The sequence below is a fragment of the Parabacteroides sp. FAFU027 genome (assembly GCF_022808675.1).
In the GTDB taxonomy this organism is placed as follows: Bacteria; Bacteroidota; Bacteroidia; order Bacteroidales; family UBA7332; genus CAXXIC01.
This window is the reverse complement of sequence record NZ_JAKZKV010000004.1, coordinates 230,685-288,355: the sequence shown is the minus strand read 5'-3', so window position 1 is coordinate 288,355 and position 57,671 is coordinate 230,685. Positions and strand designations below refer to the sequence as shown.

Annotated in this window: 44 protein-coding genes (2 of these 44 cut by a window edge); 15 read left to right on the top strand and 29 right to left on the bottom strand. The window is 44.3% G+C overall.

Translation table 11 applies throughout. The annotated features are described in order from the left end of the window. On the top strand, window positions 1-2,786 hold the 3' portion of the coding sequence (locus tag MLE17_RS08535; protein WP_243348359.1) for an NPCBM/NEW2 domain-containing protein. 37 nt of this gene lie to the left of the window's left edge; 2,786 of the gene's 2,823 nt are visible here — the last part of the coding sequence; the start codon falls outside the window, past its left edge; the stop codon is at window positions 2,784-2,786. Between the two features lie 168 nt (window positions 2,787-2,954). Here the strand turns inward: MLE17_RS08535 and MLE17_RS08530 are convergent, their stop codons facing one another. From MLE17_RS08530 to MLE17_RS08460, 15 genes are all read right to left on the bottom strand, one after another. Beyond that, a complete protein-coding gene (locus MLE17_RS08530; protein WP_243348358.1) occupies window positions 2,955-6,611 on the bottom strand; it encodes a LamG-like jellyroll fold domain-containing protein in 3,657 nt (1,218 codons plus the stop codon). A 329-nt stretch (window positions 6,612-6,940) separates the two neighbouring features. Further along, entirely contained in the window at window positions 6,941-7,540 is a 600-nt protein-coding gene (locus tag MLE17_RS08525; RefSeq protein ID WP_243348357.1) for an imm11 family protein, read from the bottom strand. A gap of 102 nt (window positions 7,541-7,642) precedes the next feature. Further along, on the bottom strand, window positions 7,643-8,119 hold the full coding sequence (locus tag MLE17_RS08520; protein WP_243348356.1) for a hypothetical protein: 477 nt from the start codon (window positions 8,117-8,119) through the stop codon (window positions 7,643-7,645). Window positions 8,120-8,226: 107 nt separating this feature from the next. After that, the gene (gene rhuM, locus MLE17_RS08515; RefSeq protein ID WP_243348355.1) at window positions 8,227-8,499 is read right to left on the bottom strand and encodes a RhuM family protein; all 273 of its coding nucleotides are present in this window, start codon (window positions 8,497-8,499) and stop codon (window positions 8,227-8,229) included. A gap of 268 nt (window positions 8,500-8,767) precedes the next feature. Next, the gene (locus MLE17_RS08510; protein ID WP_243348354.1) at window positions 8,768-11,140 is read right to left on the bottom strand and encodes a TIM-barrel domain-containing protein; all 2,373 of its coding nucleotides are present in this window, start codon (window positions 11,138-11,140) and stop codon (window positions 8,768-8,770) included. A 432-nt stretch (window positions 11,141-11,572) separates the two neighbouring features. Next, window positions 11,573-15,559: a hybrid sensor histidine kinase/response regulator transcription factor gene (locus MLE17_RS08505; protein ID WP_243348353.1), complete on the bottom strand. Its 3,987-nt coding sequence runs from the start codon at window positions 15,557-15,559 to the stop codon at window positions 11,573-11,575. Window positions 15,560-15,789: 230 nt separating this feature from the next. After that, the gene (locus MLE17_RS08500; protein ID WP_243348421.1) at window positions 15,790-15,951 is read right to left on the bottom strand and encodes a T9SS type A sorting domain-containing protein; all 162 of its coding nucleotides are present in this window, start codon (window positions 15,949-15,951) and stop codon (window positions 15,790-15,792) included. Window positions 15,952-15,997: 46 nt separating this feature from the next. Beyond that, a complete protein-coding gene (locus MLE17_RS08495; protein WP_243348352.1) occupies window positions 15,998-16,177 on the bottom strand; it encodes a hypothetical protein in 180 nt (59 codons plus the stop codon). A gap of 754 nt (window positions 16,178-16,931) precedes the next feature. Further along, the gene (locus MLE17_RS08490; protein ID WP_243348351.1) at window positions 16,932-20,180 is read right to left on the bottom strand and encodes an alpha-mannosidase; all 3,249 of its coding nucleotides are present in this window, start codon (window positions 20,178-20,180) and stop codon (window positions 16,932-16,934) included. Window positions 20,181-20,202: 22 nt separating this feature from the next. Next, window positions 20,203-21,357, bottom strand: coding sequence for an MFS transporter (locus MLE17_RS08485; protein ID WP_243348350.1), 1,155 nt, complete (start codon window positions 21,355-21,357; stop codon window positions 20,203-20,205). Window positions 21,358-21,440: 83 nt separating this feature from the next. Continuing rightward, the gene (locus MLE17_RS08480; RefSeq protein ID WP_243348349.1) at window positions 21,441-22,622 is read right to left on the bottom strand and encodes a glycoside hydrolase family 76 protein; all 1,182 of its coding nucleotides are present in this window, start codon (window positions 22,620-22,622) and stop codon (window positions 21,441-21,443) included. A 112-nt stretch (window positions 22,623-22,734) separates the two neighbouring features. After that, the gene (locus MLE17_RS08475; RefSeq protein ID WP_243348348.1) at window positions 22,735-24,540 is read right to left on the bottom strand and encodes a glycoside hydrolase family 2 protein; all 1,806 of its coding nucleotides are present in this window, start codon (window positions 24,538-24,540) and stop codon (window positions 22,735-22,737) included. Between the two features lie 1,093 nt (window positions 24,541-25,633). After that, window positions 25,634-27,256 (bottom strand): DUF362 domain-containing protein, encoded by a 1,623-nt coding sequence (locus MLE17_RS08470; protein WP_243348347.1) that lies wholly within the window; start codon window positions 27,254-27,256, stop codon window positions 25,634-25,636. A 19-nt stretch (window positions 27,257-27,275) separates the two neighbouring features. Further along, on the bottom strand, window positions 27,276-28,946 hold the full coding sequence (locus MLE17_RS08465) for a GH39 family glycosyl hydrolase (protein WP_243348346.1): 1,671 nt from the start codon (window positions 28,944-28,946) through the stop codon (window positions 27,276-27,278). Window positions 28,947-28,966: 20 nt separating this feature from the next. Beyond that, entirely contained in the window at window positions 28,967-29,509 is a 543-nt protein-coding gene (locus MLE17_RS08460) for a helix-turn-helix domain-containing protein (protein ID WP_243348345.1), read from the bottom strand. Between the two features lie 203 nt (window positions 29,510-29,712). Between MLE17_RS08460 and MLE17_RS08455 the strand changes: the two genes are divergently transcribed. Then, a complete protein-coding gene (locus tag MLE17_RS08455) occupies window positions 29,713-30,699 on the top strand; it encodes an aldo/keto reductase (protein WP_243348343.1) in 987 nt (328 codons plus the stop codon). 237 nt (window positions 30,700-30,936) lie between these two features. On the opposite strand, the gene MLE17_RS08450 is transcribed toward MLE17_RS08455, so the two are convergent. Continuing rightward, entirely contained in the window at window positions 30,937-32,346 is a 1,410-nt protein-coding gene (locus MLE17_RS08450) for a glycoside hydrolase family 30 protein (protein ID WP_243348342.1), read from the bottom strand. A 375-nt stretch (window positions 32,347-32,721) separates the two neighbouring features. On the opposite strand from MLE17_RS08450, the gene MLE17_RS08445 reads away from it, so the two are divergent. The 9 genes from MLE17_RS08445 to MLE17_RS18860 all read left to right on the top strand — a co-directional run bounded on the left by MLE17_RS08445 (window position 32,722) and on the right by MLE17_RS18860 (window position 42,463). Continuing rightward, on the top strand, window positions 32,722-34,278 hold the full coding sequence (locus MLE17_RS08445; RefSeq protein WP_243348341.1) for an alpha-N-arabinofuranosidase: 1,557 nt from the start codon (window positions 32,722-32,724) through the stop codon (window positions 34,276-34,278). An 82-nt stretch (window positions 34,279-34,360) separates the two neighbouring features. Beyond that, window positions 34,361-35,848, top strand: a complete 1,488-nt coding sequence (locus MLE17_RS08440) for an arabinan endo-1,5-alpha-L-arabinosidase (RefSeq protein WP_410795611.1) — start codon at window positions 34,361-34,363, stop codon at window positions 35,846-35,848. A 600-nt stretch (window positions 35,849-36,448) separates the two neighbouring features. Beyond that, window positions 36,449-38,191 carry a DUF362 domain-containing protein gene (locus MLE17_RS08435; RefSeq protein WP_243348339.1) on the top strand — a complete coding sequence of 581 codons (1,743 nt, stop codon included), beginning with the start codon at window positions 36,449-36,451 and terminating at the stop codon, window positions 38,189-38,191. 199 nt (window positions 38,192-38,390) lie between these two features. Beyond that, window positions 38,391-38,789 carry a nickel-responsive transcriptional regulator NikR gene (gene nikR, locus MLE17_RS08430; RefSeq protein WP_243348338.1) on the top strand — a complete coding sequence of 133 codons (399 nt, stop codon included), beginning with the start codon at window positions 38,391-38,393 and terminating at the stop codon, window positions 38,787-38,789. Between the two features lie 50 nt (window positions 38,790-38,839). Further along, entirely contained in the window at window positions 38,840-39,580 is a 741-nt protein-coding gene (locus tag MLE17_RS08425; RefSeq protein ID WP_243348337.1) for a sulfite exporter TauE/SafE family protein, read from the top strand. Between the two features lie 17 nt (window positions 39,581-39,597). Then, complete coding sequence (larE, locus tag MLE17_RS08420; protein WP_243348336.1) at window positions 39,598-40,407, top strand: ATP-dependent sacrificial sulfur transferase LarE; 810 nt, start codon at window positions 39,598-39,600, stop codon at window positions 40,405-40,407. 4 nt (window positions 40,408-40,411) lie between these two features. Continuing rightward, a complete protein-coding gene (larB, locus tag MLE17_RS08415; protein ID WP_243348334.1) occupies window positions 40,412-41,176 on the top strand; it encodes a nickel pincer cofactor biosynthesis protein LarB in 765 nt (254 codons plus the stop codon). 1 nt (window position 41,177) lies between these two features. After that, on the top strand, window positions 41,178-42,032 hold the full coding sequence (gene larC / locus MLE17_RS08410; protein WP_262920304.1) for a nickel pincer cofactor biosynthesis protein LarC: 855 nt from the start codon (window positions 41,178-41,180) through the stop codon (window positions 42,030-42,032). Beyond that, a complete protein-coding gene (locus MLE17_RS18860; protein WP_262920303.1) occupies window positions 42,032-42,463 on the top strand; it encodes a LarC family nickel insertion protein in 432 nt (143 codons plus the stop codon). The genes larC and MLE17_RS18860 overlap by 1 nt, the downstream gene beginning before the upstream one ends. Window positions 42,464-42,546: 83 nt before the next feature. Here MLE17_RS18860 and MLE17_RS08405 read toward each other — a convergent pair whose 3' ends face one another. The 8 genes from MLE17_RS08405 to MLE17_RS08370 form a co-directional block, all read right to left on the bottom strand. Continuing rightward, window positions 42,547-43,359 (bottom strand): hypothetical protein, encoded by an 813-nt coding sequence (locus MLE17_RS08405; protein ID WP_243348331.1) that lies wholly within the window; start codon window positions 43,357-43,359, stop codon window positions 42,547-42,549. 296 nt (window positions 43,360-43,655) lie between these two features. Continuing rightward, window positions 43,656-43,946, bottom strand: a complete 291-nt coding sequence (locus MLE17_RS08400; protein ID WP_243348329.1) for a hypothetical protein — start codon at window positions 43,944-43,946, stop codon at window positions 43,656-43,658. A 181-nt stretch (window positions 43,947-44,127) separates the two neighbouring features. Continuing rightward, the gene (locus MLE17_RS08395) at window positions 44,128-45,519 is read right to left on the bottom strand and encodes a TlpA family protein disulfide reductase (RefSeq protein ID WP_243348328.1); all 1,392 of its coding nucleotides are present in this window, start codon (window positions 45,517-45,519) and stop codon (window positions 44,128-44,130) included. A gap of 174 nt (window positions 45,520-45,693) precedes the next feature. Continuing rightward, a complete protein-coding gene (locus tag MLE17_RS08390) occupies window positions 45,694-48,621 on the bottom strand; it encodes an outer membrane beta-barrel protein (protein ID WP_243348326.1) in 2,928 nt (975 codons plus the stop codon). Between the two features lie 385 nt (window positions 48,622-49,006). After that, a complete protein-coding gene (locus MLE17_RS08385; RefSeq protein WP_243348324.1) occupies window positions 49,007-49,501 on the bottom strand; it encodes a hypothetical protein in 495 nt (164 codons plus the stop codon). A 153-nt stretch (window positions 49,502-49,654) separates the two neighbouring features. Continuing rightward, a complete protein-coding gene (locus MLE17_RS08380) occupies window positions 49,655-50,341 on the bottom strand; it encodes a hypothetical protein (RefSeq protein WP_243348323.1) in 687 nt (228 codons plus the stop codon). Window positions 50,342-50,399: 58 nt separating this feature from the next. After that, complete coding sequence (locus tag MLE17_RS08375; RefSeq protein ID WP_243348322.1) at window positions 50,400-50,636, bottom strand: hypothetical protein; 237 nt, start codon at window positions 50,634-50,636, stop codon at window positions 50,400-50,402. 136 nt (window positions 50,637-50,772) lie between these two features. Next, the gene (locus MLE17_RS08370) at window positions 50,773-51,348 is read right to left on the bottom strand and encodes a hypothetical protein (protein ID WP_243348321.1); all 576 of its coding nucleotides are present in this window, start codon (window positions 51,346-51,348) and stop codon (window positions 50,773-50,775) included. A 506-nt stretch (window positions 51,349-51,854) separates the two neighbouring features. Here MLE17_RS08370 and MLE17_RS08365 point away from each other — a divergent pair. Together MLE17_RS08365 and MLE17_RS08360 are read left to right on the top strand one after the other, a co-directional pair. Then, a complete protein-coding gene (locus MLE17_RS08365) occupies window positions 51,855-52,835 on the top strand; it encodes a helix-turn-helix domain-containing protein (RefSeq protein ID WP_243348320.1) in 981 nt (326 codons plus the stop codon). Window positions 52,836-52,901: 66 nt separating this feature from the next. Next, window positions 52,902-53,501, top strand: coding sequence for a hypothetical protein (locus tag MLE17_RS08360; RefSeq protein WP_243348319.1), 600 nt, complete (start codon window positions 52,902-52,904; stop codon window positions 53,499-53,501). A gap of 288 nt (window positions 53,502-53,789) precedes the next feature. Here MLE17_RS08360 and MLE17_RS08355 read toward each other — a convergent pair whose 3' ends face one another. From MLE17_RS08355 to MLE17_RS08345, 3 genes are read right to left on the bottom strand one after another with little or no spacing between them, the layout of a single operon-like run. Further along, window positions 53,790-54,122: a DUF5056 domain-containing protein gene (locus MLE17_RS08355; protein WP_243348318.1), complete on the bottom strand. Its 333-nt coding sequence runs from the start codon at window positions 54,120-54,122 to the stop codon at window positions 53,790-53,792. Further along, entirely contained in the window at window positions 54,103-54,657 is a 555-nt protein-coding gene (locus MLE17_RS08350) for a sigma-70 family RNA polymerase sigma factor (RefSeq protein ID WP_262920302.1), read from the bottom strand. The genes MLE17_RS08355 and MLE17_RS08350 overlap by 20 nt, the downstream gene beginning before the upstream one ends. After that, complete coding sequence (locus MLE17_RS08345) at window positions 54,638-55,174, bottom strand: DUF6249 domain-containing protein (RefSeq protein ID WP_243348316.1); 537 nt, start codon at window positions 55,172-55,174, stop codon at window positions 54,638-54,640. The genes MLE17_RS08350 and MLE17_RS08345 overlap by 20 nt, the downstream gene beginning before the upstream one ends. Before the next feature lie 206 nt (window positions 55,175-55,380). Between MLE17_RS08345 and rimM the strand changes: the two genes are divergently transcribed. After that, the gene (gene rimM / locus MLE17_RS08340; RefSeq protein WP_243348314.1) at window positions 55,381-55,899 is read left to right on the top strand and encodes a ribosome maturation factor RimM; all 519 of its coding nucleotides are present in this window, start codon (window positions 55,381-55,383) and stop codon (window positions 55,897-55,899) included. 52 nt (window positions 55,900-55,951) lie between these two features. On the opposite strand, the gene MLE17_RS08335 is transcribed toward rimM, so the two are convergent. Both MLE17_RS08335 and MLE17_RS08330 read right to left on the bottom strand, forming a co-directional pair. Then, window positions 55,952-56,647, bottom strand: a complete 696-nt coding sequence (locus MLE17_RS08335) for an LrgB family protein (RefSeq protein ID WP_243348312.1) — start codon at window positions 56,645-56,647, stop codon at window positions 55,952-55,954. After that, entirely contained in the window at window positions 56,647-56,982 is a 336-nt protein-coding gene (locus tag MLE17_RS08330; protein WP_243348311.1) for a CidA/LrgA family protein, read from the bottom strand. The genes MLE17_RS08335 and MLE17_RS08330 overlap by 1 nt, the downstream gene beginning before the upstream one ends. A 250-nt stretch (window positions 56,983-57,232) precedes the next feature. Here MLE17_RS08330 and MLE17_RS08325 point away from each other — a divergent pair, with 250 nt between their 5' ends. Then, window positions 57,233-57,671 carry the 5' end (the start) of an OmpA family protein gene (locus tag MLE17_RS08325; protein WP_243348310.1) on the top strand. 1,463 nt of this gene lie beyond the right edge of the window, so only the first 439 of its 1,902 coding nucleotides appear in the window; the start codon lies at window positions 57,233-57,235; its stop codon lies beyond the right edge, outside the window.

Here is a 57,671-nt window from a genome sequence, read left to right as displayed (position 1 = left end):
CAATGCTAATCAATGCCCAGACGGGCAAAGAGCTGAAGTTTCAAACCTGGGCACTCAAACCTCCAATGGGATGGAACAGTTGGGATTGTTATGGCCCCTCCGTCGTAGAGTCGGAAGTAAAAGCCAATGCCGATTACATGGCCACCAACCTGAAACAGTACGGTTGGGAATATGTAATCGTGGACATCCGCTGGTATGTCGATAACCAGACTACCGGAACCTACAATGCCTATGCTAATTCCACATTTGTCTATGACCAGTATGGCCGTTACATGCCGTCGCCAACACGTTTCCCATCGGCAGCCAATGGCGCAGGATTCAAACCGCTGGCTGATTACATTCACAGCAAAGGTCTTAAATTCGGGATTCACATCATGCGTGGTGTGCCGAAGATTGCCGTAACCAATAATCTGCCGATTAAGGACGGTAATGGAAAAACAGCAGCCAATATCTATACCACAGCCGACCAGTGTACCTGGTTGCAGGACAACTACACCGTGCTGGCTGCCAATGCAGGGGCACAGGAGTATTACAACTCCTTATTCGAACTGTATGCTTCTTGGGGCGTGGATTTTGTAAAGGTGGATGACCTTTCCCGCCCTTACCACACCGATGAAATCAACATGATACGCAAAGCCATTAACCGTACAGGACGACCTATCGTACTGAGTATGTCTCCCGGAGAAACTCCTGTCGAACAATATGACCATGTACGTACGCATGCCAATATGTGGCGCACCGTGGATGATTTCTGGGACAACTGGAGCCAGTTGAATTACCAGTTTAATGTGTGCAACAGATGGGCTCCTTACATCGCACCCGGAACATGGCCCGATGCTGATATGCTTCCGTTGGGGAAATTTATACGCGGAGAACGTGCCACCAATCGCTATACGAATTTTACCCAGGATGAGCAATATACTCTGATGACCCTATGGACTATTTTCAAATCACCATTGATGTTCGGCGGTAACCTGCCTGACAATACTGCATTTACCAAAGCCCTGATTACGAACGATGAGGTACTGGCCATGCATAAGTCATCTGTGAATAACCAACAGTGGTTTAACGCCAATGACCAGGTGGCCTGGACTGCTGATGACCCGAATAACGGCGATAAATTCGTTGCCCTGTTCAACAACGGTGGGGACGGATTTATCAGTACCAAAAACCTGCTTTACCGAAGCGGAACTATTTCACGACTGACCGACAACTATGGTGTAAATATTGATATTCCGCTGCCCCAGGGAACCACTCAACTTTTTCTGATTGTAAATGATGGCGGGGACGGCTATTCCAATGACCACGCCGATTGGGTAAATCCGACCCTCTACAAAGATAACGGCGATTCGCTCAAGCTGACTGACATGACCTGGGAATATGCAACAGCCGGCTGGGGTACCGTAACTAAAAACAAAAGTATTTCCGGTGGAACATTAACAGTCAAAGGTGTTTCTTTTGCCAATGGAATTGGAACCCACTCCAAATCGGCCATCTTCTTCCCGATACCGACCGGTTACACCCGATTCAAAGCCTTTGCCGGATTGGATAAAGGAGGTACTGACCAGACCGGTGGCGCAACCGTGGAATTTGCCGTTGCCAACCAGGACCCTACTGTGCGTAACGTGGATGTGAATAAAGCGATAGCGAATTCAGGGAGAATCAGCCGCACCAACCAGCGTGCCGGTAAAACCATTTCAGCCGATATTACCGGAGCGACCAAACTTTACCTGGTGGTAACCGATGCAGGGGATAACTACAATTACGACCACGCCGACTGGATTAATCCTACAATATACAAGCCCAACGGAGACTCGTTAAAACTAACCACGTTGACTCCGGTCAGTGCAACCAGCGGTTGGGATATGGTGCATACCAACAAGAGTCTCAATGGCAATACGCTTACGGTAAATGGAAAAACATACACTAATGGATACGGGGTTAACGCTTATTCGACCATCCAGTTTAGTCTTCCTGCCGGATACACGACCTTTAAATCTTTCTGCGGATTTGATGACGAGGTGCTTTCTGCAGCCAATGGTGTTTCGGTTGAATTTATGGCCTTCACGCAAGACCCGGCAAATACTTCCGTGGCATCCATGCCGGTCGATTTGAATCAGCTCGGTTTTACAGGAAATTGCCTGATTCGGGATATGTGGGCCAGGAAAGATAGCGGCACATTCTCGGGAACACAGTTTGTCCCTGCGGTTAATAATCACGGAGCTAAACTTTATCGCATTTCAGCACTGAATCGCTCATACGAAACCGGTGTTAGCCTGAATGTAGCTTCGGCTCAGGTGCACCAGGGGGATACTGTTCTGCTGAATCTTTCAGTTCAAAAAACAGGTAGTGCAACCGCTATACCGACTGGCTCATTTGTCGTCTATCATAACGATACGGTAGTTGGCGTTTTGCCGGTTGATAATAGCGGAAAGGCAACTTATACCGCCTGTTCATTGGGCCTTGGCACACACTCCTTCACTGCAAAATATAGTGGAAATGCTATCTATGCACCGCAAACTTCCAACAGCATTTCCATCGAAGTAAAGAATATTTCTTCGGCGGTAACCAAAGTCGAAACTTCTAACCTGAAGGTAGTCCGGAATGAGAACCGCAGTTATCTGACTGGTTTAAATCCCGGTGATGAAGTTACACTGTTCAATACACAGGGACAACTATTGAGCTACACGAAAGCGCAAACCGACACCATGCCCATCCGGCAAACCGGAGTGGTCATCATTAAAGTAAAGTCCGGTAATCAGGTCATTATCATCAAAACACTGTAAACAGAGACTTTCAAAAATATAAACCGGCTTGATAAACGCTTTAGTTTTTCAAGCCGGTTTTTTATTGGATAATGAGGGTGCCCCCACCTGTTTCCATAAAAAAACCGGATATAAACCTTCCCAGTTTATATCCGGCTATACATACATCAAAATATATCTGTTTCTACCCTATCTGATAATTTTCTTAGATACTGAAAATTCATCAGAGGTAACTTTTACAAGATAGATACCTTTAGGCAGAGGAGCTTCAATTACATTCCTGTTATATCCGCTTTCACCCGAATAGCTCCTTTTCACCAGCAGTTTTCCCTGCATATCGTAAACGGCAATCTGCACATCGGATTCTTTATCCAGTTCAAACTCTGAAACAATATCATTATCCACTGCATAAATCCGTTGATTCTGCTGTTTCACCACATTCACTGCGGAAACCGTTGACAGATCATACATTTCCCAGTTGTCAATGTACCCGGCTTGTCCGGTAAGGCCATAGTTATTGAAGAAAATACCCTGTGTTGATCCGAGTGTAGCTCCTGTAGTAAACTGGAAGTCCACAGTCTGCCAACCGGACTGTGCGCTAATTGATTTGGTATAGTCAGCCGATGAACCGCTCCATCCGTAAATACCAAACTGGAATGTACCTCCGATGATATACACTTTTGCCCTGACTTCATATTTGGTATTCGCTTTCAATACACCGGTCAGCACTTTATCCAACGATCCGCCATTGGTCCCCCATACTTTTCCGCTTCGGCTACCACCGTACACATACAAAGTATCGGTATTGATGATGTGATTGCCCCAGCCTCCGAAATTTGAGATACTATTCAAATAGGTATCGCCGATCAGGTTGGTTGCATTCGCGTAGAGAGGAGTAAATGAGTCAATATTGCGAGTTGCCAGTATCCGTACATTCGTTGAAACCGAGCCATTGTTTAGGGTTACAAATCCTGTTGAATTCGCTTTGCCATCATAGGTAACAGTGACAACAGAATCAACCGCAGTATTAGGCAGACTAGACGCTGAAAGGGTAATACCGGCCGGTGCCGTCAACGAAATCGCACCACCGGAAAGGTTTGCACCTGTTACTTTAAAACTTCCCGTAGGATTCAGTTCATCGAGTGAAAGATAAGGCACTGATGTCATTACAGCTGGCGGAACTTCGTACATTTCCCAGTTATCAATGTATCCGCTTCCGGAATTAAAGTAAACACTTGGGCTTGCGCCCAAAGTAGTGCCGGTAGTAAAGGTAAAGTCAACATTCTGCCATGCACCCGGAGTAGTCACTTCCTTGTAAATATCAGCAGCAGAGCCATTCCATCCGGAAACCCCTATTCCCACAGGATTCTTGTTGGTTCCTAATCCGGCATCATCCACGATCATCGCTTTGGCAATCTTCACAGCATTAATCAGCCCTTGTAACTGGGCATCATGTCCTCCCAGGTTTTCAATTTCAGAACGATAATTGATACCGTAAGGCCAGAAGTGGGTTCCATCACTTGAAATATTGGCACTCGGATCATTGTTGATTTGTTTCAGGAGATTATTGGCTACAGTACCATTCCAGGCTCCACTAACCACATGACTTTTCCAGGTAGCATTGGTTCCCGAACCGAAATAGTGATCCATTTCGTGAATCGTGGTGCCCACCCACATATAACTGGTGCTTGCACCAAAGCCGATACTACCGTAATTGCTGGCCTGAGCTGTCGGAATTCCGGCATTATAATAGACATAAATATTTGCACTCAATGGAGTGTATTTGTTGAACAGGGCACAAGCGCTATCCAACGCTGTTTTGATAAGGGCGTATTCTGTCGGGTGAGCAACCTGATCGACATCCAATGTATAGGTAACGCTTCCGGGATTGCATTTATACACTTTCGCTTTTACGCGATAAGTCGTATTGGGTTTCATGACTCCGGTCAGGTATTTAATGATACTACCCGAATTGGTCACCTTTCCGCTGCTGACTCCACTGTAAGAAAATGCAGGATCTGTATTAAGACTTGTAGTTCCCGTACTGGTAAAATTAGTCAGGCTGGTCATTAATGGATCGGGAATCAGGTTGGTTGCATTGGGATAAAGTGGAGTATAACTGCTGTTGCTATAGCTTTTCACAGTAATGTTCTTAGAATAAGAGCCACTAGTTAATGCAATATTCCCGTTTACAGAAGTGGTTCCATCGTAGGTAACATGAACCGTTACACCGGATACATTAGCCGCCAGAGAGGTTTGATCCAGCGTTACTCCTGCCGGAGCTGTCAGGGTAATGGGTTGTGTAAGATTCACCCCGGTTACCGTAAATGAAGAGCTGACAATATATTTATCCAAAGCTATGGAAGCCGTAGAAGTTGAAATTCCTGGGATAGCATACAACTCCCAGTTGTCAATATAACCGGTAAGACCGGTCGAACTACCGCAGTTATTGAAAAATACCATACCGGTGGTAGAAGCCGCACCGGTGGTGAAGGTTGCATCAAAGTCTGTCCACACGCCATTCGTATTGGGAACGGCGATATTATAATCACCACTTGCCCCTCCTACATTGGCATTCTGAATTCCCATGTTGAATGAGCCGTCCAGGGTTTTTACCTTAGCATGTATGCGGTAGGTAGCGTTGGGAATCCAGGTAAAGCTTTTTGTATCAACCGAACCACTACAGGTCGCTGTTCCCGAAATCTTAACACAGTGACTTCCGCAATAGACATCGGAGCCGGTTACCAGGCTTACACTCCCCCACGAACCGGGAATCGAATTCATATACGGATCGGTAATCAGATTCGGAATAGTGGTATAAAGCGGGGTGAAGCAAGAGCTGTTGACAGATGCTTTTACCGGGATATTCCACACTGTACTGCCACTGGTCAGTGTGATGTTGCCATCCACAGCTGTGGAGCCATCATAGGTTACGGTTACCGTCGCATTCGAAGCATTGGAGGCCAGGGTAGCCGGGCTTACCGTAATACCCGTTGGCGCCGTAATCGTAATGCTGTTTGTCAGATTGGAACCGGTTACGGCAAATGATCCTGATTTATAGGTTTCATCAAATGAAAATGAAGATACCGATGCATCAATTGATGTGGACGCTTCCGCTCCTTTCTGGTATAAGAAGAGAACCTCATCGGAAGATAGTGCTTTATTATAGAGGCTGTATTTATTGACATACCCTTTCCAGGTTGGGTCACTGGTATATCCGCTTTTGCAAAGGAAGGCATTAGCAGTACTTACTGCCGACAGTTTGTTGGTACTGCTTAATGTGGCTGTGCCTACACTTACACCATCCACGTACATCGTGATATTCGTCGCAGTTATGACACAGACCAACTGGTGCAACAAGCCATCATCAATTGCACCGGCTGCACGGTTAATACCCGTTTCGGCTGTCCAGGGCGAAGTGGTATTTCCTGTTGAGATAGCCAAACGACAATTGCTTCCATTGGAGGGCGAAGAGAAAATGTAATTTGTACCCATCCAACCGGAAACGTTTGCATCTCCGAAATAGGTCAACATCGTATTGCCTGTATTTTGTCCGGAGGAAGATTTAAACCACACTTCGGTTGTCAAAGCGGTATAAGCATTCACGCCAAGAGCCGATCCTGTAAAAGACAGATATCCTCCGGATGTAGTATTTAATGCCTTGTTGCTGATTGTTGCCGTGCCCTGCAAAGTTCCATCTGCCATACCGACATTATCTTTGGCTGTGCCATCATCAAACGTCCATTGATGAGTCAGGTTGGTTGTTCCGGGATCGGTTTGTGCATGAGAATTCGTATTGCAAAACAGAATTCCTGCAACAAGTAATGAAAAGTAGATTTTTTTCATAGTGTAAATTCGGGTTAGTGTAATCCACTGGTTATAAATGACTATTCCTTAAGCCAAAAGTTATCATTCAAAAAAGCGCCAGTAGTATAAGTTGCAAACTTATAAAAAAGCATTTCCTCCAATAGAGAAAATTCATTCAAATATCTAATGTAAATCGGTCAATCTGATCTATATACGGGATAGTTCGGGGCGAAGAGTGAAGAGAATATTCTGGGGGATTGAATTATAGTTTCGTTAGTCGTAGCTTGGGTAGCCAATATTTGGCGATACAACCAAACTACGGTAGTGCAGCCTATCGGCAACAGTAAGGGCGTTCCATAGTTATGATATCACACTACTATCACTTTTTCAAAGCTCACACCTTTAATTCTTTCTTTTTGTATCGCCTTTTTTAAATCATCACTAACATATAACTCAGGTGTAATTTTCCAGAAATCATGTGCCTGTGGCTTGTGAAAGACAGCTAATTTATCAATCTTAATTGATGAGAAATGCGGTACAATTATTCTATCAGTTCCAGTAATATATTTAGTTTTATTCTCGTCAATTACATCAAGTTTTCTCTCAAATCGAGGTATAAAGTAGACTCGTTGTTCATCATTTCCATTAATTCTCACTTTTATCCAATCAAGACCTTCCAGCCCTGATAAATTTCTTGAGAATATCTCTTTTAACCTCTCAGAAAACAATGGCCAGGCAAGACTATTCGGCTGATAATCCAACCATATATTTTGTAAATCGGCCAAGTAAGTTGATTTCATTAAACCAGTCTTGCCTGATGAAAGTTTAAATAACTCAAGTTCAAATGGTAACTCATCACTTTGATCAATTTGTTGAATTAATTCATGAGCTAAAGGGGTTTCCTCTGGAGCATATGCACTTGCTATACTCGGCGTTTCTTTTATACTAAATAAAAAATAGTTCTTCATTAGGTTATTTGTTTGTAAGTTGTTATGCTACCCCCTCCTCCATTAGCCGTGATCTGGTAACCAGTAGCTTGGCGAAGAGTCTCGCTCGGTTCGACAAAAGCATCACCTCATTTTCTCTACTCTAAACTTTAATGTATCAATCAATACATCAAAAGATCGAGCTTCTCCTGAAGTAGTAACGCCATCATTGCTCCATGGGTAGTAAATTGAATCGTTCTTAATGATAAATACCCTTTGTAATATAGCCCAGGACATTTTTGCCGTCTTTTTACAAGAGGTTATAACAAAGTAAGGATCCCTGATTATGCCTCCTTTTGACTTAATACGACAGGTACAATTTTGATCTACGTTATAACACTCAACAAAAGGCGGCATATAAGTTACCCTTTTCCCATTTATAATTTTAGGTGGTTCTTTATAGCCATAGACCTCTTTGAACTTCTTTCTTACATCTGAGGGTAATTCCTGATAGGTTATTTCTTTATAATCATCATTCTTTACGGAACAACTTAACATTAAAGTTAAGCAGAATAAGGAGCTGATAAAAAGAACATCAAACTTATTTAGTTTTATTTCCATATTTATTTTTCCAGGTTATCACTGTTCCCTGCTATTTTTTCAGTCTTTTAATCTCTTCTTCGAGCTCCTTCAGGTCTTTGCGATCAGCCTGTTGGGCATCATAGGCTTTACGATTGGAATCTGATTCCCCGCTTGCTTAGTACACGGAATCCAATGGCCAGTATCATATCAAGCGAGTAAAAGATTACATAGTATTGTTTGCCATCTGCGGCAGTTGTTAAGTAATTCCTTACAACTGAATTATCCTCCAACTCACTCTCTGACAAGATATTGGCAATGCATTGCTCTATATACTGTTTGGAGGTATCAAAAAGTTCGGTTAACTGGTTCTGATTTATCCACACAGTGTCGTCTTTGGCAAACAGAACGCATTCAGCCAACCGTTTCAACAGCTATAACTATACTTTAATGGTCTGAAGTCCAAAGATAATGATTATAGCGATATGCAAACGGCCTCAGACACATTTGCCTGAAGCCGTTTATCTATGAATTGCTGTACTATACTTCGTTTTGCAAAACAGAGCTTTGCTTGTAGCTATGATATAGCGAAACGCTATACCAAACTGCCTAACGACCAAACTTCGGTTATCGCAGGCTACGGATACGGGGGGACTTTCTCTTCAGTCTGGTTATTCAGATCAGAGTTTATCAAAACTTCACGTTCAGAGACTTTCCGTTATACGCCACCGTTTTACCAGCTTTGCCAGGAACATCACCACATCCGTTGGCTTTTCCGACCATCACAATATTGAATTTGCGGGATGTCATCATGCCCTTGAATTTTCCTTTGCGATCATTGATTGAAAGAGTTTTGCTTTGGTCATTCCACTTGAAAGTAATGGTGGAGTAAGCGCCTTTCTCGTAGTTGTAATTATCAGTTTCATCTTCGTACAGGGTAAACTCGCCATCAGCACCCGGATAAACGCGGATTTCGAGGTTGTCCCACTTTTTCTCCTGAGCATATTGCACTTTCGGGCCCCAAGGCAAGATAGAACCTGCTTTCATGTAAAGGGGCATAATATCAATCGGAGCCGCTTTACTCACCTCTTGTCCGCCAGTAAGTTTCTCACCTGTCCAGAAGTCAAACCATTCAGCTCCTTTGGGCAGATAGACCGTTTTTGATTTTACCTGAGAATAATCTTCCACACCTTTGCCATCCTGCTTGCTCACATACATCGGTTCGGTGACAGGAGCGACCAGAATAGAACGGCCAAACATGTATTCCCCCGTCATGTCATACACCTTTTTATCGTTGGCAAAGTCCATAAACAGGGCACGCATGATGGTTTCCGAACGATTGCTTACGCCCCACGCCGTAGAGTACAGGTAAGGCAACAGACTGTAACGAAGGTTGATGTATTTTTCAATCGCATCAAAGTCACGGTCTCCATGTTTTCCGAAATTGAAGATTTCACGGGGAGCATCGGTACCATGCGAACGCATCATTGGGGTGAATGCACCGAACTGTATCCAGCGCAAATAGAGTTCCCGGTATGCATTATTTTTCAGAGCATTAGAGCCCTGGTAATTCCACAGGAAGAATCCGCCGATATCGGCATTCCAGTAGGGATTACCGCTTAACGAGAAGTTCAGGGCCGCCGGTATCTGCTTCTGAAGCGTTTCCCAGCTGGCACCGATATCTCCAGACCAGGTATTGGCTCCATAACGCTGTTGCCCGGCAAAAGCCGAACGGGTCAGGATGCACACCCGCTTATCGGAGGTGGTTGCACGCTGGTGTTCGTAAACGCCTTTGACATGTTCGAGTGGGAAAGCATTAACCACCGAACGGTATGTACCCAGGTAGGTCGGTTGATCAAAGTCCTTTTCCTTCACATTGATGTGATCGGGCTCTGACGAATCGAGCCACCAGGCATCCGTGCCGTATGAAAAGACACCCTTATTGAGGTAGCTCCAGTAAATATCACGTGCTTCTGGATTGTACGGGTCGTAAGGTTTTGTACCGGAATTTGGCGGCCAGGTATCGAAATCTATCAACATCTTCTTTTGCTCAAACTCTTTGTATTGAGTGGTCAAAGGACCAAATCCTGGCCAGGAGACAATCATCAGATGGGCTTTCAGGTTGTGAATCTTTTCCACCATGGCTTTGGGATCCGGGTATGTCTTTTTGTCAAAGCTCATGGCATTCCACACGCTGTCGCGCCCCCAGTATTGCCAGTCCTGTACAATACCGTCGAGAGGGACTTTCAGATTGCGGTATTTTTCTACTATGCCCACCAGTTCGTCTTGTGTCTTGTAACGCTCTTTGGATTGCCAATAGCCGTAAGTCCATAATGGAAGCATCGGCACCTGACCGGTCAGGTCGCGCATCTGAGCCACCACTCCATCGCCGCTACCGCCGTACATAAAATAGTAATCGGAGCAATCGGCCAACGATTCGAATGAGGTCTCCTGAAGATTGTCTGTAAAAAGAGTAGAAGCATAATTGTCCCAGAAGATACCGTATCCTTTGATCGACTGGAAGAACGGGATGCAGACTCTCGTATTCCCATTCTTCAAGACATTCTGTTGTCCACGCTGGTTGAGCCTGTTATTTTGCTGCTGTCCGAGACCATAGATAGGCTCGTCCTTATCCAGCAAAAATGCCTGACGTGCGGTATAGGTATTTTTCTGCACATCGACCGTCGGGGTGAATTGAGTACCGTAGTCTTTTTCGGTCAGCAATGGATTTCCTTTTAAATCGAGGTAACTGACCCTACCGGTTTTCAGGTTAACATCTACTTCCAGTTTGTCACTCTTCATAGCCACTACGTCTCCCTGCTGTGTGGTGGTAAACCGGGTATCCTGCGGTTTCTTTACCACAGATAGACTCTCTTTCCTGTAAACGAAACCTTCGGGGGCTTTCAATACCCGCACGATGGAAGGGCTGTAAAATTGCACCTCAACATCCATCGACTGAAGCCGGGTTTTAATACCCTGTGCTGTTTTTTGGTAGTTCTGCGCTGACACCGGTATAACCAGAATGGTACCGAGCAACGCAACAATCACACTTTTCCTTTTCATTTGTGATTAGAATTAAAGATTTGATTTTAAAACAAATAATGAGACAAAAGTATGGAGTACCGGCGTAGCGGATATGATTATCTGGTTGTTTATTGATGTATGATTTGTTGTTTTGGGGATTAAATGGGTCTGGGAATATTATAACCCAGGCAGGCGTAATGTCAATAATCAATTACTTTTGAATAAATAACCTCGTGCTACTTTACAAATTAATGAGCCAATATTCGCACTGTCATCCCGTGCCTGACACGGGATCTCAAAATCGAAGACCGGTTATTAATCAGATTTTTCTGGTTGAGAGATCCCGCATCAAGTGCGGGATGACAACACTATCTTTTCTGCAAAACTCATTATACCTGACTTTCAGAACGAAGAAATATTTCCAGACATCAATATTTAAAAACTCGTCAGCTTTTATTCATCACCCTCATATCACTTTTTCCGGTTATTCTGAATATACTGCGATGGAGTCACACCAAACGCCTCTTTGAAGTAGTTTGAGAAATAGCGTTGCGTATTAAATCCGACCATATCCGCAACCTCGCTCACCGAAAGCTGCCCCTGAGCGAGCAACTGAGCCGCACGCTTCAAGCGGATAGAACGGATAAATTCAGACGGGGCAAGTCCGGTTATGCTTTGCAATTTCTTGTACAGTACCGTACGGTCCATTCCCATCTCCTCGCTAAACTGCTGAACCGAATATTCGGGATTGTCCATATTGCGCTCGATGCAGGACAATGCTTTTTCTACCAGCTTTTCATCCAAAGAAGTGATGGTGATCTCTTTCGGATTGACCTCTATTTTACGAGAAAATTGCTGCTGTCGGTTCTGTTGTTGTTCGATAAGCTTATTGATACGCAGGTGAAGAATATCGAGGTTAAAAGGCTTGGGCAAATACTCGTCAGCACCCGAACGGTAACCTTCCAGTTTGTGTTCGTCAGAAGTCCGTGCCGTCAGCAATATAACCGGGATGTGCGATGTTTGCAGGTCTGACTTGAGTTGCCGGCACAGTTCCAAACCATCCATGCCCGGCATCATCACATCACTAATCACCAGGTCGGGCAATGATTCGCAAGCTATTGACTTACCGGCAATACCATCGGGAGCTTCCAACACCTCATAACTTTTGGACAATTCACTCACCAGGAAGTGGCGTAATTCCGAATTATCTTCCACCACCAGCAGCTTGTATTTTTGGTCTGAATGAATAGACATCTCAGTGGCATTCGGCTGCTCTATGACTTCTTCGAATAGGATTTGCTCGTCCGTCGTTTCCGGGATCAAACTGGTCGGAATTCTCAGCGTGAAAGTGGTACCTCTCCCCTGCTGACTTTCTACATTGATTTGCCCGGAATGCAACCCGACATACTCTTTGACCAGATGCAGCCCAATGCCACTCCCCTGCTCCGTTCCATTTGCCTGATAGAAACGGTCAAAAATTCGGGCCAATTCGTCCTGCGGAATACCTCTTCCGGTATCATTGACCCGAATTTCCAGATACTCTTTTCCCTCTTCTTTCAGAGAGTTCAGTTGTACTGATATTTGCCCCGTTTCCGGGGTAAATTTAAAGGCATTGGAGAGTAAATTATTCAGAATACGATACAGTTTCTCCCGGTCAAAATAGCAATAAAGCTCATCCAGTTCACTTTTCACATTAAATACGATGCGCTTTTCCTGAGCCAGACGGCTAAATAGCTCCTCAAACTGACTAACGAAATCGACAATGTTGCCATAAGTGAGATTGAGCTTCTCCCCGCTTACCTCCAACCGACGGAAATCCAATAACTGGTTGACCAGATTCTGTAAATCACGGGCATGGCGGTAAAGGCTTCGAATGCGGGGTTCCACGGGTGTACCTTTGGCCTCCTTCAACCACGACTCCAATGGCGTAATAATCAATGTCAACGGTGTTCGGAATTCATGGCTGATGTTGGTAAAGAAATTAAACTTCATCCGATTCAACTGCTCGTCATTGCGACGAGCCATCCGCTGATGAGTCAGTTGCTGATAGTATTTTAGCAAAATGAAGAGTGACGCTGCAATCAATATCAGATAGATAAAATATGCCAACGGGGTTTTCCAAAACGGAGCTTTTATCTCAACTATGATTTCAGAATAACCCGCCGTCCATACCTTGCTGTTGTTGGCAGATTTCACCTGAAAACGATAGGTCCCGGGCGAAAGATTGGTATAAGTAGCCACACCTGTTCCAGTTGAGGAAGTGACCTCCCGCCAGTTCTCGTCAACGCCTTCCAGACGGTAGCGGAAGTAGGTCTGTGTGGGATTTACATAGTTCAATGCAGAGAACTCCAGGCTGATAAAGTTCTGGTTGTGGTTCAATACAATACGCTCTGTTGTGGTTATCGAACGGGACAGGATCATATTACCATCATAGGCAACACCCGGCTTTACCCTATCGCCGAACAACCGTAATCCGGTAAATAACGGCTGTGGAAGACGACTGAATTGCGCAACAGGTTTATTCAGCAATATCGAATTGAATCCGTTCAACCCACCCAACAGCAATAACCCATGTGAACTCAGCCAGGTAGCCGTGGTGGTAAATTCATTGCCCAGCACACCGTCGTAGATATTATAGTTGTAAAATGAAAACTTCAAATCGTTTTTATTTTCCATGACCCTGATAGATGAAACCCCTTCAGCGGTAGTAACCCATATTCTACCCTGATGATCTTCCTGAATTCCTTTGACACAATTATTCACCAACCCGTCATCGGTGTAAAGCGTATAAACCCGGTCAGAAGCCGGAATCCAGACGTATAGCCCATCCTGACTGCCGATCCACACCCGGCCATAACGGTCTCTGCATATGCAGTTGAACTGTTGATTGCCATTCTTTAGCAGTTCATTCAGATGTATGCTGAATTTTTTAGAGCGGAGATCATAGATGATCAACCCAGCATTCCCCCGAAAAAGCAACCGGTTATTATCAATGAGCAATAGCTGGGAAATATAACTCCGATGACTTAGGTTAACCGGTAAGGGAATACGTCGAACTGTTCCGGTTAAAGGATTGAAAAAGCCCAACCCATCATTAGTCGCAGCATAAACCCGACCTGATACCGTGCAAATCTGACGGATAGGAACCGGGGGAACAAAATGTCTGAGACCTGTTTTATCGAAGCAATATACTCCTCTGTTTTCCGTACACAAGCATGTACGGTTCTGGCTATCGGTAGTCATCGAGATACATGCTGCATCTGCGGGAACATCAGAAACGACATCTAACCGGCCGGACTCCTGCTTATAATAAAACAAACCGTGTGTAGTTCCTACCATTACGCCCCGGTTATCATTTCCGGAAAAACAGGTTACTTCCAGTCCCTTTATACCGGAAGGAAAGGCGGATAGGCCAATATTGCGGAACTTAAAGCGGTCGGGGTGATAATAAAGCAGTCCACGGTTAAAAGTACCTATCCACAATCCCCCCTGAGAGTCGTGAAATTGGGTGCTTGCCACGGAATTAATCACAGAGCCATCGGCCAATCTGAAGTCCGGTATAAGCGTTTTATTCTGTAAAGTATTGTCGATATACCACAAGCCATTGTTACTTCCAACCCACAAATTCCCCTGTTTATCTTTGGTGAGCGTATTCATACCGTCATTCGTATTCAGAATAACCTTCCAGGTTTTAAGCTTCACGTTAAACTGGTGTAAAATCGCTCCTTTAGCCCCATTCCTCAACTGGTATATCATGTCTTTTGAACGAACCAGCATTAACGTCCGGTCATATTGTGTCTGGTCATTTTCCGGAAATACACTCATTTGGTATAATTTCTTTCCCGATTTAAGGTTGCAACATACCACTTGACCATGTTGGTAAAAGAAAAAGACCCGCCCACCGGAAACAGCTAAATCATATAGTTCATCTCTGGCACCGGATAAAAACGATACATTTTTCACGAACAAACGGGTTTTGTTGGTCCGGCTATTTCTGTAAATCATATTATCGGAAGCCGTCCGAAACCAATCGTTTTGATCATCATCCATAAAAAAGTCGGCCAGAGGCTCCCTGATACGCATCGATGCCAGGACACTATCCGGACGCGACACGAAATGTTCCTGACTGACATCCATCAACATCAGTTGCCCCCGGTTTTTCATCCAGATATAATCACGATCCACATAACCATGATGAAACCCTTTGTATTCTGTCAGTGGTAAAATACTTGTTCCTTTAAGATGGACATGCTTAAAAATAGTCCCATCGTAAATATTCATTATACCTTCTGTCATTATCGCCATTCGGCCATCCGACAGTTGAAGGATATTACGGATTCTATTTTCGGATAATCCGTTTTTGGTATCAATCGGAGTAAAAACAAGATGGAGTTGAGCAAATAATGAAACACAAGAGCTTATGACCAGGACAAATATGATATTGAGGTATTTAAACATGGTACCGGATATTTTTTGCAGATTGGCTTATTCCACTTTTACTCAACAAATATAAAGATAGATAGTGGATAATTGTCTGATCTGTTTTCAACAAATTCTGTCAATGAGAAACAAAACCGTAAGCAGGTTATATTCATCTGATATGACAGATAGGGATTATCTCCGGCCGGAAACTACAAAAAAGGGCATCCCGAAGGACACCCTTTCAATCAACATAAAAACAAAACAACCTATTTCACAACTTTGGCATAACTTGTTTGTCCGGCTACAGTAAGGCGAACCAGGTAGATACCCGCCGGATATTCAGCTTTGATGATCTTATTATTTACGCCTGCATTACAGGTAAAAACTTCGTTGGATAGCAACGCTCCCTGAATATTATAAACGTAAATGCGGGATGAAGCCTCTGTAGCAGATTCAAATTCGGCAATGATCTGGTTATTGGGTAGCCCCGCTCATTAGAGTACCGTTCATTCCGCCAACGTTATCATTGGCCGTTCCATCGTCAAATGTCCATTGATGTTTCAGATTGGCTGTCCCCGGATTGGTTTGAGCCAGAGTTCTTACGCTTATGTCCAGAATCATCAACAGGCACGCGACAAGGTAGGATTTTTTCATAGCAACAATTAATTTAAAGGTGAATGATATGAATCAATATAAATACAGGATGAAGAACATCTTGTATTCTTTTTTTATGACTAATTCTCCTTTTAGTGTAATAACCAACGCTTTACACTTAAAGCTAACGTTGCAAAAGTAGATGTCAATTGAGTACTTTGTAATCAAATCCTAACCAATTAAGGACACTCTCGTGTCAAAAACAGGCAACACATACTCTATATCCGAAAGAATTGTATTCGCCTGATTACATTACATAATAATAATTTTTCCAGGCATCTCCTCAGGTGAATAGAAGATCGGCGTAGCCAATTAGAAGCATTTTTTTTAGCCACGAAACGTAGTTCGACGAAGTCAATCCACGAATAAGAATGTGTCTTTTCTTTTTTCAGTAATGAAAAAAGATTCGTGAAGCTACGATTTTCATTATGTCTGATTAAAGTGGGTTATAAGCTGTGTTTTAATTCGTGCATTGACTTCGTCGAACTACGTTTCGTGGCTAAAATCATTTCGATAAGTTGATCCTAAATTATTTCACGAAATCTTTTAGATAAATTCTTTCCCTAAAAGAGGATAGAATAGACCCACACAAAACGTTATAGAGCCGAAAAAACAGAGGACACTCCCTTGTAAGAGTGCCCTCCGTTTTTTAAAGAAAGAGTTATCGGCAGTTTGATTCACTAATTTATTATACAATCATTTTCACTACCAAAACAGACAAACCGTCCGATAACCTTTCATGAATATATACCCCCTATTTCTCCCTAAGTTTGAATTCCGGATGACCGGCAAAATCATCGTACAACGGTTGCAGCGGCGTCACATTCCCGATAGCCGGAGCAGCCAGCGTTACAGCCATCAGTTTTATTCTATTGTTTACCGGCAAAACCAGCTCTTTCGCCCCTGCCGGAATTTCAACCTCATATTTATAGAGGTAACAATATTGATAAGCCTCGTTTGAAGACGGATAGGCATTATGCACATGCGATGCATACCAGGCAATATTATCCCTTTTGGTAAAAGGCTTTTGCATCTCAACCACCGAATTGCGGTCACGGCTCAATACCCGGTTGTAGAACTGTCCGACATAACCGGTCCACTCCTGAATATCCAATGGTTTTACCTGGCCGTCAATCAGAAAATCGCCTTTTGTATCTTCGGTAGCAGCGGCGAGCAAATAGATCCGGGTATAATTGCCCTGCGGCAGTTGTATCTTCTGACCGTTACAGGAGACAGCATTATTCTGACCGTCATTTTTCCCTCCCAATACAAACCGGATATCTTCACTTTGAACGCTCTCCGGCAATAACTCTCCCGGCAAAGTCTGCTTATAGACAAAATCGCCATCGTCACGATTACCGTCAAAGCTTACCACATCGGCATCATAAGGCAAATCAACCGATTGTTGATTCATCCCGTTTTTCTGTACAGCCTGCCCCTCAAGCTGAACGGCGAAACTGCGAATCGTATAATGACTCAGATCAAACGTAAGCTTGCCATCGTGAACCGTGGCATTGCCTGTCTTTTGTTCCTGACCGTTCACCTCATAGGCATTGATTATTTTTCCCGGAAGAGATAGTCTGACAGACTTCTGATCCTCTCCGGCTAGTTCATTCACCCTGACCAGATAATAATCGCCCTGTTCCATTTTCTTACAGGCCATCACTCCTACCTTCGGATTATCTATTGAAATCATGGAGAATGTTTTTCCCTGAACCCCGGCATGTTTCGGAGATTCGAAAGCGATAAGAGGCTGATTGAAAAACTTGGCCTGCCATGCCGGACCTGCATCCTGCCAGCCACCTTCATGGCCATAGATGGCGTATTTCACATCATGAATTCCCCAATCCTGGGTGCTCTGGTACATGTATGCCCCGTTAAAGGCTTTTGCCCCGGGCGTATAAAGCAGTGTCAGGCGCAATGTGTTATCGTTGGGCTTGTCGGCTCCATATTTGCAATCTTCCAGGATCGAGACACCATACCGGCCCGATTTATCAGTCAGGTCCATCCACTCTTTAAACGGCACTTCAAACATTTTCTCGTTATTATTACCGCGGGCAATGGTACCGACACCGAGATTATAGGTCGCTTTCTCATTGTTCACCGCCAATGGGAAAGAGGCCTTAAGACTGACCTCGCGGGATTGCCAGTCTATTTTATTCGATACCTCCAGGCGTTTACCGGCTTCACTGGCAGAAAGGCTGAACAGCTGCACGATCTCTGAATTTCTGCCTTTCCGTTTGACCTGAAGAGTTACCCGAACCGGACCATTTTCAACTACGGTCAGTTCGGCATCTTTATCCATAAAGTCCACAGGCGCTTTCTTCCGGTCCGCCCAATCCATATTCCAGGCCGGCCATTCCACTGGACGCTCTTGCTGAAACTCCAGACGGGCCGGTGCGGAAAGCAGCTCCTTATTCGCTTTCTTGTCCCTGATACTCAGTATATCTCCGTTAGTTGCAAATTCTACTTTGTAGTAACTGTTTTCCAAAGTACGGTTAGTCGCAGAAAGGAGACTCTTTCCGGTTCTTGCCGCGGCCACTTCACGGACATCATACACGGCCATCCCTACCGGGGGCACCTGTGCCAGAAATAACAGGGTCAACTTATTTCCTGCACGCGAAATCACCTGGGACGACACTTCCAGTCCGTTGTGATCAAACACAGCAACATGAGCGGGCATCGCCGGATATTCAAGCTCTGCGGTTACAACATCTTCCCGCGAATGTGCGACAGGGTTATATATCACAACTGCTTTTCCTGCTGTCAAAGTATTCATACTGCCGGCAATGGCGCTTACTCCGTGCTTAAGGATTTCTGCAAAACCGTTGGAGGCGACAAACTCATCGTTCCAGGCATATTCATACGCTTTGGGAATACTGGTTCCAGGCAAAATATCATGAAACTGGCTACCCAGGACAAGATCCCAGGCACTATTGATCTTTTGAAGGGGATATTCAGCCGCTTTCATCCAATCGGCCATAACCGAAACCTGTTCAGCCGACTGTGCCAAAAGCTCGTTCTTACGGTTAGCCCGCTTCATATAAGCCTGCGAAGTCATGGAACCGGCACTGTGCTCTATCAACAAAAGATCACCGGAATAGGTTGGAAGTGCTTTTCTGATTTCCGGAGTAATATCTTTAAACATCTGATCGGACGATGTGAGCAACACCTTGAAATTACTGTCCCGATTATTCAGGCTTTTCTCTGCATGTTTGACATCGTTTTCACGCGGGGAACCGCCCTGGTCTCCTACTCCGTAGTAACGAAAATCAAACGCATATCCTGTTTTTTTGAAATTATCATCCAGGCGGCTGATCCACCCCGGATTTTTATCCAGACGCTCCTCCACCCGGCCAGTATAGTTGCTGGCATTCAAAGCAGCCACTACACCTTTACCATCCGGACCATTCCACACGCCCACATTGAAAGGAACTCCCGCGGCAGAATGCCAGGTCAGTTTCTGTGTGGAAAAGCCCAACAATCCGCAATGATGAAATACCGTTGGCAAATTGTACAGGAAGCCGAAACAGTCCGGTAACATATAATCTGCACTCTCTTTGGCAAACTCCCTGCGGAAGAAGTTATTCCCGTATAAAATCTGACGGATCAATGATTCGGAGGATGAGATGTTAACCTCTCCTTCATCGACCGACGATCCGGAAACGTGCCAACGGCCTTTGTGGACATAATCCACCACCTTTTTGAATTGCTCCGGATAGTATTCCTTCATCATATTGTAGCGGCGCGAGCCGGTGAAGTTGAATACATAATCGGGGTACTTCTCAAAAAGACGGAAGTTTTCCTCCATGGTATTCCGGATACATTGATTGATCGTGAATGGATAATCCCAGTTCCACTCCGAATCCAGATGGGCATATCCTATCGTATATAGCAGGCGATCTTTGGCAATATCGTATTTTTCAGGCTTCTGAGGAGCCTGTGCAGTAGCCAGTTGAATCGTTGTCATACCCAGTGCTATTAAAGAAAAGAGTAGTTTCATTGTATTCTTAATTTATATAAGCCTAAAGCTTGGGTTTAACGGCAAATGAGCAGAACAACAAATAAATCGCGCTTAACAAAATAACCGTAACCGAGCCCACCTGCGAGCAAACGGCATCCGACGCAACGCCCATGATAAACGGGATCACCGCCCCGCCAAATACTCCGGTAATCATCAGTCCCGATATTTCATTGCCTTTATCGGGATGCAACTGGATCGCCATCGCGAAAATAATGGAAAAGACGTTTGCAATCGAAAAACCGATAATAGCCAATAAGGCAAAAACCGCGACCTGTCCGGACGCAAAAAGAAGAGCAGCCAATGCAATCACAGCAACCACGGTGGTGATCTTAAAGAAACGGGCAGCTGAATAGCGTGCCAGCAATATAGCGCCGATAAATGCACCTGCGGTACGGAAGGCAAAGTACATGCTTGTTCCGTATCCGGCGTCAATGGTATTCATTCCGCATCGTTCCATCAGAATCTTGGGCGCAGCGGTATTAATACCGACATCAACGCCTACCACAAAGACAATTCCCAGAAAAAGCAGCAGGAGTGTCTTGTCTTTCAGTATGCCAAACACACTGCCAAACGAACTTGCGGTATTGACTGAAATCTCTTCATGAATAGAGGTTGTCAGCAACCAGATCGTAGAAACCAACGTGATCAGGGCATAGATCGGAAAGATATATTGCCAGTTGCCTAACCGTGAAGCTGCAAAAGCGGCAATAAACGGTCCGCTGAAGGAAGAGATTGCTTTCACGAATTGTCCGGCAGTCAGGCTGCTGGTCAGCTTATCCCCTTTCACCACATTGGTCAGCAGGGGATTTAATGACACCTGCAATATGGTATTGGCAATTCCCAGCAATACAAATGCGGCCAGCGATGTGGCAAAGGTGTAACTCAACAGGGGAATCAGCATCGCCACCATCGTAACCGCATTACTCAGCAACACGGTGCGCTTGCGCCCGATCTTGTTCATCAACATGCCGGTGGGGACGGAAAAGAGAAGAAACATGGAAAAAAGCGCCACCGGTATCATGTTGGACAAGGTGTCACTCAATCCGAAATCGGCTTTTACGTGCGTAGAGGTAATCCCTACTACATCACAAAAGCCCATAATAAAGAACCCGAACAGCACGGGTAGAATTGTCAATGTGGATGTTTGTTGCTTCATTTCGTTTAAGGTATGTTTATTGGAATATAGTGTTAATCCAATGTATTACTCAATGGAAGATGCCTTTATCATGCCTGCTCATTTCAGAGTTTAATCCCCGCCAATGAGCCATACATCTCCACCATGGCAGCCTGTGTAAGCAGCCACTTTTCTTTTTCAGTTCGCTTCAGACTCCAGTCGCCGTAAAAAAGTCCGTCCGCGTCGCGTGCATTATCCCAGGCATAGTCCAGGTTATCCTGATACACATTCAGGTATTCCGGATTACGATCTACGCTGTACAATTCGACAAAGCCACGCAACATAACCGCGACAAACCAGGCATTCCGGTCAATGAAAAGACGATGTTCTTTCCCGTCTTTTCCCTGAAACGGTTCGGCAAAATAGTTGATGGAAGCTTTCGCAACCGACTTTGCCTCTTCGAGATAGCTTTTATCTTTGGTGATCTTGTACAGCAAAACGGCTGCCTGCAACATTTGCCCGCTATTGTAGGCAAACTTGGCCTTTCCGATTTTCCCATCCAATGATTTATTGTCAAAGTAAAGCTGGTCGGTCGGATCCTGTAGATTGCTTTTCGTCCATTCATACAGCGATTTACCTTCCGTGAAATACTTTTTATTATGCGTAATCCGGTAAAGTTTTAATGCCAGCACCGCACCGGGTGCATTGGAACAGGTGTTTTTGGATTGTTTTTTTTGCTCGCACCAATAAACGCCTCCACCCAGCTTATCATCAGTTCCACTTTCAATAAAACGCCAGATCACCTGCGCTTGTTTCAAATAAATCTTATCGTGAGTAGAATGATACAACTCCGCAAAATCAATACCCAGCCACACATTATCATCATAGAAACGATCCGAAAATCCAGCCTCAGCGAGATAAGACTGATAACAGGCGGGAGTACGTTTTGAATCATAATACATCTTCAGACCGGGAAGATAGCGTTCTTTACACACCGGCAGATATTCCTTTTCACTGGCTTTCATCAGAGCATTAAGCGCTGAAAAGGTTCCGGAGAAAGGCCACAGGTATGCAGCCTTCTTTTGCGGTGTCTTGTCTTCCCCGGCCAGATAACCGGCCTTATAATCCGCGACAAACGGATAGTTCTCGCGAAGCAACGGGCTATTCCCTACGTCATAGAATCTGTAGATTCGTTCCATCGTCTCTTTTGCCCGTTGCAGGTTGCGGTTTTCGGAATGAATAATCCCCGGGGATATGCCAATCAACAGGATCAGGCACAATCCCCTCAACAATGCTTTTCTGTTCATCAACTATTTACCTATTGGAATATTTCATACATCATTATTATTTTTGTTTTAGCTACATATGTAACTCGCATATAATGTCATGCTCTTTGGTGAACATTTGTTCTTGCTCGTTTCATTTAAATCGTTCGGGGACTTTGCTAAAGACCGCTTTGATCTTCTTCATGTCAAACTTGGGTGTGCGGTCGTAGTTGTAGATACCATTCTGCTCCTGCTCCACATCGGTAAGCTGGGTATAGCAATAACCCGAAATGTGGTCATACCCCAGAATTACATCGGTCAGCTGAGCCAGACGGACATAAAACTCATCCAGCGTTTTAGGCGCATTTCCGTATCCCCAGGAGTTGTTGGCAAACTGTTCGCCGGCAATCCATTTAATACCGCCATACTCATCTACGAAATAGGGCTGACCACTGTACGCCACCTCTTTCTTTGGTTCAAACTGAGGAATAACCCCATCTTTCGGTTCGAGTTTTCCACGTAATTCATCTGCTGTTTGCTCATAGTAGTGAACAGACCAGAGATCGGTTTTTACGTGATAAAGGCCGCTCACATCATTTACCGGACGGTAATCGAGCGAATGGGTAAGATTATAGATATCCGTTACAAAGCGGTCATGCTGCTGCGCACGGTCATTGTCGGGACGATCCCAGCTCTCATTGAAAGGAACCCAGGCAATAATGGAAGGGTAGTTACGATCCCTCATTACAATCTCGCGCCACTCGGATAGGAAATTGCGGGCCGCTTCAATATTGCTCATCCCCATTCCCCAGCTGGAGGATTCACCCCAGGTTAAATAGCCCAGCTTATCTGCCCAGTAGTGGTAGCGTTCTTCAAAGACCTTCTGATGCAAACGCGCTCCGTTGAATCCGGCCTGCATGGAGAGTTCAATATCGTGTTTCAGATCGGCATCGGAAGGAGCCGTCCAAATTCCTTTGGGATAAAAGCCCTGATCAAGCACCAGGCGCAGGAAGTAGGGTTTGTTATTCAGAAAAAAGCAATTTCCTTCGGAGTGAACTTTGCGCATTCCGGCATAAGAAGTGACTTTGTCAATCACTGCACCTTTGGCATTGAGCACCTCAAAAGTTACATCATACAGGAACGGAGATTCGGGCGACCAGGTCTTCACCTGCTTAAGCGGGAGAATGGCAAACGAAGGTGTTCCGGCAGGAATCGTCTGCGTTGCAACGGTTGACTTTCCGTCTTTGACGCTGACTCTTAGCTTCTGGCCCTGTTGCAGGGAATAAAATTCCGGATAAATCACAAAACGTTTCTGATCCAGCTCCGGCACGATGTATGCGCTTTTCAGCCCCGATTTGTCCACCGGTTCCATCCAGACCGTCTGCCAGATACCGGTAGTGCGGGTGTAGTCACATCCGCCGGAATAATAATTCCCGCACTGCTTGCCTCTTCCCTGAGCTCCGGAGCGTTGATCATCTTCCACCTGTACTACCAGTTGATGTTGTGTCTGTGGTTTTACAAACGGGGTAATATCAAAATCAAACGAAGAGGTCCCTCCCCAGTGACGTCCTACCAGTTTACCATCAATATAAACCGAAGCATAATAATCGACCGCTCCAAAGTGAAGGATTACCGCCTTCCCTGACCAGGCTGCCGGAATTTCGATAACCCGGTGATACCACATCGCATTGATAAAATCAACATATTTCACGCCCGAAAGCTCACTTTCCGGACAAAACGGAACGATAATACTTTTGTCAAATCCTTTGCTCTCCTGGAATCTGCGGTCAAGTCCCGATTTTCCAAAATCAAAGGTGAATGACCATTTACCATTGAGGTTTATCCAGTTTTCCCGCTGAAACTGCGGACGTGGATATTCGGGACGAGGAATGTCTGCCTTGACGGCAAAAGAGGAGAGCCCTATAAATGCAAGGACAAATAAGAAAAGCTGCTTCTTCATAGAAATCTGAGGTATGTTTAAAGATTAATTATTCTTCCGGCTTACCCGATTACCGATTGGTTTTTCTACGTGATCAGGCCGGTTTCTTTTTCAGTCAAAATTAGATTGAAACGCAATCTCCGGATAATACACAGAAATCAAAAAAGAACATAAACTGACCAATTTGGCGATAATTCCCCCAAAGCAGCTGACTACCGCATTTTCCCAAAACGCAAACAGACCAGCTATCACATTGATATACAACGACATCACAACTAGCACAAAGAAGCTATGAAAATACCTATTGAGAATATCCTGTTTCTCTAAATCATCAAATGTTTCGAAGTCATCGGATAAATTCTTAATCTTCCGACGGGTGATTATCTCTATTATGAATCCTTTTTCATCCAAATCGCATCTGCTCAGAATCCTCATATTATAACTCAAATTCAGCATAACTGGCCGTTACTTACAAAGTATTAAATTTCATCCAAATCATTACTTACAGCATCAGAAGCACAAATCAAACAGATATACCATTAGTTATCAAATACATCTAATTGGCATTTCACTGTAAGAAATGATCAAAGAAAATAAGTAATAAGTGACCAGCCGCATCAATTGAAAAATCACTGCGGCTATTCTTATACTCTTCCTCTCAATTTCTGGATACCTGCCCTTAATATTCTCTATAGATTTACTCTATGTTTATTCTATTTTCACTTTATGATAAAATAGTGATAATACAGTCATTAAATAGAGATAAGATAGTGATAAGATACTCTTTATAAGGACTATTTTATCACTGTATTAAGACTGTATCTTTAATGTGTATGCTATCTTAAGACCTAAAGACAACCTAAAGCTGACCTAAAAACAACCCTATCCCAAACCGGGTAGTATCTGTAAGGATGAAAGATAGAGGGAATAAACGAAGAAAGCAGCATAGTCTCAGTGAAAATTACTATTCTGAAGAGGGGGGAAGCAGATGGATGAACCCTAAAGGATCACCCCGAGCCACCCTCACCTGGAAGCAAGGATGAGGAGTAAAAAAAATCACCCTCGTCGGACAACGAGGGTGAAGACAGAACATCAAAAATCTATTTCTTAACTGTTATCTTACAGTACTTATTGGATACAATTCTATCCCTTTTCCTTTGCCCAGATTCCGGCTATATTTCTTTTCTACAGCATTATTCCAGTGTTCGTGCACTCCCAGGCTACCGGTTTTCACGCCATTGGGACGATAAAAGCCATATTTGGCATTGACACCTTTGGCCGCTTCAATCAGGTAGTTATCACAATTTTTACTTGAGCCTTTGGGAAACCATTTAGCTCCGCTGAAACCCAACTCATCCTGAAATTCGCTCCACAGGAAGTCGAGGCAAACGGATTCGATAGCCACCGGATCCTGGGACATAAAGTAGCTGGCGCTCCATTCCCCATTGAATAATCTTTTCCAACGGTCTCTGTCCGACTTTGGAGCATTTACATTGGTCTGCATGCCATAAAGACCGTCCACTATATAGAGAATGGTCTTCCCGCCCAGGTTTGGCGAACCCATCAGGTCCACATAGGCACTGTAATCACCAGGTGCGCCTTTCATCTGGCTCACATATTTGTTGTGGTCTTTTTGCGGATACTTTATCGAACCGAAATGGTTTTTAGCACAAAGGGTAACTCCGGTAATTTCATGCCCTTTGAGTAAGGCAATATTAATCAGATAAGCTGCATCCACCACCTGTTTGGGAAGTTCATTTCCCAATTCCACATCGGGAGAGGTGAAGGTTATGGCATTGGCTACCCAATCGGCTTTTTCCCTGCCGGGGCTTCCGGGAGCATCCATCCAGCGCACTTCGGGGAACTCCTTATGCAATGGTTGAAAGACCCGGTCGGGCAATGCCCTGATTTTCCAACCGATTGTTGCATCATACACGAGAATATCCTTCTGATTTACTCCGGCTTGTGTAAGTTGGCGGAGAATGGCCCGGGTTGCCTGCGGTGACTGGTCGATATCATTATCCACATCGTCGGCGGAATAGGTGTTATTGAAATTGACTTTAATCGCAATCACTTCTCCGGGTTGCCATCCTCGATTGCCTCGTCCATGGGTTTTGTTGAAATAACGGAATAATTTATCCCATGCTTGTTTATCGGAAGATGAACCGGATAACCCTTGTAATGATTTGGAATACATCGACGCCAATACCTCCTCATTGATATTGCCTTGCTCCCACCATTTACCGGTTTTACCATCCCAGGGAGTAGCCCGCACATCCCTTACCCAGGTAACCCGACCGGGATAGATACCTTTGGCCGAACCAACCGGCTGATTGGCTTTATAGAAGAAAGGATACTGATTTTCAGAAGGATTCTGTGCATTTGAATATTCGTTATAAACAAATTGCGCACCTAAAAACAACATCACACCTCCGACTGCATAGAGTAAAGAAGTCCGAAGTTGCTTTCGTGAAAAATACCTGCGGGCAACTTTCAGCAACATCACCCCAATGGTAGTTCCGGCTAACCATGCCAGAAATGACGCGGCCACGGGAATCGCAGCCTGTTGGCAGGGATAAGCAGCACGCGAGGGTTTGGGTAGTACCCGAATAATTACCCAGATTAGAGCGGCTAATCCCACCAACGGAAACAATATTTTATGGTAAACGGTATCGGTACGTAAACCGCGTATTTTACCGTATTTGGGACAAACCCTGAAAAAGAACTTTTTAATCATATCTGAATGCTGTTAATCGTTAATACATAAGCCGGATGAGCGAAACTGCCTGACGGGGAAGTTGCATCGTAATCTTTAGGGTGCCATTTTTGACCGTAACGGTTTGAGGCGCCGATAATAAATCCAACTGACCAGATTGCTCCAGTTCCTTGTATTGTTCAGGAGTCGGGCTTTCAGGTGAACCCATCTTTTTCCATACTTCGTACGAGTTGCTGTGCGTATCATCTATCCGGTAGTGATATAACATTACCTTCTTAGCCGGAATATTTTTCAGTGTCAGCGCTACCGGCGAACCATTGTCTTTGATATCGTCGTCGTGATAGTTCCAAAGCATTACCGAGATATTATTGTTACCTCTGGCCGCCAGGGCGTTTATATCCGTTTCAGCTCTTCGTACGCTTGAATCCCGGATGGCTTTGAAATCGTATCTCAGATTACCCGAAACTTCAACCCGTTTTCCCGACATCATGCCCAACATCCGGAAAACATTCAACACCGGTTTATCGACTCCATGGGTTGCCAAATCGCGAAAACCGTAAAACCAGGGCTGATTCTCAAATTCAAACGACCAGTTTACTGCCCCAATCAGATTTACACCATAAAACTCTGACAAATCATATTCACGGGCAATGGACGCTGCCGTGTAGCTTGAGTATAAAGTGCCGTTCCGATAAGCATTCTCCGGGTTGGTTTGCATGCCACATGCCGCACATCCCTCGGGATCTGATTCGCCTATAATAACAGGCAGATTCTTCGTTTGGGGAAAAGAAGCGATGACTTTAAAGTTGTCATTCATATTGCGTAGCTGAGAACTCATACTCATTCTGACCTTACCGTCAACCACTCTCGGCGAACCTTTTGCATGAAACGCTACAAAGTCCAGTGGAGTCCCGATTTTTCCCGTAACAACATTTGTATCCGTTAAACAGTGCTGAATAAATCCCCGAAGAAAACGGGATGCTCCTCCGGTGGAATGCGGGCCTCCGATACGGGCAGTAGGCAAGGCTCTTTTCACGGCATCGGAGGCGTAGTCGTACATTTTGCAATAGGTCTTCACTTTATCTTTATCCATCAGATAGTATCCATCAGGTTCATTCCAAAGCTCCCAGTACCAACTTTCTACTTCTGTTTTCCCATAACGCTCGGCGCAGTGTTTTACCCATTGGTAAACCAGTTCCCCCCATTTTTGATAATCTTTAGGAGAATAAGCCCAACCGGTACAGATTTCACTATAGTTGTGCCCGGGTTCCCAGTAGTGCCGGTAAGGTTCGGGATGTGACGATAATGCTTCAGGCATAAAGCCAATCTGAGCCAACGGTTTCATTTTACGTTGGATATATGTATCAAAGATAGAATCGACAATACGCCAGTTATAGACGGGATTCCCATCCTTATCTTCAGTGTACATATTGGTAGAGCCCCATTTCAATGCAGGCGTACCGTCTCCGGATGTCATCAGGTTATGCGCACGCACATATACCGGCACCGGACTTAGTGCGGCAATTTCCGACAATAGCTTTTTCCCATCTTTCATGTAAGTGTAGTTCGGCTCATCGTAACCAAACCAGGCCCAGATGGGTTTCATTTGTCCTTTTTCACGGGCGGCGTCCACCTGTATATTTACCGGGGTGGTCTGTGCCATCATGTTGACACTCAAAACAAGAAGCAATAGCAAAATTTCTTTCTTCATGGCAGGTTAATTTGTTGGGTTTAAACAAAAATATTGAGGTACTTCACTTCATCGGATACAGGCATGATACCGTGCGGTTCCATAGCGTTAAAATAGACGCTGTCGTTCTGTCTCAGTGTATATTCAACATTACCGACCTGCAACTTCAGCTCTCCCTCAAGCACATGAATATACTCTTCCCCCTCGTGCGTGAGACGATGCTCTGTTACCTCTCCTTTGCGAGCCACAAAAAGGAATGGCTGCATTTTCTTATCCTTGTATTCGGCTGCATAGGGATAAATATGATATCCCTTTTCGGTTTGTATAACTCCACCGAAAGCCTGTTGAGCTGTAACCATCACAGACGAAGCATCTTCATTTTCTTCCATTAATACCGAAACATTGGTTCCCAACGCTTTGGCTATCTTGACCAATGTAGCCACAGAAGGGATAACCGCATTAGTCTCTATTTTTGACACCATACTTTTTGACAAGCCGCATACATCTGCAATCTCCTGAATTGTACGCCGTTGGGACGTACGCAAATTCCGGATACGGGTTCCTATGTTTTGAGCAATATCCATAATTCTACCAGATTTATTATTATTCAACTTTGTTGAATGGCAAAGATAGTCTATTTTTGTATCATCCAAATACCAGATGATTATCGCATTTAAACTAAAGCTATAGAAAGCCGTTCTAATAGAACTTTCACTTCTGAAGCCGGATATGACTCTGAAAAAGAAAAACAAGAAACAGAACATACAATAAAACAACGAATTAAATTATGAACTACAGAACTTTAGGTAAAACGGGATTTGAGATATCTGAGATTTCCCTCGGAACCTGGCAGGTGGGCGGTAAATGGGGCTCGGGCTTCAATCATGACCTGGCTGCAAAATCCCTGCGTGAAGCAATCGATGCAGGTATCAATTTTATTGACACTGCCGATGTATATGAATCCGGGGAAAGTGAAATTGCCGTGGGAAGAGCGGTGCGTGAATGTGGAAAACGCATATATGTCGCTACGAAATGTGGCCGTCAGATACAACCGCATATTAATGCCGGCTATACCCCGCAGGTATTGCGCAACTATGTGGAGGATTCCCTGAAACGACTAGGACTTGAATGTATCGACCTGATTCAGCTGCACTGCCCACCGACAGAGGTCTATTACCGTCCGGAGATATTTGCGGAATTTGAAAAGCTGAAAGCAGAAGGTAAAATCCTCAATCTCGGTGTGAGCGTGGAAAAAGTGGAAGAGGCGCTCAAAGCCATCGAGTACGACAATGTTACTACCGTGCAAATCATCTACAACATTTTCCGCCAACGCCCGCAGGAACTTTTCTTCCAACGAGCAGCTGAAAAGAATATCGGAATCATCGTACGCGTTCCATTGGCCAGCGGCTTGCTTACCGGAACCTACTCAAAGAACACGAAATTTGAAGCGACCGACCACCGTCAGGGCAACCGCAACGGAGAATGGTTTGACCGTGGAGAGACATTTGCCGGTATTCCTTACGAGACAGGAATCAAAGCGGTAGAAAAGCTGAAAGCATTATTCCCAAGCCAGGAAAATCTGTCCCCCATGGCATTGCGCTGGATTTTGATGCACAAAGAGGTGAGCACAATCATTCCGGGAGCATCCCGTCCCGAGCAGGTTATTCAAAATCTTGAAGCATTGAAATTCGCGGATATTTCAGCTGATAAAATGGTTGCAATTCAACAAATCTACGATGAATATGTAAAACCGCATGTACATCATTACTGGTGAGTCGATTAAAAGAATACCTGACAGATCTTGATGATCTGTCAGGTAGCATCCTTATCTATATATTATTTCTTTTCTAAAACGTCGATGCTAAATTAATGCTCAACCGGTGATGATGTCATCCCGCACTTGATGCGGGATCTCACAATCAGATAATGACTGTATAACGAGCAAAACACAATATTCTGCGATATTGAGATCCCGTGTCAAGCACGGGATGACAGTGCGAAGTTTTGATCGCTATCTCCAGGTCAATGTATTAAATGAATTAGCCTTCACAGTCAGCTCTACCGATTTTTCTGCAACCACCAGATTTACTTTTTTGTCAGCAGATTCCGTATTTACGAGAATCACCACTTTAGTACCGTCCGGATTGATAAAGGCCAGATGCTCATTTCCTCCCGAAGTATTCAGTCGTTTAGCTCCCGGCAGGACGAAATGGCTCAAATGCTTCATCAGGTAATACTCCGGAGTATATTTCACCTCTCCTGTCTTCATATCGATAGCAATCATCATATTCTGCTTCCATCCCCACGTACTTACGCCGGATTTCTCCAGAACCATATTCCAGTACATATACTGACCGGCTCCGTTTGAGATATATTGGTTAATCAGGCTCCATGTATATTCGGCAAACTTCCAGGTTCCCTCCCCGTTACCACACTCTGACTCGGTCTGCATCAGCGGATAGTTGGGATACTCTTTGTGAATAGCCGGAATCGCATGTTTTGCATCCCATTGCATGCCGATGCCTTTGATGTACTTTGCTGCATCTTTATTATTGAGAATGGTACGGGTAAAATTAGGATCGCCTGAATTGACCGTTCCCAGCCAGATTTGTGTAGCCAGTGTATCTTTCTGAAACTGAGGACCGAGAAATTTGCCGATAAAGAAGGCCAGGTCATCTGGTCTCCAGGTGCAACTCTGCCAATGAGGCTGATAGATCGGTTCGTTTTGAACCATCACATAGGAAAGATTGATGCCCTGCTTTTTATATTCCTGAACGAATTTGGAAAAATAGAGTGCATAGGCCTGCAAATAACGGTTTTCCATCTTGAAGGCTGTTGCATTATTCTCGATAATCATCCCTTTATCCATATTCTTCACCGGACTGGAAGCACCCATGGCGTAATGGTTGTTTACTTTCATCCAAATGGGAGGACACCAGGGAGATGCCCATATTTTTAAATTTGGATTCACTTTCATAGCGGCCTTGATATAGGGAATCAGAATATAACGGTCACGGTCGATACTGAAATTTTTCATCTCAAAATCTTCCGGCACATCGTTGTAAGAGTAGTAATTGAACGAATAATCATTTGAGCCCAGTGGCATGCGACAGAAGGTGAAATTTACCCCTTCTTTGGAAAAGAGGTCATTCATAATCGTGTTTCTCTTTTGTTCCGACACAGCCTGCAATGCATCCCATCCTAACTCATTGAAACAGGCTCCGAATCCATTCATCTGTTGAAGGGTATCATTCGGGTAAATGGTAATCTTTGCGGAGGATTCATTTACTGAGTTACGGAATTCCGGTGCTTTCTCCTGCACCCATTTTTTACTTTCTGTGGAAGAGGTCCATTGCACCTTCTGCGCTGTCAGACTAAGTACGAACGTTGACATCAAAAGTGTCAATACGTGTTTTTTCATTTGCATCATTCTATTAGTTATTTACTTCATCATAAGGATCATATAGGATTTACAAGGCTTTCCAATGTCTTTCTGTTCAGACTTTACTTCACAAAAGTAATCGCTAATTCTGTAATAAAGCACCCTCAAAATCATCAAAAAACTACGAAAAACATTCATTCTAATTAACGGTGACGAAAAACAGGTCATCTTTGACCAATTTTCCTCCAACGACAAATCGACCGGTATGCTACACCCGTAATTTACATCGGACATCATTATTCCGGGGACAGACAAATTGTCCTCCCATCAAGGCACTTTGTCCACTAATACAGAATATTTAGAATCTATTTTTGCAATATCGAAATTACGTCATAATTCATAATCTAATCATATATGAAGAACTTGTTGAAGAAAAGTGCGCTGGCTATCCTGTCAGCAGTCACATTCTCCGGAGCAGCAGCTCAATCCAGGGCTACTGCCGTCATCAATGCCGACCAGGGCAAATATACCATCAACCGAAACATCTACGGTCAGTTTGCCGAACACCTCGGACACGGCATCTACGGTGGATTCTGGGTAGGTGAAAACTCCCCAATCCCCAACACCAAAGGCGTGCGCAACGACATCATCGAAGCGCTGAAACGCATCAGAATCCCGAACCTGCGCTGGCCGGGAGGCTGCTTTGCCGACGAATACCACTGGATGGACGGTATCGGACCACGCGAGAAACGTGCCCGTATGATTAACACCCACTGGGGTGGCGTGGTCGAGGATAACGCTTTTGGCACACACGAATTCCTCAACCTGTGCGAAGTCCTCGGTACAGAGCCTTACATCTGCGGCAACGTAGGTAGCGGCGCAGTGGAAGAGATGTCAAAATGGGTGGAGTATATGACTTTTGACGGCGAAAGCCCGATGGCCAACCTCCGCAAACAAAACGGGCGCGAAAAACCGTGGAAGGTGAAATTCTTCGGTGTAGGTAACGAAAACTGGGGTTGTGGTGGCAATATGTCTCCCGAAGGTTACGCCGAACTTTACCGCCGCTACTCCACTTATGCCCGCAATTACGGCAGTAATCAACTGTACAAAATTGCAGGTGGCGCCAACATCGACGATTACCGATGGACCGAAACGCTGATGCGTAACATCCCGAACCACCTGATGAACGGTCTCTCCCTGCACAATTATACATTTACCAAAAACTGGGAAAATAAGGGCGATGCAACCGGATTCGATATGGATCAGTATTTTTCCATACTCGAAAACGGAAACAAGATGGACGAGATCATCACCCGCCACTCTCAGATTATGGACACTTTTGACCCTGCCAAACGCATCGGTCTGGTGGTGGATGAATGGGGTGCGTGGTACAACGTGGAGCCGGGGACCAATCCGGGATTCCTGTACCAGCAAAATACGTTGCGGGATGCGCTGTTGGCCGGATCTATCATCAATATTTTCCACAAACACTGCGACCGCGTGAAAATGACCAATATTGCGCAGATGGTTAATGTGCTTCAGTCAATCATACTGACAAAGGATGAGAAGATGTTGCTGACTCCGACTTATTACGTCTTTGACATGTACAAAGTGCATCAGGATGCAACCATGCTTCCGATGACGGTGAACTGCGGAACATACAACCGCATGGACCGTCGACTGAGCAGCATCTCCTCAACGGCATCTATTGATAAAGATGGAGCTATCCACATCACTCTGGTAAATATCGATCCTGACAATGGCATCGAACTGACTTGTGATGTACAGGGCACTAAGACAACCAAAATCACCGACGGTCAAATCATCACCGGTAAAGAGGTACAGTCTTACAATACCTTTGATAATCCAAACCGGGTGAAGCTGGATAAATTCAAAGATGCCAGCTATAAAAACGGAACCCTGAAAGTTAAACTTCCTGCGAAGTCTCTGGTGACTATCGAACTAAAATAATTTTTATGCCAATCCACACCTGACAGGTTTTGAAAACCTGTCAGGTGTATTCCCCTACCCACCATCCTACAATCCGCCAATTATGAACTACAAACTAACAAAACTTTTTGTGTGCGGCCTGCTCCTGTCAATGGCTACCGCAGGGGCGCAATCATTACCCGCTGCTAAACCCAATCCCTGGAAAGATGACTACCGCGATATATCGGGAATGGAGTTTTATAAAAGTTGGGGAACCTACAATGTGCATGACCCATCTTGCAAGAAATTCGGCGATACCTACTACATGTATTCCACCGATGCCATCTTTAGGGAAAATAGAAAAGTGGCTGCCGAGAAAAATGTGCCTATCGGTTACATACAGGTACGGACTTCAAAGGATTTGGTTCACTGGAATTTTGAAGGTTGGGCATTTCCGGAAATACCGGCTGAAGCCAGACAATGGGTACTTGACCACGCAAACGGTCAGGGCGCAACCAACATCTGGGCGCCATTTATCCTGAAATACAAAGATAAATACCGCCTATACTATTGCGTTTCGGCTTTTGGTCGCCAGACTTCTTACATAGGATTTGCAGAATCAAATTCACCGCTTGGCCCGTGGGAACAGAAAGGATGCGTAGTGAAAACCAATGTAGGTGACCCGATGAATGCCATCGACCCCAGCGTGGTGACCAATTCCGTTAACGGAGAAATGTGGATGCACTACGGTTCTTACTTCGGAGGACTTTACGCCGTGCAACTCAATCCCGAAACCGGCAAAACACTGAAAACGGATGACTTCGGGCACAGCATTGCCCGCCGTGCCAATATGAAGAAGGATAATATCGAAGCTCCGGATATTATTTACAATCCGCAGTTTAAGAAGTACTACCTCTTTATGTCATACGACCCGTTGATGACAACTTATAACGTTCGTGTAGGTCGTGCAGACAAACCGGAGGGCCCGTTCCTGGATTTCTTCGGTAAAGACCTGCGCGATACGATTAACCACTTCCCTATCCTGACACACCCGTATAAGTTTGAGAATCATCCGGGCTGGGCAGGAGTCGGACACTGTACCGTTTCCCAGGATGAAAAAGGGAACTTCTACATGGCTAACCAGGCCCGTCTCTCTCCGGATAATCACCTAATGGACCTCCATGTCAGGGAAATGAAATGGACGCCGGATGGCTGGCCTGTTGTTTCTCCGGAACGATATGCCGGTACCAAACAAACTGCCATCACCCACAAAGCCATCTCCGGAAACTGGGAGATTATCCGCGTGTATGAATCAAAACACGAGCGCAAGCTGGAAGCGGGACAAATCCTTTGGGGTGAAAACCTACTGCAACCGGGTGAAGCTGACCTTTCAGTAAAAGTCAACCTGCAAGCCAATGGCACCATCAGTGGTAAACTGACCGGCAAGTGGTCTTACCTTCCGGCCAAAAGCCTGACGATAACAGTGGGTAAAGAAACCTTATCCAATCTCATTGTCTTCACCGGACAAGATTGGGAAAACCAAACAGAAACATTACTCTTCACCGGGCTTGATAGCAAAGGACGTTCAGTCTGGGGAAAGAAAGTAAAATAGACCTTATGGTTGCTTGATTAAACATAGCTTCGAATAACATTCGAACAATTTGATTTTTGTGGAAAGAGAATAGCCCCGGCGTGATGTCGGGGCTATTTATTATAGCCAAATACCATCCATCCCGCTCTGGCAAACACTATTGCCAGTACCTAAAAGAATAAGTATTTAGATTCCAGAACGAATGGTATGGGTAATATCGTCAATTAGGGAAATATTTCCCTAAGCTTCGTGTATCTTTTTGTTAGATATAATTCTTGTCAAATTAAGCAGCCACGAATCCACGAATAAAAGTTAGACGCACTAAATCTGTTGATTTTCATATTAGAATGAAATCCGAATAACACAAATACTTTTCCAAAATTGGAAAAGAAAAGATACTTTCTTATTCGTGGATTCGTGGCTAAATAATTAAGCCTGTTTCAGCCTAATATTCCACCTAAACAAAACGTTATAGAGCCTGTATTTATCTATCAATCAACGATAATTACATTTAAAGCGAAAGAGGTTGCGAAACAAATTATTTGTTTACACGTTTAGTAATCTATTGAATAGATTGTCAATATCATCACATTCCTATCCTACCACATAAAAAGTACACACATGAAAAAGCCTTTTATCACTTCCAAATGGATTCTTTCCCTAACAAGAATCACCCGCAAAACCAGCTTGTTTATTATCGGACTTGGAGCTTTAATCTGGTTTTTAATCCGCGTAATTCCCAAACCCTCACGGGCTACGTATCCTTGCCAGCAGGCAGCATTTCCTATCGCCAGTGCATTTGTCGTATGGCTAACCGGCACGATAAGCAGCTTATTTGCACTGAAAAAGCTAAAAAAGGCTTTTGCCGAACATCGATTTGCGACATCAGTGATCGCCGGTGTTTCCATGATTGTACTTATTGGATGGCTGACGGTAATGCCTAACAGTATCCAAAGTGCATTCGGCATAAACACAGCAAATGATACAACCTTTGTTCCCGCAAAGGGATTCGATTGGACTCCGGGAGCATCAAATAAACCGGTTGGAATAGCTCGTGGTATATATCCCGGCAGAGTGGTGATGTCAAGAAATCCTGAAGCTGCTAAATGGGCAGGTAAATGGCGTGATCACAATGATCAATGGTGGTTGGACAAAAACACTGATGTTGATAAAGTCAGCGAGATGCTATCCGTTAATTTACTGAAACTCACCGGTGCAGAAAGTGATCAGGATGCCTGGGAAAAGATTTTCCAATATTACAACAAAAACACACGGGGATTAAACACACGGGGATACAAGCCCAATGAGATTGTAGCCGTAAAAATTAACCTCAATAACAGCAGCGGAAACAAATCAGACAACCTGATCGACGCTTCTCCTCAGTCAGTTTTGGCTATGGTTCGCCAACTGGTCAAGGAGGCCCATGTACCTCAGGATAAGATCATCGTTTATGATGCCCGCCGCACAATTGCTCCGGCCATATTGACGGAAGTGTGGCGAGAATTTAAGGATGTCCGTTTTGTACAGGAAAGAACCGCAGGTTCTGAACAACCCATTAATCCGACTTATGGAGATCACCACGGAATCGAAGCTTCCGACTGGCAGGAAGGACTCTCCTACTCCGCCGGTAATTTCAGGGAGGCAAAACAGATTCCGCGTCAGATCATTGAGGCAACTTACCTTGTGAACCTGGCCATACTGAAAACGCATTCATACCCTTATAACTTTATGGAAGACAGTGGAGATGGTGAAACTGGCATTTCCATGTCAGGTAAAAACCATTTTGGCTCCATCAAAGCACCATGGGAACTGCATGCCATCATAAATCCTCACCGGGAAGCCCGAAAAAACGAATACTCACCTCTGGTAGATATGGCCTCTTCACCTAACCTTGGAGGAAAAACGATACTTTTTGTTTTGGATGGCTTGTATAGCGGTCGTAAATGGAAATCCTACCCTATTCACTTCCCCAACCCGCCGTTTAATAACAAGGCTACTCCTTACGAAAATCCGGAATGGCCATCCTGCATGTTGGCTTCATTGGATGAAGTGGCTCTCGAATCGGTTGGACTAGACATTCTGTATGCACAGTCAAAAAACAACGTAGAACCTACTTATCACAATGTACCACGCATCATGTTCCGGGCTTGTACAGATGATTTTCTGTATGAAATGGCTACCCCGGATAAAGCGCCATCAGGTACAAAGTATATACAGGGCGGCAAACCGGTTAAAAGCCTGGGGGTACACGAACATTGGGATAATGACCGGTCAATGCGTTATTCCCGTAACCTTGACCCGAAGAAAGGCTCCGGCATCGAATTCATCTATATACCATTGGGGAGTTTAGCTCAAAAGAATTAAATCAGTGAAATAAGCCAATGTATTTCCGGCCTACCTTGAATAAGCCTGACAGTTTTTGACCTTGTCGGGCTTATTCTCTAAATATCTGACAGACAACTCTCCATACCCCAAACTTTTTCCAATATTTATACCGGAAAAACAACCGGTCAATAGATAATTAGCCTATCTTCGTGTTACCTTATCTAAAATAAGTAACACTATGGCTGTAAACAGATTCGGAGTATCATTGGAAAGTGATTTATTGGAAGCGCTCGACGAGTATGTGGCGGCAAATAAATTCCCCAACCGGTCACAGGCAATTCGCTACCTGATAGAAAAGAACGTTGCCGAGCACAAATGGCAATGCAACAACATTGTGGCGGGTGCCATTGCCCTTATATTCAATTTCAGCAAAACCGATTTGCAGGCACGTATTACTGAAGTGCAGGCTAATTATCGTGACTGCATTTTATCTGCCCAGCAATTCTTTCTTACAGATGAAAAGCTACTTGTGGTCATTTCGGTGAAAGGACCCTCCTACAAACTGACAGAGCTGTCTGACACACTCATCGCGCTAAAAGGCATTGAACACGGTAAGCTTATTATGAGCAAAGTATAACCACCCCCCGTATATTCCGGATTTATTTAACCAGCTAAAAAACACACGAGATGAATTCACAAATCATGATTTTGAGTCTGACGGCGGCATCGCTGGGCTTTATCCATACACTTTTCGGTCCGGACCATTATGTCCCATTTATTGTTTTATCCAAAGCCCGTAAATGGAATTATCCGAAGACTGTATGGATTACCATCTTGTGTGGGATCGGACATGTGGGAAGCTCGGTGTTAATCGGATTTATCGGAATTGCACTCGGTGTAGCCGTTTCAAAGCTCCAGTATCTTGAATCTGTAAGAGGGAATCTTGCCGGATGGCTTTTTATTGTATTTGGATTATTATACGGCGTCTGGGGCTTAAAGCGTAGTCTGCGGGGGCACCAGCATACCCACTTCCATTTCCACAAAGGAGGAGTGGGTCATGAGCACACACATGATCATCAATCCGAACATCTCCACCCGCATATCGAACATGCAGAAGATACAAACACCGAAATTACCAAATATAAAAACCTTACACCCTGGATTTTATTTACCATCTTCGTCTTTGGCCCGTGTGAACCGTTGATTCCGTTGGTCATGTTCCCTGCCAGTCAGCATAATATGATGGGAGTGGCATGGGTAACCTCGGTTTTCGGATTGGTTACCATCCTCACCATGACCAGTCTGGTGGTGCTAATGACCTTCGGCGTAAAGTTTCTGCATTTTCAGAAATTAGAGAAATATACTCACGCATTAGCCGGTGCAACCATATTTTTAAGTGGCCTGGCCATTCAATTTTTAGGACTCTGATAAATAATTATACCATTATGACTTTACAAGATAAATACGAACGGCTGAAAGCTATAATTGCAAATACCGGCAAAGCAGCGGTAGCCTTTTCCGGTGGAGTGGACAGCACCTTCCTCTCAAAGGTTTGTCACGATGTACTACAGGAAAATGCGATTGCCATTACCCTGGTTTCGCCCATGAATGCACAATCGGAAATGAAGGACGCCGAAGAGATGGCGCAATTCATCGGTATCACCCACTATATGGTGCAGGACGGTGAAATCGATGATGTGGTGGCTGCCAATCCGGTGGACCGTTGCTATCACTGCAAGAAAATCGAGTTTACGAATATTCTGGAAAAGGCCCGAGAGTGCAATATATTTACCGTATTTGATGGCTCTAACATTGACGACCTTTCGGATTATCGTCCGGGATTGAAAGCGCTAAGTGAATTAAAGATAGTTAGTCCGCTACGTGAAGCGGGACTCACCAAAAGTGACATCCGCCAGCTATCCAAAGAGTTGGGATTGAAGACCTGGGACAAACCGGCCTTTGCCTGTCTCGCGTCAAGAGTGCCTTACGGTGAAAAAATCACTCCACTCAAACTGAGCAAAATCGACCGTTCCGAAGATTATCTCCGGAGTCTGGGTTTTGTGCAATTCCGGGTACGCTCCCACGGCGACATGGCCCGCATCGAAGTCTCTCCTACGGAACGGGAAAAACTGTTTGATGCTGAAAAACTGGATATGATTTCCCAAAAGCTGAAATCATTCGGCTATCTCTACGTCTGTATGGAGCTGGAAGGTTACAAAACCGGAAGCCTCAACCGTGAAATTTCAAAATCCTGAAACCATGACTGAAAACAGCCTGCACGCTTTACTCTCCGACGTTAAAAACGGGGAGATAGAAATTGCCCATGCCATTGAGCAGCTCAAACATCTGCCCTTCGAGGATTTGGGCTACGCCAAAATAGACCACCATCGGGAGATACGGACCGGCTATCCGGAAGTGATTTTCTGCCCGGGGAAAACCATCCCGCAGATTCGGGGCATCATCGAAAGCATTCTGGTGAAAAAGAATAACATCCTGGCCAGCCGTGCCAGTGAAGAGATATACGAAGCGGTCAAAGACCTTGCGCCCAACATCGAATACTATCCGGAAGCACGCAGTATCTTCATCCAACAAGTGGAGATTCGCAAAAGCCGGGCTAAAGTGCTTGTGGTAAGCGGCGGCACGTCCGATATTCCGGTAGCGGAAGAGGCGGTCGTCACGGCTGAGAAACTGGGTTGCACCGTCGAACGATTGTACGATGTAGGTGTGGCCGGCATTCACCGTCTATTGGCAAATAAACACCGGATAGACGAAGCGCAGGTGGTTATCGCTGTGGCCGGAATGGAAGGTGCTTTGGCCAGCGTGGTGGGCGGTCTTTCGGACAAACCGGTAATTGCCGTTCCTACCAGTATCGGCTACGGGGCAAACTTTGGTGGCCTGGCTGCCCTGTTGGCCATGCTCAACAGTTGTGCCAGCGGAGTGGGAGTTGTGAATATCGACAACGGTTTCGGCGCAGGCTTCCTTGCCTCAACCATTATCCGTCAAATTGAATTAAACGCAAAATAATATGGAAAAGAGAGTGCTCTATTTTGATTGCTTCTCAGGCATCAGCGGCGATATGACCATCGGCGCGCTGCTCGATTTGGGCATTGACCGGGAAGAGTTTCTTTCCCGCATGAAAAAGATAAAGCTGGATGAATTCGAGCTGGAAATCAAACCGGGGATCAAAAAGGGAATTACCGGTACCGACTTCACCGTGCATATCCAAAAGCCCGGCGTAGAAGAGCCTGAACATCATCATGCCGCTCACGAACATCATCACCATCATGCTCACGGCGACCATCATCACCACGGTCATGAGCACCATCACGCTCATGCAGAGGCACACGCTCACGGCCCATCAAGAAATCTGAACGACATTTATCAGATTATCGACAACAGCGAGTTGAGCGATTATGTCAAAGTGACGAGCAAGCGTATCTTTGAAATCGTGGCAGTCGCCGAAGCCAAGATACACGGTAAAGCCATCGATGAAGTTCATTTCCACGAAATAGGGGCGGTTGATTCCATAGTCGATATTATCGGGGCTGCCATTTGCCTGGAGATGCTCCATGTGGATGAAGTTATCTCTTCTCCGCTCAATCTCGGTAGCGGATTTGTGCATTGCGAGCACGGTGTCTTTCCGGTACCCGCTCCTGCCACACTGGAAATCCTCAAGGAGGTTCCCGTGTATAGCAAGAATGCACAGAAAGAGCTTACCACCCCTACCGGTGCCGCCATTATCAAAGCGGTGTGCAGCGAGTTCAGGCCCTTACCGGAATTCACCATCGGGAAAATCGGTTATGGCCTTGGCAAACGCGACATGGAGACTCCCAATGTACTGAGAGTCATCATCGGTAAAAAAAAAAGCCCCGCTCATTGATGATGTTGGAGACCAACATTGACAATATGAATCCGGAAATCTATTCCCACCTCTTCCCTACTTTGCTTGACAACAAGGCGCTGGATGTCTTCGTGACGCCAATCGTTATGAAGAAAAACCGTCCGGCTCACAAACTGAGCATTCTCTGCCGCGAGGAAGATGCAGGACAACTGGAAGAGATTGTCTTCAGGGAAACACCCACTCTGGGCATCCGCAAATACACCGTGGAACGGGAGGAACTGGAAAGACGTTTCGATAAAGTAGAAACCCGCTTCGGGGAAATTACGGTCAAACTCGCCTACCGCAACGGAACGCTTCTCAAATTCTCTCCCGAGTACGAAGAGTGCCGCGAAGTAGCGGAGCAAACGGGAATCCCCCTTTTTCAGATTTACAATGAGGTCAACCGGATTGCCGGTGAGAAGTTTTTCTAAATGTAAAAAGCGCAATGCCTGAATGATGGGGCGTTGCGCTTTTTCTTATATTTTCCGGATAATGTTTTTCGTATATTACAACTTCAGGGTTTAACTAATCTCTCCACATATAGTTTGCGTCCTTTGTCATCATAGAGTTCAATTGTTATTAACCCGGATTTTAATCCAGATACATCAATCCAATCCCCTGAATTGAAAACTATTCCGCTTTTCACTAAGTCCCCTTTGGAATCAGCTACTCTATAATACAACCTTTTGCAGTCCAATGAATCGTATTTCACTTGAATCATTCCTTCGGTTGGATTCATATATACCTGAATATTTTGATTAGTTGCAATCTCTTTCTCTTCAAAATCATCTCCTTTGTAATAGAGAAACATTACCCATTTATCTAATTTATTATCCGGGCTCCCTGCTTTCGGAGAATACAAAAAGAGAGCTGACAGATAGGGATGCGGAGCAAATTGTTTGGTAATAACAAAGGTATTGATGCCTGCCCAAAGCCTTTTTGCCTGTATATTATAAGAGGAATCCTGCTCTATTTGTCCTTCTCTATTGTAATAAACCATTGTAGCAGGAAAAGGAGCGGTTGCCCGATCAGGGGCAAATGGATAATCGTGGGTTAGTTTTCCGGGGATATCAAATTCAAAGTTACTACCCTCCCCTATTGTAGCATGAAAAATCGTATCAATAGTAGGCTTAATTGTAAAAGTAATATCCTTTACATTCGCATCATCCAAAGATTTGTACTGTACATCAAAAGGAAGCTGGTCATTATCACATTCGGCACATTGAAATTCAGAGAATGAACCGCCTTCAAACATATTGTTTGCCCGATTGAAAATAAAGGTCGCGACATAAACAGACTGGCAAAAGGCCTCGATGGAAGTTGCCATTACGAATAAAAATATAACTGCACACCGTTTCATAGCTTAATACCTTATCTATAACTGTATTAAAAACGCCGCTGAACAATAGAAAGTTCTTCTGCTCCTATACCATTAGGAAGATAATACAGTCAAGCCTCCGCTATCCTTAGGTCAGAATCGAATGTTCTTTTAGTATTCAACGGTATTCGTTGCCGTCTGCTTCAACTGACGGAAAAAGAGTCTTCTTCGCGGCATTAGCCTGATTGTAGCAAGACCTAACAGGTTTCGAAAACCTGTTAGGTCTGATTTTGATTTTATTTCAGCTACAAGCTATCCATATTCTTGACACGGATTAGCGACTTTTCCAGATTCGTTATCAAATACTCCGTGATATAAATTTCTTCTTCAGACATCTTCTTATGGTATGTCTTCAAGGCTTTCTCTAATGCAAGTTTAAATTCAAACCAGCCATCGGTCAACCCGTTGACGCAGTTCTTTGCAGCTTTCATATCAGATGCTATTTCCGGTTTGTTTTCCGCATCCAATAGGTCAATCAGTTCGTCAAAAATATTCCAATAGACTTGTTGGCCTGTACATTTGTCCTTATTCATCATCTAATTGCTGCTTTTTATTTTGTTGTAAGCATGACCTAACGAGGTTTCGAAAACCTCTGTTAGGTCTGATTTTCAGTTGATGACAGCTACAAGCTGTCTATTTTCGAGGCTCGGTCCCAACAGTTATCGTGAACGCTTTCGCTAAACCCGCGCCAGATAGAACCGAATAGATATGTATTTTTTAAAGTTTTCCGAATAACTTTCCCAACTCATTTACCGAGTTTGGCCGGGGCGCATTATCTGTCACAATCCCACCATCCTTGTCAAACAGTACGTATCGAGGAATCGATTTGATGGCGTACTTTTTTATGAACTCTGCTTCAGATGAAATGCAAAAGCTGCTCTTATCTTGCAAAGCCTCCTCTTTCGATGCCTTCTTCCATGCACTGAAATCTTTATCAATTGAAATGTAAATAAAGGCGACTTTGTCTTTGAATTTCTCGTGTAATAGCTTCGACTCTTTCATCATCGCACGGCATGGACTGCACCATGACGCCCAAAAATCCACATAGATCAGTTTTCCTTTATTTTGATCAATGATTTGCTGTAATGAGACTTTGTCAAGCTTCGTGGTAAATAACAGATCCTTTACCGGAACGGAAGTTCCGGCTTTGGCGGCTACATTTTCACGTATGTAGCTTATATAGGTTTCATCGTTACAATCGTTATAGAAATCAGGGAGAAGTATTCCAACCTGCTTATCGCTCGGGGCGGCGTGGATTATTGAAAAAAGCAGGTAATCCCTGATCTTTCCAGTAAAGTTTTCTTTTACACTATTGTATCTCTCGCTGAGGCTTATGCTATCCCGTTGATATTTGTTTTGAGCCAAAAAATCGTTGTATGCCTGACAAAACAACCGATACTGAAAAGAGAATAGCAATTCATCATTTTGGATCTGTGGATGAGCCGCTAACATGACTTTTTTAAGAGAATCAGCCCGCGAAGGTTCCCGCTTTATAGCTAAAAACAACTGATTGATATAGTCTGCATAAAACGACGTTTTGCATAGATCCGAAAATAACCGGGAGGTGGGATGCGCTTTCTGATACCCCTCTAGATACGCCAGTTTCTTATCATACTTTTCTTTGCACATACGGGTATAAATGCCCCGATTTACAAAATCTTTGATCTGTGAGATTCTTTCAATACTACCGGTTCTCAGATTCAACGAGTCGGTCATAGAGCTAAAAAAACGGATCTCATTGTCAGCAATTTTATCAGAAGCGCTCATCAACGCTGTATGTGTTTTCTTATCCACACCCCTAATTAGGTATTGCATCCCGTTTCTGCACCAGAATATGGGCTGAGGAAAAAAACTCAAATTCTGCTGAAGCTCCAGATATGGAGATTCTACAGACAGGCTGATATCTTTTTTGATATAATCTATATCCTTCCAATAATCTGTTTTGTCAATTGCAGAAAAAAAGAACGCACAATTGGGATCAATTTGATTGATGATGGTTACTTTATTCTCTTCAGCCGTATAGGAAGATCCTCTTCTATTCGAAGATTGCGACCAGACAATAGCAGGAATAAGAGCGCCATAGAGGATGGTTAATAGTAATGTTTTCATAAGTTCAGTTTTCGAATGCGATATCTACATTTTTGATGAAACCCTAACAGGTTTCCAAAACCTGTTAGGTCTGATTTTCACTTCTCATATATATTTCGGCTAAAGCCTGCCCTTTGATTTCCTCTTCGGTCCGTCAGCTCAAGCTGACGGCAATTTATACCCATAGAAGAATCCCTATTTCTTCTTCGGATTGTAACTAAACCGGTAACTCAGGTGCAACATCACATAGCTGGGGATGGTGTTTCGCCAGGTTTCTGTCTTTCCTTGCCCGTTTACAACGTATTGCACGCTGGAGAGCTGGTGCAACAGGTCGAAGCCTTCGAGTCGGGTCATTACCTTGCCTTTCAGGAAAGCGTGGCCGATGGATGCGTTCCAGACGAGGTTGTTGGTATTCATAAATGAATCACCGTATCCGCGGCGGCTGTACATCTTGATATCCGTAGCCAATTCAATCTCCTTGAAAAGTTTGTACTCCCCGGTCATGCCGTAGCTGTAGTCTCGAGCATTGATGGTTTGGAAATTCTCCCGCCGACTGGTGGCATTGTTCCACCACAACTTCCCGATTACGCCCAGTTTCAGGTCATCCTTTTGATAATTCAACTGTAAACCTTCCGACACACTGTGATTGTTTACCTTGCTGAGGCTGCTTTGGGTACTTCTGCTGACAGCTGTGAGGTCCACGTTCCGGTTAAAGTTCCAGGCTGTTTCTGTTCCCCAACTCCAGTGTTTATCCTTGTCGATCGCGCTACCATAACCTACGGAGGTATTCATATTCCAGTTGCCGTCCACGTTCTCGGGCCGGTAGGTATAGACACCCGTTTCAGGATTATAGGTAAATCCGTTGGCGATTTGTCGTTTTATGATTGACGCATTGAATCCGAAATTAAAAAAGCGTTGCCTTTCCGGCTTCCTGTCTGAAAAGTTTAATTTAAAGTTATGCTTGATGGTACTCTTCAGGTTCGGATTTCCCAGTAACACGGCCAGGGGATTAGCATCGTCTCGAATGTTTACCAACTTCACCAAATCCGGTATAATGGTTTCACTCCTGTAATTGAATGAATATTCCCGGTTCATTTTATTTGTTTTCAGTGTAAAGGTCATCTCCGGCTCGAAAACCCAGTCTCTGCGATAAACCATCGTGTCCAGTTGGTTGCGTTGGTAGCGCATTTCTTTATTCTGGCGGTCTATCGGGAGATGCAGGTTAAACCAGGTGTAACTGTCTTTTTCCTTTTTCTCATAATAAACGCTGAATCCCTCCTTATAACCCTGCTCCGTAAAGCGTTTGTTGTAGCTGTTAGCGGCATCGAGGGCAAGCAACAGAGAGTCGCGGGTGGAAGGCAGCTCTCCCAATGAGTGACGGGTACCACTCCCCCACCCATTGAGCCAGTCGAGCCGGTAGAGTGAGTTCACATCCGACGAATACCTTTTCGTATAGAGGCTATAGAGCACATAACTCCATTTTGAGAGCAGGTGGAAAGTATAATCACCCCGGATATTAAAATCGTAACCTTCGCTGGGTGTAGTATTGTATTTATTTCGGTTGTCTGAGGTATTGTTTTGCAAATAACTCAATTGAGACGAATTGAATACCGAGTTCATGGTGTTCCGGTAATTGAAGAGTGAGCTGACTTCAATATCATCGCCCCAGCTCAATTTTTTAGAGGCTACTATCGAATTATACCAATAAGTATCGTGTCCGGTTCCTTTCATTTGAATGGATTGGCGGTTAAGTGCAATGCTATTCAGATTAGGGCTAAGTGAAGAACTGAATACAGAGTCCAATATTTGACTCAGATTTCCGTACTTTTCAGGATTGGCATTGAAAGTAGCCGAGCGATTTTGAGCATTTTGGTCGTATTTAAAATATTCAATATTGTTGTTTATTCTCACGAATAATGGCTTTTTTAAAATGAAGACATTTGAAATCCAACCTCCTAAATTCTTTTGTTGTGAGTCATTTTCTGAACGGGAATAACTATTGCCATTGGTAAGAAACGATTCGGAAGAAGTCCGGCTGGAAAAAGTACCATCATACCATCCAGCCGATCCGCTGAAGTATTCAGAAAATCTCTGGTCTTTATCTTCAATGACAACATCCACTCCTGCATTTTTTGTATCTATTATTCCTTCAGGACTATTAGTGGGAGTCCAATCCCCGTCCCTTCCCGGACTTCGGTATTCATTTACATTGTTCATACTTCCATATAGGGAAATGCGGGTATTATCGGTATAGCGCAGTCCGAACAGGCGAGAAAGATAACGGTCTTTCGTTCCACCGGCAACCTCGGCATTCACCGTGTAACCGGTCGAATATTCCGGCTTCAGGTTGACGTCCATCACAAATTCCTTTTTCTCGACATCATGCCCCAGGTATGCACTCTTATCGGTAGTCCTGTTGTAAAACTGCACGTTCTTCACCGTGTAATAAGGGAGGTTCTCGAGCATCACCTTGTTTTTCCCCTTGAAAAACTGCTTGCCGTTGAGCATCAGGTAATCCACCTTCTTGCCATTCTGGTAGATTTCGCCATTGTCTTTGAGTTCTACCCCCGGCATCTGTTTCACCAGGTCATCCAGCATCGAGCCTTTTGACAGGTTGAAGGCATCGGCATTATAGACCACCGTATCACCTTTGTATGCAATCTTGATTTTGGTGGCTTTCACCACCAACTCATTCAGTACGTGTTGTTCCTTGGTCATCCGGTAGGCCCGCTTTTTCATATAATGCCAGGGTGCGTCGAAATAGACGTTTCGCGCGACATACTTGATATCGTAATCGACATAGGTGGGTTTGTAATCGGGATGTTCCGCCCTGATGATAAACTTCTGTGGCCGGGCCGGAATGTTGAACTTATAGTAGGTATCCAGTTTAAGCCCCCAGTCAAAATATTTCACGGTCATGGTATCTACCACCGAGCTGTCCGACCGCATCAGGGTGATTTTTGTCCCTAATATCCCGACTTTGGTAAAGGAGTCCTTGATATGTCCCCAAAGGTCAATTGTTCTCTCTTTCTTTTCATTCTTACTTTTGGTGTCTTCGCTTTCTTTTGCCTGGGAGCTGAATACGGCTAAGGCGAACAGGACAAATAAGATTACTCGTTTCATGTTTATAATTTTGTGGTAAGTGTGTGTGTGTGTGTGGAAATTTCCCTTTCGGGGACAAACAGATTAACAGATTAACCCCTCTAACCTTATTTAGTTTTTAACTTAAGACATCAAATCTACCGAAGAATAAACAACATCAGGCACGTTATTAAATCAATAATGTAGAATAATCGGTCAAAAGAACCAAACATCACTTTTTTCTACATTTAAAATCCGGAACTCAAAGATTATTATCAAAACACCTAACAAGTCTCAAAAACTTGTTAGGTGTGAGTTCTCAAATGAAGACATCTATAATAAGTTCTCTTTATTTTGACACGGGTTACGCTATTGCCAAACCCATGCCACATAATTAAATCCACCTCATTTGAGATGTTATTACCACTTATTTTAAAGATACCAAATGAGCCTTCATCTCTGGGGTAATGTGATTAACATCAAGGATTTTTAATTCCGGTTTGTTGTCAACAGTGTTTTTGTCCAACGTTTCATTGATATACTCTGCATCTAGTCTGTACATTGCACCAGTAGCAGGGTCAACAATCAACAGCCCAATGAGACCGCCAAAAATTACATTTCCTACATACCATCCGTTTAAAGTACATTTTACAGGAATTACTTTTTGGGCATATCCATCCATGTTCAATTTAATGGTATAAGATGCTGGAGTAAAGAATCCCGCCCCTGAACTCAGGGTGGTGTTAGCAGGAGTTACACCGTTGAATACCGGAACACCTTTACGATTAAGGATTTCTACTTTCGCACCGGCAGGTGTTGAGTTAATAGATAAAGGCCAGGAGCTTTTGCTCACGATAGAGGCGCAACCTGAGAATAATACAACCATTGCTACCGCAGGTGCTACTTTTGAAAATAGTTTCATAACATTTGTCTTGTTTACAATTTGTCCTACTCTATAAGCTTTTCGGTTCCGCTGTTATTTGATTTTATATTCGTTTTCCTTATTCTTTTCTCCCTTCCAGAAAACCTAACAGGTTTTGAAAACCTGTTAGGTTTAGGGTAAATCCCGAATAAATTACTCCACCGTCACGCCCAAAGCCTCAAGCGCCTGATTGCCGGCAAGAAGCACCTTAGCGTAAGAGATATACTCGGAGTAGAGCGGGTAAATCTCATCGAACGCCTCGTCGCGGGCATCGGTGGCAGCCTGCGCCTCAGCAGTCTCCTTCTTTAGGCTCTCCTTGAGGGAGCGCAGGTCGGTGATCGCCTGTTTGCGCTCGGTCACGACTTCGGAGGTAATGCCCACTGCGGTGGTTTTGATCAGGAGTTCGGGCTGTGAGGAGAGTTGGCCGTAGAAGTTGGAGACCATCTCCACCCAGTTGGCATAGGCCTTGGGCATCTCGCCTTCGAGACGGAGCGATACGCGTGCATGCACATCCAGTTTGAAGAGGATGCGGGAGAGCGAACGGTGCGTCACGAAAGCCTTGTTGACATCGGTGCGCTTGTTGTCGTACTTTTCCTGCTCGGCGCTCTGGTCGGCATCTTCCTTGGTCTTTGTCTGGGTGAGTTGCTCCAGCAGGGCGAGCTTGGCATTCATCGAATCCAGCTTTTCGGCGGTGTAGCCCACCGTCTGCATCACCTCGAAAATACCGGGCAGGGTGGCATTGCCCAGGACGAGCTTGATGGCGGCGATGGATTCGTCTAATGATTTGTGATAATTCTTCGAAGCAGTTGTAGCTTCGGGTGTTTGTGGGGTTGTTTCCATGATGAAAAAGTTTTTTTGTTAGAAATTCTATTTAGAAAACTCGGTGTAAAAATCAAAATTACCCTGTGAACCGGCTCATCGGGGGCCTGAAAAATGGTCCGGAGTCTGACTCCCTCGCATTTTTCAGTGCCTCCCGGGCATTTTTCAGTGCCGCTGTCGCATTTTTCAGCGCCTCCCTCGCATTTCGGAGTGACTCCCACGCATTTTTCAGTGACTCCATCACGTTTTTCAGTACTGCTCTTGCATTTTTCAGTGCCGACAGTGCTTTCCGCAGGGAGATTGCCTCTTTATTCATCCAAAAATTCCGCTCCGAATCCCCGGCCTAGACCTAACAGGTTTTAAAAACCTGTTAGGTCTGTACATTCTCCCGCAATAGAGCGATATCACCCTAAGATTCCAGGTTTTTAAAAACCTGTTAGGTCTAAACCGGATCAGATATCGTTTATCTTATTCTCCAGGTTGAGTCTGTTCTGATCGTGCCAATATTCAAAATTTGTTTTATCACCGAGGATATTCATAATATACTCCCGATGAATATGGGTTGGTTTGTCTGACATATAAGCCTGATATGAAGAATAGCGATAAGCTTTATGGTTATCCGTAAAATGGTGTTTGACAGGATTGAGGTGTATATAAGCAATCAACTGGATCAGATAATCTTCATCTTCTACTCTGTTGCGATGAATGTGTTCCTGAAAGAGGCTCCCTTTCCGGTTGTACGCTTTGTTGACTGCTTTTGTATAAGCATTAAACAGGTTAGAGAAGGCTAAATAAGATTTAACCCTAAACTTATCGGGAAGAAACTCCTCGTCTTTTATCCGCAAAGCGATATGAAAATGATTTCGCAGCAGGCAATATGCATAGATATCGGCAATCGGGAGTAAATACTTTTGCATTAACGCAAGGAAGAAGTCATAGTTTCTTTCCTCTATAAAAATATCTTCCTGATTATTTCCGCGGTTGAATACGTGAAATACAGCTCCCGGTTCAAAAAAATCTTGCATCATAACAGTATTGGTTTGTATGATTAAACCTAACAGGTTTTGAAAACCTGTTAGGTTTTCTGCTGGATTTTCGTTGTACTCTGACGTTCAGATTGAGGCACATAAACTTTGATTTTACGGTGAGAAATATAGGATTATGTAAAGGAGCAAATGGATAAAAAAACAGTAGAAGAGATGGAATCTGAATCGGAAGGTATTTTGAAATATCAGCAGCAGACAGTCTAAAAACTAAACCCTATATTTCACCCTCGTCTGACTGCTGATATTCACAAGAAGAATTTTTTCCCTTTAACCAAATTCCTAAATGCACAGCAAAGATATAGAGAAGAAATGCACGTCTAAAACGGGGTTTTGGGGAGAGTCGTGCCAGTTTTGGCGGTTTTTCGTAATCTCAGCACTGACGCTATTATTCTTTTGCGGAAATTGAGAATTTTTCCGGATAAAAATTCTACTTTTACGACTTTCCGCAAAAAATATATGTTGTAATTACGGATTTCCGCAAAAAAATTATGGACACTCAAAAAAGGATTTTCAAAATAATCAAGGAAAAGCTCCCTCCACACATGAAATTGGCCGATGTGATTGCCGAATTGCTGGATATCGGAACAGATTCTGTTTACCGTCGGACCAGGGGAGAAAAGGAACTTACATTGAGCGAACTGAAGAAAATTTGCACTCACTTCCAGATTTCAATGGATGAAATCCTCAACCACAAATCCAACGGCATTACCTTCCGGTATTCGACCCTGGACTTTGTAAATGACCCAAGGCATTATCACCGCTATATCGATCAGTTTGCCAAAAACATCGAGCTCAGCGCCAAAGCCGAAGACAAGGAAATTCTGTTCACGGCAGAAGATATCCCCGTCTTCCACTTTATGCCTTATCCGGAGCTGATCTTCTTCAAGCTTTACGTCTGGCACCAGACCATCTGCAACCAGCCCTGCACGTATGATCAATTTGTGGCTGACCTGGGAGAAAAAGAGGAGCTTTACACCTGCTACAAACGGATTATGAACAGCTACCGCCGAATCCCCTCTTCGGAAGTCTGGACGCACAACACCATTGACCCGATATTGCGCCTGCTGGATTATTACTACGATATGGAATGCTTTGAGGATAAGCAAATACCGCTCCTGCTGTGTAAGCAATTGTCGGGGATGATTGACACGATCGCAGAATGGACCGACCTGAAGAAGAAAGGTGAGGACAACGATACCGACTTCCACCTGTACCTGAGCCCGGTCAATCCGGAAAACAGCTTCTTCCTTAACAAACGAAACGGTATGACGTTGATCACCGTCAAGCTATTCACCATCAACAGCCTGGCCACGACCGACAAGGCTTTTTGCACCGAAACGGAGACGTGGATACGAAATACCATCTCCAAATCCATGTTCCTCAGCGGAGCGTCGGAAAGGGAGCGCTTCCGTTTCTTCCAGCAATTGCGTGGCCGGATTAACGCCCTGACTGAGAAATTTGAGAGTTAAGCGCACACCTATTTCCGGAGAAATGCGTTATAGTTATAGTTGCAACTAAAGTCAAACTCCTGCGTTATGAAACGAGTACTCCTTCTTCCGCTTCTCCTTCTGCTGTTAATCGGCTGTAGCCCGGTAGTAACTTTCGACCGTCCTCAGCCAGCCGGTGTGGATAGTCTGACCAAAATCCCGAAGAAACTGATCGGAAAATACATCAGCAATGACGGTTCGGCTGAGCTGGTCATTGATCCCAAAAGCATGATCATCCGTTACGACTACGAAGTCAAAATACCGAAAGACAGTGTCAACTGGTACGATATGTCACCCGAGGAAAAAGCCGCCAGTCGCATTGAGAAAGGGTGGGTCATCCAGCATATCCTCGACTCCGATACGCTCTTTCAATTTTCAGAAGGAAATGTGTTGAAGAAATTCAAAGGATACTATATCCTGAATTCATTGATCAGAGAAAATGCCTGGTTTGTGCAGAAGATGAAACTCCAGAAAGGGATGCTGACCATCGGCGAAATATCCACGGAAGCAGAACTGGATGCCCTGGAACGGGTGAAGGAGTCACCCATCGACACCGCAACCTATAACATTAGCTTCACCCGGAAACAGTTTCAGAGTTACATGAAATCCGGCTTCTCTAAAGTCGATACTTTTAAACGGGTAAAATAGCCCGGAAATGAAACTCCCCGCATCATCAGGTTTTGTGATGCGGGGAGTTTTTTTGTGTGTTTAAGGATGGCTGGAAATACTGTTGCTTTTATTGACGTTACCGCCCCTAAATCCCCTGAAGGGGACTTTAAGAGCCTACAAAACATTAACAGAATTGCAAGAATCAAATTCCCAATAATTGCAGAAAACCTCATAACAGCACTGCTGCGAAAGTCCCCTTCAGGGGATTTAGGGGCGGGACAATACAGAGGACTAACATTCAACACAGCCCTAGACATGAGACATATTTCACCCCTCAATCTTCCTGTATATCGTAATCGAAAAACCGATCATTCCGCCAAGTACCAGCAAATAAATCACGGATGATGACAGGTTCGGCAAATGGGCTCCGGCAATAGTGCGTCCGAAAGTAGCCAGGTATCCAAAAAACTCGGCCAGACCACCGGTTACCCAGGCAATCAACAGCCCGATCACCCCAAAGAACCAGACAATCCAGTGATAAGCCGGTGACTGATCCTGCGGCAGACGACGCATCACCCGACGACTGAATCCACGATCGGGTATCTCCTGCTTCGCTGTATCGAAGAAGTATTTGATCTCTTTATCCGAAATTGACTTCATAACCTGTTCCTTTAAAATATTCAGCTAACTTGTCTCGTCCGCGAGCCAGGTGCGACTTCACTGTACCTGTCGGACAATTCATAACTTTCGAAATCTTTTCCACCGGCAGATCTTCCATGTAAAAGAGTAAAACAGCGGTCCGCTCTTCTGATTTGAGCACTTTCAGCGACTCATAGACATCCATTTTACAATCCGTCTGCGGCCTTTCGGCTTCGGCGTGTGGGCTTACATCTTCATAATCAGCCTCCAGATAAGGCTTGCTGCTGCGAATATAATCATAATAGACGTTGTAGGCAACGCGAAACAGCCAGGTGGAAAACCCGGCTGCTCCCTTAAAGGATTGCAGATGAAGATATACCTTGATAAAGGTCTCCTGTGCCAGATCATCGCTCAGCGGTTCGTCTCCAAACGTAAGGTTGAGAAAGAAGCGGCGGATGGGCGACTGATACTTTTGAACCAACTGCTCAAAGGCTTTGTGGCTGTTAAACAAGACCACCTGGGAGACCAGCAACAGGTCATCCGTTTTGCTGATCATTTTCTTCGGACTTCGATGATTTTTCCTCCATCTTATAAGCCAGTAATTTCCCGAGTCCGATCAACAGCGGGATCGCTCCCACAAACGCGACATCATGATCAGCTACAAACCAGAGCATCAGGAACAGACCAATACCGGTACCAATCAGGGCAAATGCACTCTGCAGCGGAGTCTTTTTGGGCTTTTTCTCTTCGAAGAAAGATTGCGGGATTTCCCGTCCGGCCTCGATAGCCTTTTCCATCAAGCGGTACTTCGCCTTTTTATTGCGATGATTAAATATTAATATGATCAACACAATAAGAAAACCGGTAAGAAATGGCGATACCACAGAAAATAAAGCAACCACATCCCAATGTGTTCCACTTGATGCCTCTACAATCTTTGCCAGACCCGGCTCATTATCACTTACCCGTTGAGCTACGGCCATACTATCCACTGTCAGGGTATCTGCTACTGCAAATGCGCTTGTGCAGATCAGCATCCATGCCAATACTGCGAGAGAAATTAATTTTTTCATAGTTATAATGCTGTTAAGTTGTTTATCTGACCGTTAGACGCAACAAGGGATGCAGATGGTTGCAATTACAACAAAAAAACGCGTTAATTTGCTCAAAAAGGCGGATTTGTCAACTGAATTGCTATTTATCACTACGATTTAACACATTGTTAATGCCATATCTGCAAAATCGTGATATTTTTGCAGGACACTAAACAAGTTTCGATATGATTAAGAGAGACGAACTGATCAAAATAGGCCAATTCAATAAACCCCACGGCATTCACGGTGAGCTGTCAATGACATTCACCGATGATGTTTTTGACCGGGTTGATGCGCCTTATTTTGTTTGCGAAATGGAAGGCATCTTCGTGCCGTTTTTTATTGACGAATATCGTTTCAGGTCGGAAAACGGAGCGTTGGTAAAGCTGGACCATATTTCTTCTGAAGAGCAAGCCAAAATATTTACCAATAAAGAGGTGTTCTTTCCAAAAAAACTGGTTCCGGAAGATGAGGAGCAAGATACGGGCAGCGACTATTATATCGGATTCACCATTATCGACAAGAATCTGGGAGAGATTGGCAAAATTAAAGAGATTGATGACTCCACAGCAAATATTCTTTTTGTTGTCAAATATAAAAGGGAGGAAATCCTGATTCCGGCAAGCGATGAGTATGTATGCGAAATAGATGATGTTGAAAAAGTTATCCTGATGGATATTCCGGAGGGACTGATAGATTTATAAATCCGTTCAAATGTATTGACAACCGTCTCTTCTTCCCTGCAGAGACGGTTTTTCACATTAATAACTGCTCTACAATTGGCAACAATAAAGCTGTCAAAAAGCCCATCAGGCCAATGGCTAACCCACCAAAAGCCCCTTCAACTGCACCCAGCTCCAGAGCTTTTGCCGTTCCCACAGCGTGGGAAGCAGCGCCCAAAGCTAAGCCACGCGCCATTTTAGTTTTGATGCCGGTGTATTTAAACAATACCGGGCCAATAATACTTCCGAAAATACCCGTTACTACAACAGATACAGCCGTCAGTGCCTGGATTCCGTGATATTTCTCCGAAAGACTCAATGCTATAGGGGTTGTTACCGATTTGGGCGCCATCGAGTAAATGATCTGCGCATCAATCCCGAATAGTTTTGACATCAGCACGACACACGCCACACTGGTTATACTTCCAGCCAAGACCGACACCACTATGGAAATTGTATTTCCTTTAATATACCTGACCTGTTCGTAGAGAACATATCCCAGTGCCACAACTGTCGGTCCTAACAGAAAATGGATAAACCGGCTACCTTCCCGAAAGGAGTCGTAATCGATTCCGGTTAACTTAAGGACGAGGATTACCAGAAAAACGGCAATCAACAGGGGATGGAATATAGGATTCTTTAATCTCGAAAAAATTCCTTTTCCTATCAAAAAAGCCCCGATACAAAGTGCAAGAATAAATATCTCGGAATGAAGAATCTCTGCAACCATTATTTTGCTATTTTTTGATGAATCCAACCCACAACAATCATGACCAGAATGGTGCTGAAGAGTAACGTTGCCAGAATTGACCAGATCTGCGACTGGATTAAATGATACGAAATCATCAAACCAACCGATGACGGAATAAAGAACAGCGTCATATTGGAGGTAAACCAGGCTACGGTTTTCCGCAAATAGGCAGGACTGATCCACTCCAGCATCAATGCCACAAACAGCAGTACCATCCCTATTACATTTCCGGGGATAAAGCCACCGATCAACTTACTCAAAACCTCTCCCATAACGTAAAAGAAAAGGATAATCAGAATTCCGTATAATGACATACCTGAAAATTTTCGGCAAAGGTACGGCTTTATCCCTGAGTTTATTCCCTTGTTTAAGGTATAGTTCGTTTTTTAATTGACCTGTAACAACTCTATTCTCGTTTTTAAAGTCGTCTCTTGTGCAATAAAATAAGTATATTTGCTGTTAATAAGCAAAACATTTACGCCTCTGATTATGAGATTCAAGCCAACACATTTAATCATATTTCCGCTCTGTTGGATTCTGCTGTTTTCATGCAAGTCTGTCTCCATGAAAAAAGCCAATCAACAGTTTGAGGCCGGAAACTATGATAAAGCCTATACCATTTTCCAAAAAGCATCCTACAAACTGCCTTACGACCGGACAGACCTGAAGGCTGAGGCTATGCTGAAAATGGCTCTCTGCGCACAAATATTGCAACGTCTCCAACCGTCGGAAAATGCCTTTAACAATGCTGTCAAACTAAAATCTAAAGATGGAAATCTCCGATTAGAACTGGCCCGCCTGTACCACCGTCAGGGTAAATACGCCGCGGCTATCAAACAATACCAACTATTTCTTGAAAAGAATCCGGATAATCGTTTAGCTAAATTGGGAATCCAGGGTTGCCAGATGGCAGACACTCTGGCTAAAAATCCGACCCGTTACACAGTAAGAGCTGAAGCGGTTTTAAACACCCGTCAGGGAGAATTTACCCCAATGCTTTTTG

Excerpts from the sequence above, each read along its gene's own strand:
- MLE17_RS08530 (WP_243348358.1), bottom strand. The coding sequence starts at position 6,611 with ATGAAAAAAATCTACTTTTCATTACTTGTTGCAGGAATTCTGTTTTGC.
- MLE17_RS08525 (WP_243348357.1), bottom strand. The coding sequence starts at position 7,540 with ATGAAGAACTATTTTTTATTTAGTATAAAAGAAACGCCGAGTATAGCA.
- MLE17_RS08520 (WP_243348356.1), bottom strand. The coding sequence starts at position 8,119 with ATGGAAATAAAACTAAATAAGTTTGATGTTCTTTTTATCAGCTCCTTA.
- MLE17_RS08510 (WP_243348354.1), bottom strand. The coding sequence starts at position 11,140 with ATGAAAAGGAAAAGTGTGATTGTTGCGTTGCTCGGTACCATTCTGGTT.
- MLE17_RS08505 (WP_243348353.1), bottom strand. The coding sequence starts at position 15,559 with ATGTTTAAATACCTCAATATCATATTTGTCCTGGTCATAAGCTCTTGT.
- MLE17_RS08495 (WP_243348352.1), bottom strand. The coding sequence starts at position 16,177 with ATGAAAAAATCCTACCTTGTCGCGTGCCTGTTGATGATTCTGGACATA.
- MLE17_RS08490 (WP_243348351.1), bottom strand. The coding sequence starts at position 20,180 with ATGAAACTACTCTTTTCTTTAATAGCACTGGGTATGACAACGATTCAA.
- MLE17_RS08485 (WP_243348350.1), bottom strand. The coding sequence starts at position 21,357 with ATGAAGCAACAAACATCCACATTGACAATTCTACCCGTGCTGTTCGGG.
- MLE17_RS08480 (WP_243348349.1), bottom strand. The coding sequence starts at position 22,622 with ATGAACAGAAAAGCATTGTTGAGGGGATTGTGCCTGATCCTGTTGATT.
- MLE17_RS08475 (WP_243348348.1), bottom strand. The coding sequence starts at position 24,540 with ATGAAGAAGCAGCTTTTCTTATTTGTCCTTGCATTTATAGGGCTCTCC.
- MLE17_RS08470 (WP_243348347.1), bottom strand. The coding sequence starts at position 27,256 with ATGATTAAAAAGTTCTTTTTCAGGGTTTGTCCCAAATACGGTAAAATA.
- MLE17_RS08465 (WP_243348346.1), bottom strand. The coding sequence starts at position 28,946 with ATGAAGAAAGAAATTTTGCTATTGCTTCTTGTTTTGAGTGTCAACATG.
- MLE17_RS08460 (WP_243348345.1), bottom strand. The coding sequence starts at position 29,509 with ATGGATATTGCTCAAAACATAGGAACCCGTATCCGGAATTTGCGTACG.
- MLE17_RS08455 (WP_243348343.1), top strand. The coding sequence starts at position 29,713 with ATGAACTACAGAACTTTAGGTAAAACGGGATTTGAGATATCTGAGATT.
- MLE17_RS08450 (WP_243348342.1), bottom strand. The coding sequence starts at position 32,346 with ATGAAAAAACACGTATTGACACTTTTGATGTCAACGTTCGTACTTAGT.
- MLE17_RS08445 (WP_243348341.1), top strand. The coding sequence starts at position 32,722 with ATGAAGAACTTGTTGAAGAAAAGTGCGCTGGCTATCCTGTCAGCAGTC.
- MLE17_RS08440 (WP_410795611.1), top strand. The coding sequence starts at position 34,361 with ATGAACTACAAACTAACAAAACTTTTTGTGTGCGGCCTGCTCCTGTCA.
- MLE17_RS08435 (WP_243348339.1), top strand. The coding sequence starts at position 36,449 with ATGAAAAAGCCTTTTATCACTTCCAAATGGATTCTTTCCCTAACAAGA.
- nikR (WP_243348338.1), top strand. The coding sequence starts at position 38,391 with ATGGCTGTAAACAGATTCGGAGTATCATTGGAAAGTGATTTATTGGAA.
- MLE17_RS08425 (WP_243348337.1), top strand. The coding sequence starts at position 38,840 with ATGAATTCACAAATCATGATTTTGAGTCTGACGGCGGCATCGCTGGGC.
- larE (WP_243348336.1), top strand. The coding sequence starts at position 39,598 with ATGACTTTACAAGATAAATACGAACGGCTGAAAGCTATAATTGCAAAT.
- larB (WP_243348334.1), top strand. The coding sequence starts at position 40,412 with ATGACTGAAAACAGCCTGCACGCTTTACTCTCCGACGTTAAAAACGGG.
- larC (WP_262920304.1), top strand. The coding sequence starts at position 41,178 with ATGGAAAAGAGAGTGCTCTATTTTGATTGCTTCTCAGGCATCAGCGGC.
- MLE17_RS18860 (WP_262920303.1), top strand. The coding sequence starts at position 42,032 with ATGATGTTGGAGACCAACATTGACAATATGAATCCGGAAATCTATTCC.
- MLE17_RS08405 (WP_243348331.1), bottom strand. The coding sequence starts at position 43,359 with ATGGCAACTTCCATCGAGGCCTTTTGCCAGTCTGTTTATGTCGCGACC.
- MLE17_RS08400 (WP_243348329.1), bottom strand. The coding sequence starts at position 43,946 with ATGATGAATAAGGACAAATGTACAGGCCAACAAGTCTATTGGAATATT.
- MLE17_RS08395 (WP_243348328.1), bottom strand. The coding sequence starts at position 45,519 with ATGAAAACATTACTATTAACCATCCTCTATGGCGCTCTTATTCCTGCT.
- MLE17_RS08390 (WP_243348326.1), bottom strand. The coding sequence starts at position 48,621 with ATGAAACGAGTAATCTTATTTGTCCTGTTCGCCTTAGCCGTATTCAGC.
- MLE17_RS08385 (WP_243348324.1), bottom strand. The coding sequence starts at position 49,501 with ATGAAACTATTTTCAAAAGTAGCACCTGCGGTAGCAATGGTTGTATTA.
- MLE17_RS08380 (WP_243348323.1), bottom strand. The coding sequence starts at position 50,341 with ATGGAAACAACCCCACAAACACCCGAAGCTACAACTGCTTCGAAGAAT.
- MLE17_RS08375 (WP_243348322.1), bottom strand. The coding sequence starts at position 50,636 with ATGAATAAAGAGGCAATCTCCCTGCGGAAAGCACTGTCGGCACTGAAA.
- MLE17_RS08370 (WP_243348321.1), bottom strand. The coding sequence starts at position 51,348 with ATGATGCAAGATTTTTTTGAACCGGGAGCTGTATTTCACGTATTCAAC.
- MLE17_RS08365 (WP_243348320.1), top strand. The coding sequence starts at position 51,855 with ATGGACACTCAAAAAAGGATTTTCAAAATAATCAAGGAAAAGCTCCCT.
- MLE17_RS08360 (WP_243348319.1), top strand. The coding sequence starts at position 52,902 with ATGAAACGAGTACTCCTTCTTCCGCTTCTCCTTCTGCTGTTAATCGGC.
- MLE17_RS08355 (WP_243348318.1), bottom strand. The coding sequence starts at position 54,122 with ATGAAGTCAATTTCGGATAAAGAGATCAAATACTTCTTCGATACAGCG.
- MLE17_RS08350 (WP_262920302.1), bottom strand. The coding sequence starts at position 54,657 with ATGATCAGCAAAACGGATGACCTGTTGCTGGTCTCCCAGGTGGTCTTG.
- MLE17_RS08345 (WP_243348316.1), bottom strand. The coding sequence starts at position 55,174 with ATGAAAAAATTAATTTCTCTCGCAGTATTGGCATGGATGCTGATCTGC.
- rimM (WP_243348314.1), top strand. The coding sequence starts at position 55,381 with ATGATTAAGAGAGACGAACTGATCAAAATAGGCCAATTCAATAAACCC.
- MLE17_RS08335 (WP_243348312.1), bottom strand. The coding sequence starts at position 56,647 with ATGGTTGCAGAGATTCTTCATTCCGAGATATTTATTCTTGCACTTTGT.
- MLE17_RS08330 (WP_243348311.1), bottom strand. The coding sequence starts at position 56,982 with ATGTCATTATACGGAATTCTGATTATCCTTTTCTTTTACGTTATGGGA.